Source organism: Luteolibacter algae, from assembly GCF_042683045.1.
Classification (GTDB): Bacteria; Verrucomicrobiota; Verrucomicrobiia; order Verrucomicrobiales; family Akkermansiaceae; genus Luteolibacter; species Luteolibacter algae.
On sequence record NZ_JBHUIT010000016.1, the window covers coordinates 1 to 57,671 of the forward strand.

Genomic DNA, 57,671 nt, shown 5'->3' on the forward strand with positions numbered 1-57,671 from the left:
GTTTCAGTGGTTTTACCACAAGAACTCTAAAAAGGAGCTGTCCGATTTTCTGGGGTCAGGCCAAGGTGATTATGAAGACAATTCTACCCGATATTTGAATAGTAGAGCGATTATTCCGTCGTAGTGTTGGGTATGAGAATGACTGAGAAGATTGCCGTTATAACTTTGAGCTCGTTTCTTCTGAATTGCTGTGGACCCGCTCCACTGCCTGCGAGTTCAAGGGATGCCAGGAAGAAGCCGAAAGCTGATAATTCCAATCTCAGGTTGCCATCGCAATGGGGAAGCCGACCTGACAACCGAAAGAATTGGTGGCTTGGGAATGAGACAAGATATCCGAATTCAGGGTATTACTCTAGTGAGCAACGCTAGTTTTCTTTATTGTGCAGTAGTCACAGGCTCCGGCAGGGTTGCCATTGCTTCCTCGATACGAGGATTGATCTTGTGTTCGACAGTCTCTACTGCCACACGAATCGCGTTTCGAACGGCAAGGCCGGTTGATGAGCCATGGGCGATAATCACTACACCGTTTACTCCCAAAAGCGGGCTTCCGCCATACGTCTCGTAACTGCTTTTTGCTTTTAACGCCTTGAAGGCGCCTTGAGCGAGCAGGGCACCTGCCATACGAATTGGCGTTTCTTTAATTTCAGTTTTCAACCATTTAGAGACTGCCTTTGCTGTTGCTTCAACGCTTTTTAAGACAATGTTGCCAACGAATCCATCACAGAGAACGATATCCAGTTTCGTCTCAAACAAGTCGTGGCCTTCTACATTTCCCACGAAGTCGATTCCCGGAGTGGCTTTCAGAAGTTTGAATGTTTCCTTGGTGAAAGTGGTGCCCTTTTCGTCCTCTTCACCATTGGACATAAGGCCGACTTTGGGACTCTTTACACCAAGAACGTGTCTCGCGAATGCTGTTCCCATGATCGCGTAAGCCACCAGGTGCTCGGGCTTTGCTTCTGGATTTGCCCCGGCATCGAGAATGTTACAAATTCCATGCTCGTTGGGCAATGGAGAGGCGATGCCTGCTCGATCCACTCCCTTAAGGCAGCGCAGTTTCAGGGTTGCTGCTGCTACTGCGGCTCCGGTGTTTCCAGCCGAGACGAAGGCGTCAGCAGTGCCGTCCTTCACCATATCCATTGCCACGCAGATGGAGGAATTCCGCTTCCTCCGCACAGATTTCGCACCTGGTTCCGCCATCCCGATAACATCCGCAGCATGTGCGATACTCACACGAGGGTCATTCAGGTTCAGACCATGTTCCAACGCCTCTTTCCTAAGAATCGCCTCATCGCCAACTAGATACAGGTGGTTGAGTTTCGGGTAATTCTTGAGGGCCTCGATGGCTCCGATGATATTGATCTTCGGGGCGTGATCGCCTCCCATGGCATCCAGTGCAACCTTCATAAACTGATGGATAATTGTATGAGGAAATTATCGAGAAATTACGATACAAAAAACCCTCGCTAGAAAAGACCAGCGGGGGTTCTTGTATTCCTCTGAGGAAAACAGGATTATAGAGCCTCCACTTCGAGAACCTTACGGCCCCGATATGTGCCGCAAGATGGGCACGCAATGTGTGAAGGAATAGATGCGCCACAGTCGGAACATGTGCTGAAAATAGGTGCTTTCCAGCGATTTGCGCCACGGCGCATTTTTTGGCGGCTCTTGGATTGACGGCGTTTTGGTACTGCCATGGTCGTAAATAAGTTAAGTTTGATCGTTGAGACCCGTGAGGTCATTGAGGGCTGACCATTGGTCTGTGCCTTCGTTGCGGGGGGCAGGAGATAGACCATTTTCCACCGGCTTGTCTACTGCTAAATATCTTGAATCTATTTCACATGGCTCCGGGTTGTCACCTTCGTCACAGCGTGGGGCAGTCGGAAATTCCAGCAAAACCTCTTCCCGTAAGGCTTCTGTGACATCCACTTGACTCGAATTCTCGATTTCTACCGCGATCGTAGCCGAGTTGAGTTCGATTGTTTGAACAAAATTTTTTAAAGTTACAACGCATGTGAACGTAAAAGGGGCCGAAATTTTACCAGTTAGTAAAAGCTCGGACCCGAATCTTTGAATCCAGAGATTGTATTCCAACGGACCAGCCGGCTGGGCGTCTCCTTTGGGAAGATCGAAAATTGCACCATCCAGCTCTCCGGAAAAGGCCTTTCCTTCTTCCGGTAGACTGGGAAGATCGATAATTAATGATTGGTTCATAAAATAAAATTTAGGGCAGATTGCCTGGGAGGCAAAATTTTAGAATGGGCGCGTCTCTATTCTTACTCTGCGCGAGAGAGGCGTGTGAGACCACGTTGTAAAAGAATGCCATCGACGTTTGTAGAGATGGTTTCATCCAGATAGGCCGTGAAGTTCTCTTCCAAAAACTCGATGGAGTGCAGATTATCAGCATTCGGTTTATCAAAAGCCTCGATAAGTGTCTTCATGCTATCGATCTCGATGCCATTTACCTTTTTCACAATCAGATTGCGAAGAGACTCGTAACCGACCGTAGCCGGTGTGGGAATGGATCCACTTAAGAAAATGACGCGTTTGGTATTGTTCTCATATTTCTCGGGATTCTCATAGGCGTCCAAGAGATTGAGTGGAGCGCGGCTGGTCCAATCTTTACCAAAAGCTTCCAGAACAGGACGGGTTAGCTCCTGGAAGACCAATCCGCCTTTAACCAGGAAGTTGGGCGGACGATCGAATTGATAATCCGGAACGAGGTGATCCTGAGGTTCTTCCCGTGTCAAAATGGCACTGATTTCCATCGGTTGTCCTTCGCGCAGTATCGAGAGGTTGATCTCGTCTCCCGTGGATTTTTCGCCCCGAACTAAATGTCCCCAAAAGACAGGGCCGTATTGGGGATGCTGGTAGTAACCGCGCCGATCGATAGGGAAGCCTGCTGCCGCAAGTAGCACATCTCCTTTTTTGATACCCGCCAGATCCGCCGCTCCGCCAATCCGGACGTTACTTATATAAAGACCTCCTTGCTCCGCCGTTAATTTCAAAAAATCTCTAAAAGACGGATCTTCGGTGCGTGTGACCGAGATACCCAATGAGGGGAAGCCTGCATAAGTTTCTCCTTTGGCGCTTTCGAGAAAATGTGAGATGACATCAATCGACAGAACATCCGAGATTTGGTCATCGGAATCATAGCTTAACAGAATACCGGCAAGAGCGTTGTCTTTGAGCACCGGAAGAGAGAAACTGCTGGCGGCACTTTGCATTGAAGCTTTCACCAGGTAAGTGAGAAAACTCTGGTTCGGTAAAAAGCTGTTTAGAACTTCCACCGACTGGAGCGTGCCAAAGGTTAGCAGGGTCGTCCCGTTGTCCTCGACCTGGAAGATCTGCATCGAGTCTCCGATGGCTGGTTTGTCCGCAATCGGAAGCGGCCGGGTATTTGCGAAAAAATCTTCCCGTTGCTCATCCGATTTGACCGTCAGTAGGGCAAGGTTTGCCTCGTAGTCCACCGCGACGATTTTTGCCTCAGCGGTCCTTGAACCATCTGGTAGCTCAAGCTCAAGATAAGTGGCATCCGCTACCATTTCTCCTGTGGTGAGCACCTGGTTCGGGGCAACAATGGCGCCCAGAGACCGTATTTCCTGAGGCGGATTTTTCTCCCATGGCTGGGCGGCATTCCAGGATTGGCTCGTGGAATTTATCCGGACTACAGACTCGACAAGATCGACCGCAGGAGTGGTGACTTCCACCTCGACAGGCGCTTTTTCCGTATTTGTTTCCGGAGCTTGGGGTTTGCAAGAGGCAAGCAGCAAGCCCAAGGAAAGAGGAAGAAGGTATTTCATTTGATAAGGTTGAGGAGGGATTATTTGAGCTCCAGGACGTCCTGCATATCGTAAAGACCGGCGGGTTTATCAATGAGCCAAAGCGCAGCACGGACCGCGCCGGAGGCAAACGTCATGCGGGAGGACGCCTTGTGGGTGAGTTCCACACGTTCTCCGTCTGCCGCGAACATTACTGTATGATCCCCCACAACATCTCCACCGCGGAGAGTGTGCATCCCGATTTCCTTGGCTTTACGGGGACCGATGTTCCCAAAACGGCCATGCGCGACATCTTCTTTATAGGATGTTCCGGTTTCTTCATTGAGAATATCAAGAAGGCGGCGGGCCGTGCCGGAAGGGGCGTCGATTTTGTGACGATGGTGCATCTCTGTAACTTCGATATCAAAGGCATCTTGCTTCAAGATGCGGGCTGCGCGACTGGTAAGCCAGAAGAGGGTATTCACTCCTACTGAAAAATTGGGTGCGTGAACGATCGGGATGATTTTAGCAGCGGCGTGAATCGTCTGTAGCTCGGCTTCCGTATGACCTGTTGTGCCCATGACGACTGGCACTTTGTGCCTCAAAGCGGTTTCGATAAGGCTTGTGGAAAAAGTGTGAACCGTGAAATCGATGATGCATTTCGAGGCTTTCACAGCATCATCTAGGTTTTCGCCTGCATCGTGAGTGGCCCCGATGGTAGTTCCCGGATTGATTTCAGTGGCCTCAATGACTGCCTGGCCCATCCGACCTGATTTACCTGTGATAAGAATTGGAAGCATATGCGCGGGATGATGCAGTTGCTTCGCGGAAATGGAAATGGGAAATTTTTGCGAAAACTGAAATGTAAGATGGTTTCCGGGCGGTCCGTATTGTTCTGGTGAGACTGATTTTCGTAGCGATTTTCTGTGCAGCTTGTTCGTTGCATGGAGAGGTGGCCTCTCCGCTGTTCGAGCGTGTGCGCGAAGTGCTGGAGGTGAGCTGCGTGGAGTGTCATACCGAGGACAAGGCAAAGGGAGGTCTGGTCATGGCCACTGCTGAAGCCTTCCTGGCTGGCGGAGATTCCGGTAGGGCCCTAATTCCGGGAGATGCAAATGCGTCATCGATATATAGCCGGGTGATTCTTCCGGCCGATGATTACGACCGGATGCCTCCCAAAAAACATGCCGGGCCTCTCGCTTCGGAGGAAATTACGGTGTTGAAGGATTGGATAGAAGCCGGTGCCGAATGGCCGGAAGGTGAGAAGCTACAGGCGCGGGCAAGGACCGCGCTTTCCAGATGGGATGCTCCGGCGGATCCTGATATTGTTTCCATCGAGGTTTTTCCTAAAGAAATTCACCTTCAAAGCGCTGCGGATTTTCACCGCGTGGTCATCGTGGCGAAGATGAATGATGCCTCCACTCATGATATTACCCGGCAATCCAAGCTCTCCCTGGCGGATCAAGGTATCGCCGAATTAGATGGAAGCCGTTTGTCACCGATTGAAGATGGGGCAACAAAGCTCCAGGTGGAATACCGCGGACTGCATTCTGAGGTGCCCGTTTCGGTAAAAGATGCAAAGCGGGAGCGACCGATCTCATTCCAGCTGGATGTTATGCCCGTCCTGACAGCTGCAGGATGCAGCGCAGGCTCATGTCATGGGTCTGCCCGGGGGCAGGATGGATTTCATCTTTCACTATATGGATTTGATCCCAAGGGCGATTACTTCCGACTAACCCAGGAAATGGTCGGCCGCAGAGTCAACCTGGCATTACCCGAGGAATCACTCCTTGTTACAAAAGCGATCGGTGGGGTTCCCCACACCGGCGGAAAACTCTTTGAGGCGGATAGTCCCTTCTACGAGACCCTGGTCGAGTGGATTCGGGCGGGAGCGAAATATGATGACGGGGAAATTCCACAGCCGACCGGAATCGAAGTCCGTCCGGAGCAAGTGGTGCTCGCCGGGCAGGATATCAATATCCCCTTCACAGTGCGTGCCATGTATTCAGATGGGACAGATCGGGATGTGACAGCGCTCACGACTTTTTCCAGCTCCAATGATAATTCTGTCAAAATTGATAGCGGCACGGGCATGGCGACTTCCGCGGCGCGTGGAGAGGCATTTCTGTTGGGGCGTTTCCATACATTTACCGAAGGCGCACAGGCCATCGTGGTTCCGGCGGATTCCACCTACGTGCGCCCAAAGACCGAAGAACTCAACTATATTGATACCCTTGTCGCCGAAAAGCTAAACAAACTGCGCATAGTTCCGTCCGGGTTGGCTAGCGACGAAGTATTTCTCCGCCGTGCTTATCTGGATATCGTTGGGTTGCCGCCCACGCTTGAAGAACGCGAAGGTTTTGTAAATGACAGGCGCGCGGATAAGCGGAAATTACTCGTGGACCAGCTTCTGGAGCGCGAGGAATTCACGGAAATGTGGGTGATGAAATGGGCGGAGCTGATGCAGATCCGGACAATTCGCAACGGAGCGAACACGGTTTCCTACAAGGCGGCTCTCAATTATTATCAATGGCTCAGGGCACGAATTGCCTCAAATACACCATTCAATGAACTTGTGCGCGATTTGCTTTCCGCGGAAGGCGGGACCTTCGGGAATCCCGCTACGAATTTTTTCCAAATGGAGAACGATGTGCTGAAGCTGACCGAAAATGTGGCCCAGGTCTTCATGGGGACGCGAATCCAATGCGCACAATGCCACAATCATCCTTTCGACCGCTGGACGATGGATGATTACTACAGCTTTGCCGCATTTTTTACCCAGGTGAAACGGAAGCCCGCCGAAGATCCCCGGGAACGGATTATTTTTGATGCCACGGGTGAGATCAAACATCCGGTAACAAAGCAAAACATGGTTCCGAAATTCCTAGGAGGCCCTCGGCCGGAAATCAAAAATCAATCGCGCCGTGAGGTTCTCGCCTCATGGTTGGCCTCGCCGGAAAACCCATGGTTTGCGAAGAATGTCGTAAACATCATATGGGATCACTATATGGGCGTTGGGATTGTTGATCCCGTCGATGATGTCCGGGTTTCCAATCCTCCTTCGAATCCAGAGCTTTTGAATGCGCTGGCGGAAAAATTTGTCGGGTATGACTACGATTTCAAAAAGATCGTGCGCGATATATGCACCTCACGCACCTATCAGCTTTCAACCGCGACAAATGAAACCAACCAATCCGATGAACGGAACTTCTCGAAAGCGATGATCCGTAGGGTCCGTGCGGAAGTGTTGCTGGACACCATTTCCAAGGTCACAAACACCTCGGAAAAATACAAAGGTCTGCCAAAGGGAGCTCGTGCGGTTCAAATCGCCGACGGTAATACGAGTAACTATTTTCTTACGACTTTTGGACGGGCAACTCGTGCAACGGTTTGCTCGTGCGAGGTGAAGATGGAGCCGAATCTTTCCCAGGCGCTTCATCTCATTAATGGCGAGACAGTCCACCAACGTATTGCGCAAGGCAAAATTGTTGAGGAAATGCTGCGCGATAAAAAATCACCTTCTGAAATAATCACCCACCTTTATCTCCGTGCTTTGAGCCGTGCTCCGACAGAAGACGAACTGCGGCGATTGGGCTCCGCAGTGGATGCGGAACAGAATCCGAAGGAGAAGCAGAAGGTGCTAGAGGATATTTTCTGGGCTTTGTTGAACTCGAAAGAATTTATCTTCAATCATTGATTGAAATCAGAATTCCTACTTGTGCCCATCTCACCTCATTACCATTTTTTTATATATGAAAAACCTAAAAACACTTGGCTTGTGCCTTCTGCCCGCGCTTTCAGCCCCATTCGTTCAAGCTGAAGAAAGCTCATGGATCCCTCTTTTCAATGGCAAAGATCTGAATGGTTGGACGGCGAAGTTCGCCAAGCATCCGCTGGGGGAAAATATCTTCAATACCTTTCGGGTGGAAGACGGGATCATCAAGGTTTCCTACGATAGTTATGAGAGATTCGATAATCAGTATGGTCACCTCTATACCAATGTCGCCTACTCGCATTACATCCTGCGAATGGAGTATCGCTTCGAGGGGGAAATGATGCCGGATGCGAAGCACTATGTGAATCTCAACAGCGGCGTGATGATTCATTCCCAGTCCCCGCTCAGCATGTCATTGGAACAGACATTTCCTGTCAGTCTCGAGTATCAGTTCTTAGCGGATGAAGGAAAAGGACCTCGGCCTACCGGTAATGTATGCACTCCAGGCACCAATATCGAGATGGATGGAAAATTGATCACGGATCACATTGTCCAATCCAGTTCTCCCACATTTTCGGCCGATGAGTGGGTGAAGGTGGAGATCGAAGTCCATGGCGGCGATGAGGTGATTTACCGGGCAAATGGAAAGGAGGTCTTACGCTTTCAGAAGCCGCAGATGGATCCGGAAAATCGTGTGATTTCCTCGGAATCCTTGTTCAAAGCTGGTGCGCCGAAGCTCCTGACCTTCGGCCACATTGCCCTCCAGGCGGAAGGGCAGGGCGTGTGGTTCCGGAATATCGAGCTGAAATCCCTTGAGGAATAATTCTATCGCCTCTGGCACTTGGGGCACCAATAGGTTGCCCGCTGGCCCATTACAGCATGGGCGATCGGAGTCGAGCAGATGCGACACGGTTCTGCTTTTCTGTCGTAAACGAACAGCCGTTGCTTGAAGTAACCGGGCTTGCCTTCGGAATTCAAAAAATCCCGCAAGGTTGTGCCACCCTGGGATATTGATTCCGCGAGAACTTCCTTGATCGATTTTACGAGCTTTGCCGCCCTCGGTTTGCTGAGCTTGTTGGAAGGAAGTTTTGGCTGGATACCCGCGCGGAAGAGGCTCTCGGACGCATAGATGTTCCCTACGCCGACAACGGTTTTTGCATCCATGAGAGCGATTTTGATGGGGGTGCCTTTATTCTTCAGAGCACAATGAAGGTTTCCTCCTGTGAAGCTTTCCTCCAAGGGCTCCGGACCGAGGTTTTTCAAAAGCTGGTGTGTCTCAATTTCCGACTGTGCGATCTCAAGGATCAACCCGAAGCGCCGCGGATCATGGTATCGAAGTTGTAAGCCGTTGGCTAACGACACGGCAAAATGATCATGTTTTTTCCATTCCTCAGCCAGTGGAACCAACCGCAGTGAGCCAGACATGCCCAAATGAATGAGCATGCATCTGGACGATGCTGTCTCGAGAATCAAATATTTTGAACGTCGCCTTACGGACACAAAAACCTCTCCGCAAAGTTCCGGGAGATTTTCTGAAATCGGCCATCGAAGATCGTGGCGGCGGATGATGATTTCCCGAATCGTTTGCCCGATCAAATGCGGTGATATCCCGAGGCGGGTGGTTTCGACTTCCGGTAGCTCAGGCATGGGAAACCCTAGAGGACATCTGCACCTGCCGCAACCAAGATCCGGTCGGTCGCCCTCGGTCTTTGACTTTCTGGATAGGTGCATGAAGACTCCTGCATGAAACGATATTTCTCTGCCGCATTGGTTGCCGATGCCTTGTCGCTGGGTCCTCATTGGGTGTATAATCAGGAAAAACTGGGACGGATTTATCCGGAGGGGATTCATCAGTTCACCGATCCGCAGAGCAGCTATCATCCGAATCGTAGAGCGGGAGAGCTAACCCATTTTGGGGATCAAATGGTGCTGCTGGAGAAATCGATTCAGGATGCGGGCGGTTTTGATACGAAGGCGTGGAAGTCCGGTTGGCTCCAGGGAATGGCTGACTACGATGGCTACATTGATGGCGCGACTAAACAGACGCTAGCTGCGGAAGGGTTAAGTCCATCGGAATCGAACGATCTTTCCGGGGCGTCACGGCTCGCCCCGATTTTGGATCAGAGCATTTCACTGCAGGAGGCGATTGATGCGGCACGGGCACAGACCGGGCTGACCCATGGTGACTTGGGAGTGAGCGATGCCGCGGAATTTTTTGTGAGGGCAGTTTATCAACTCCGGGAAGGGGCAACCATTTACCAGTCGTTTCTCGCTGCCGCAGAGGAGGGAAGCTATGCCGAGCTGGATGTGGCTTCCCATTTGATGACCGTGCGCGAGGTTTTGAATGATGATTTTTTGAAAGTAAGCACGGATATCGGGCTGACCTGCCATCTGCCGGAAGCCTTTCCCCTGACTTTGTTTTTTGCATTGAGGGAGGGAGCCACCTTTGAAAGCTCCATCAGTGATAATGGAATGGCTGGAGGAGATACTTCAGCTCGTGCGATGCTGCTGGCCGTGCTTTTCGCCGCACGTGATGGCGATGTCGGTGCTGGATTTGTCGACGGTTTGAGGGGATTCGGTAACCGTGGAATCGTGGTGAAGCCAGGATCAAATCATGTGGATCTGGAAGGTTCTCGTGGAAACTTGTCCGGCGTTTTGGAAATGCCGGAGGAATCTCCAATTGCCTTCGCGCTCTTCGCGCATTGTTTCACCTGCGGGAAGGATTTTATGCCCGGAGCAAAAATTTCCCGTGGCTTGGCAAAGTGTGGTATAGCGACCTTGAGGATTGATTTTTCGGGAGTAGGCAAGTCCGGTGGTGATTTCCGTGACACTTCGTTTGTTACGAATCTGGATGATCTCAAAGTTGCCGGACAATGGTTGTCAGAGCATTTTGAAACTCCGAAATTACTGGTCGGGCATTCGCTCGGAGGTGCCGCGGTTCTGGCTGCTGCAGGAGAGTTTTCCTCTGTGAAAGCGGTTGCGACGATTGGTGCGCCATTTGACCCGACGCATATTCGAAACCTTCTTGGCGATGCGGTGGCGGAGATAGAGACCAGCGGCTCCAGTGAGGTGGTTTTGGCCGGGCGAAAGTTCACGATCGGAAAGCGTTTCATTCGCGATCTCCATGATCATAATCAAGAGGATGTGCTGAATAAACTGCGTGATACCGAGGTGCTGATCATGCACGCGCCGTCTGATGATACCGTTGCGTTGGAAAATGCTGGAAAAATCTATTCCGCTCTCAAGCATCCTAAATCGTTCGTGTCCCTTTCGGGGGCGGACCATTTGTTGACGAATCCCGGCGATGCTGAATACGTGGCAGGCTTGATCAGCCATTGGGCACAACGCGCGATGAGGTGATCCGATTGGTGGCTTGTGAGTGGATGTGAAATGGTTAATCTCCGTGGCAGATGATTACTCAGGCATTTATTTTGGGAGCAGGACTGGGCACGAGGTTGCGCCCACTTACCACCGTGTGGCCTAAGCCGCTGGTTCCGCTTTTTCACAAGCCGCTGGCACTCTGGGCGCTAGAGGCCTGCGAAGGGATCGGCTGTGAGAGATTTGCCATCAATACCCATCATCTTCCGGAAAAATGGCAGGGTTTTGGAGAGGGGCGGGACATCTCCTTTTTCCACGAGACTGTTTTGCTGGAAACGGGTGGTGGATTGAAAAATATCGAGAGGTGGATGGAGGATGGCTCGCTTCTAATCCACAACGGAGACATTTTCTCGACAATGGATTTGGGGAAACTTGCTGAAGCTCATGAGGCAAGCGGCAATGAAGTGACACTCGCGCTTCGCTCTTCCGGAGGTGAAAAAAGAATCTCCCTCGGAGGGAAAGGTAAAGTGGAGGACGTCCGCAGCGAGGTCCGGGGCCTTCCGGGAACACATGCTTTCACAGGAATTTACTGTGTGAAAAAGGAATTCCTGGCCAGGATCCCTTCGGGCGAAGCCGTATCTGTGATTCCCGCATTTCAAGATCTAGTCCGTGAAGGAAAACTGGGTGGGATAGTTCTCGATCAAGGTGAGTGGATGGATCTGGGCGATGTGGGCAGCTATTTGGAGGCGCATCAAAAGCTTGCCCTGCAAAAGCCGATACATGCTGAAGCGGTGCTCGGATCCGGTTGTGTGATTGACCGCAGTGTGATTGGCAAAGGTGCCCGCCTCGGTAGGGGCGCCCGCATTGTCAGAAGCGTTGTCTGGCCTGGCGCGGTAGTTGCCGAGGGGGCGAATATCGTAGAGGAGGTGGTGCTCTGATCAGCTTACAATGTGGCGATCAGGCGGACGAATTGGCGTCCGTATTCCACATATGAATCGTAGCATTGCTGCCAATCCACCGAGTCTGGATCCGGAGCATGGAAGACGGTCGCCACGTGCGGCTCGATGGCAATCCAGCCATCGTAATTGTTTTTATAGGCATCTGTGAGGATTTCCTTGAGCTTCGCCTGACCAATGCCGGGCATTGTGTATTCCGGTTCCACATCCTCGGAGACAGGATTCATGCAGTCCTTGATATGAATGTGTGTAACGTGTTCGCGGATCTTTTGCCAAAACTCGAAGGGATCCTGCCAAGGGAAGCTGCCATCAGCATTTTGCTTGGAACGATCCAGCTGAAATACTGGGTTTCCAGTATCGAAGATGAGCTTCATGTCCGGCACTTGCTCGATGAGGCGTAGCGTGTGCTCTGCGGAAAAACCGCCCCAGTTCATGCAGTTCTCGTGGGCCACGGTGATTCCTTCATCTGTGAAACGCTTGGTGATTTCCCGCATGCGGCGGAAGCGCTCTTGCTCCTGTTGATCCTCGCCCCACGGCTCTTGCGCGTAAGACATGACCCGGATGATCTTTGTGCCCAGGCGGTTCATTCGCGGAATCGCGCGGCTGATTTCGCCGACGGTTATGGCAAAGTCTGAATCAATTTTTTTCGCCCAGTTTCCAATGGCGGAGCCAAATTCCGGGACGTGGATCCCGGCTGCATCAAGTTTGTCGGCAGCAGCCTGGAATTCCGCCTCTGGCATATCGTGGATGTTGTTGGAGCCAATCATCCGGCAGGAGATGGCAGACCAGCCAAGAGCTTTCGTGGCCTCGATTTGCTTGTCGAGATCGCGGGAAGCTTCATCGGCAAAGCCGGTCAGTTTTTGTGTGGAGAGCATGCGGGGAGAGTAGGCTGGAAGTTCGACTTTTTGAAATTCAAAGTTTGCGAGCTGCCCGAAGAGTTACCGCTCCTTTGGAAACTCCGCAGTATAGCTGCTTGCAAAGGCTCGTGGCTTGCGTCCAATCTTTGGCAACATCATGTCAGCCGCAAAGACCGCTATCACACCCACCCGCCAGCAGGATTTTCCCGAATGGTATCAGCAAGTTATCAAGGCCGCCGATCTCGCCGAAAATTCGGAGACACGCGGTTGTATGGTGATCAAACCCTGGGGCTATGGTATTTGGGAGCTTATTCAGCAGCAGTTGGATCGGCGCTTCAAGGCCACTGGCCACCAAAACGCCTATTTTCCACTGTTGATTCCGCTATCATATCTGGAAAAGGAGGCCGAGCACGCAGAGGGCTTCGCCACGGAATGCGCAGTAGTGACCCACCATCGTTTGGAGGCCGTGAAGGACGAGGAGACGGGGAAGACAAAGATGATTCCCACCGGCGAACTGGCCGAGCCGTATGTGATCCGCCCGACTTCAGAGACAATCATTGGTGCTGCGTTCGCGCGTTGGGTGCAGTCGTATCGGGATCTCCCATTGCTTATCAACCAGTGGGCGAATGTGATGCGGTGGGAAATGCGTCCGCGCCTTTTTCTCCGCACTGCCGAGTTTTTGTGGCAGGAGGGCCATACCGCTCATGAGACCAAGGATGAGGCGATTGCGGAAACACGGATGATTCACCGGCTCTATGAAGAGTTTTTGCGCGACCATCTGGCAATCCCCATAGTTCCCGGTGAGAAAACGGAAAATGAGCGTTTTCCGGGTGCAGACATGACATTGACCGTCGAGGCAATGGTGCAGGATTGTAAAGCCATTCAGGCGGGAACCTCCCATTACCTGGGACAGAACTTCTCCAAGGCCCAGAACATTTCGTTCGCTGGCCGTGATGGTGCGCAATCGTTTGCAGAAACCACCTCATGGGGTGTTTCCACTCGCCTGATCGGCACGTTGATCATGGCTCATTCCGATGACGATGGCCTGGTCCTGCCTCCACGGGTGGCGACACAACAGGTTATCATCATTCCCGTTACGCCAAAGGAGGATACAAAGGAGGCCGTGCTGGCTGCATGTCACGCATTGGCTGACACCCTTTGCGGGACCAAATCCTATCATGGTGATCCGATCCGCGCCCACGTTGACTCCCGCGATCTTCAGGGAGGTCAGAAGAAATGGGAGTGGGTTAAAAAAGGTGCTCCGATCCGAATCGAGATCGGCCCCCGGGACATTGAGTCACGGAAGGTTTGCTTGCAGAGACGGGATCAGCAGCCCACCGAAAAGGCCTTCATGGATAAGGAAGAGTTTATTCAAAGTGTCCCGGATATTTTACAGCAAATCCACGATAACCTCCTCTCCCGTGCTCTTGAATTCAGGAATGCGAATATTTTTGCCTGCAACGATATGGGGGAGTTTGACAAGCATTGGGAAAAAGAGAATCCCGGTTGGCTAGCCACCCCGTGGTCGGGCACGGCTGCGGAAGAAGATGTCCTTTCAAAGCAGCATAAGATTACCATTCGCTGCCTTCCCATTGAAGATGCGGGCCTACCCGAAGAGCTACTCGCAGCAGTAGGTCAGGACTGCATCCTTACCGGTAAGGCAAGAAACTCCGTAGCCCTTTGGGGACGGAGTTACTAGAAAGTCCAGCAGCCAGAGTGAAGCAGATTCACCAATCGGAGTGGATCTGCGGAACGTGGTTTGAAGTCTCAGAAAGAGAGCAGACCATGTAAAGCGATCCCACTGGAGGAAAAATATCCGGGAAGGGTGTGCTGTAGGTGCCGTTCCCAGGGCAGTTCTTCGTGCCTTGGGTATTATCGTAGGTGTCCTGTTCGATATAGCCCTTTTCGAGAAGGTGTTTTGCGATGTTTTGCGTGCCATTGGAGGCAAGCGGATGGCCGCCGGCATCGAAGCCATAGAGGTTCTGGTATGAACGTGTCGCGACTTGGACGCTGCGTAATTTCAAAATACATGTGGCACGGTCTGTGCCATTCTTCCAGCCTCTCGCACCAATGAACAGGATAGCAACGAGAGACATAAGAACTAGGATGACGACAGTAAGCTCGATCAAGGTAAGACCGCGTGCACACTTCGTCCGGGGGGAGGACTGAATTTTCATGTTGTAAGGGGGATGGGGTGGGAACACACCCACCATACTAATATCCCCCTTATTAGCAATTACGTAATTACGTAGTGAACCATACTCTAAGTATTTTTAATGATTCACTGTAATGACCTTGGTCTTTGCAAACTGATCTCCCAGTCGGCGCATACCGTTCGGTTTGTCTTTGTTAATGACTAGAATGATGAGCTCAATGAGTGGGAAAAACGGAATTATCATCGGGATATTCCGAATGATTCCAGGAGTCCAATCCCCGGAAAGGCTTTTACCACCTTCATTCACAGCTTGAAGGTTCACAACTTTCTTTCCGAGGCTCTGACCCTCGAGAAACGGCAATGAATCGCGGGTCAGAAGGTATCCGACAGCTGCCGGGTAGCCCAGACGGCCGTTAATCATCCCTGCCGCCCAACTGATGCCAATGGCGACAAGCATATCAATAAAAGCAGCCAAAATGCGTTTATCGAGGGGTGCCTCTGTTCCTTCAGGCAATACAGGAGGTGTGGAGGCAGGTGATTCCACTGTCTTTTCAATAGTTTCCGGAGTGCTTTGATTGTTTTCTTCCATACCTGCATCTTCTAATGAAATTTCCGGGGTTGGTCTAGAGGCTTTGAGTTAAAAATCGGCCACTCTCTCGACAAATGGTGGAATCGGGTTATTTGTCTAAAATATGAAATGGCTTGGTAATGGGGCAATGGCTGTAGGCTTGGGCTGCCTGAATGCGCAAACAACACCTGCTTCGCCCACTGTGAATGTGGAAGATGTGCGGAAGATGTTAAACGATGATAATGGGGATCTTGCCCGATTGGCGCGTGGGCTGATTGGAGAAGGAGATACCAACCGCTTATTCTATTTTCCTACACATGACGTTCCCGCCACTCCTACGAAATGGGGATTCAGCTATGATGATGTCATGTTCAGGTCCTCGGACGGGACCAAACTGAATGGCTGGTTCATGCCGGCACGTGGCAATACGGCCAAGGGCACGATCGTCTTTTCACATGGAAATGCTGGATCGATAGGGCACCATCTGGGCTTTGTCATGTGGCTGGTGGAAGCCGGATATCATGTATTTCTGTATGACTATCGCGGTTTTGGCAAATCCGAGGGTGTCGTAAACCGCGAGGGGATGGTAGAGGACGTTAAAGCCGCTTTCGATTATGTGGCAGGCAGGGCCGATGTGGACGCGGATCATTTGATTTCCTACGGACACAGCCTTGGCGGGGCAAAATCGGTGACAGCCATTGCCGAGCAAAAGCCCAGGGGATTGCGTGGAATGGTCATCGACGGAGCTTTTGCGTCATACCGTGCAATGGCGGTGATTGTAGGGGGGCAGTTTGGAGCCAGTCTCATCACAGACGAGCTTTCACCCCGGGACTTTATTTCAAAAATCAATAATACGCCACTTCTTGTAATCCACGGTGATCGCGATGAAGTGGTGCCGCTCTCCCAGGGAAAGACTCTCTTCAATCTGGCAAATGAGCCAAAGACGCTCTTCGAAGTGAAAGGCGGAAGCCACGGAAATTCTTTGGCGCTCGATTCCGGTGCATACAGGAAACGAATGCTCGAATGGCTGGAGGGTATCAGGTGACGAGTCCGGGCCGAAACGAATTTGACTCCCGGATCGGCCTCAAAACCAAATGATCAGACTTCCGGAGAGTCCTGATTCCATTCCCCGAATTTCCGGAATTTCTCGTAACGCTCGTCGAGGAGTTGTCTGGTATCGAGCGAGCAAAGATGATCAAGATGTTTCGTGATGTGCTCGCGGAATGCGTTGGCGCTCGCGGCGTGATCATGATGGGCGCCACCGATTGGCTCAGGAATAACATCGTCGATCAATTTCAGTTCCATCAAATCTGGAGCGACAAGCTTCATGGCCTCGGCGGCTTCCGGAGCATGTTTGCGGTGCTTCCAGAGAATGGCGGCGCAGCCTTCCGGTGAGATGACGGAATAATAAGCATTTTCCATCATTACCACGCGATCTGCCACTCCGATTCCCAATGCACCGCCGGAGCCGCCCTCTCCTAGGACCACGGCAATGATGGGAGTTTTCAGAAGCATCATTTCCCGCAAGTTGAAAGCGATCGCCTCCGCGATGTTGCGCTCTTCCGCTCCAATGCCGGGAAATGCTCCGGGAGTGTCGATGAGTGCGATCACCGGCATGGAAAATTTTTCCGCGATCTTCATCAGCCTGAGAGATTTGCGGTAACCTTCAGGGTGAGCGGAGCCGAAGTTACGCTTGAGGTTTTCCTTTGTGTCGCGCCCTTTCTGATGGCCGAGAACGACGCATTTATGCCCCCCGATCATGGCGAAGCCACCTGGCATCGACGCATCGTCACCAATATGTCTGTCTCCATGTAGCTCTGTAAAATCCGTGAACGCCAGCGATACATAATCGAGCATGAACGGGCGCTGGGTGTGACGGGCGATCTGGACCCGCTGCCAGGGCGTGAGATTTTCGTAAATTGCTGTCCGGGTCTCCGCAAGTTTGCGCTCCATGGTTGCAATCTCCGCGGATAGATCGAGGTTTTGCGCAGCGGCTTTGGCACGTAGCTTGTCGATTTCCTTTTCAAGCTCTGCAGCGGGTTTTTCAAATTCGAGGAGTTGCATGGTCGTAAAGTGTTTTGCCGCAGTTGGTTGCGGAAGGTGTGTTTGAGGAGAATATTGGTTAAGGAGAACGAGGGCAAGACTTCTGGATGACAGGTGGCGCTTGGCTTATCTTGCGGATTTACGGATTTCAACCTCGTTTCCAGAACGTGTCAGAAGGAAAAGCTCTTCCATATCAGCTTCTCGTAAGTAGATGCCACGTGGAGGATCTTCTTCGCTTTCATCGTAGGGAAATATCTGGATTGCCGGGCTTTTCAAAACGATGGATTTCCGGGTCGCGCGGTAGTTCTTTGCGGTGGGAGCGACGGTTTTTCCGTCGAGAGTCGATCGCCTCGAGGAGATTACCGTCTTTCCGCTGTTCAGGTTTATCCCATCCATGTTCAAAACGGGATACTCACAGATAAATTTCACGCCGTCCCAGAGCGAGACCGACTTGCGGTCCGGTTCTATCATGAGGCGGTAATTCAGTGGCATCACGAGCAGATCATCCCCGGGCTGGAGATTTTTGAGCTCCATCATACCATTGAGGTGCATCAGCATATCCAGTGAGATATCGTGACGGCTGGCGATCGCGTAATATGAATCTCCGGATTTTACTGTGTAGGTGGTTTTCCCTTCGGGGAAATTGCTGGCCAAAATTTCGTCAAGGTTCATTTGGCTCACGATCCGGCGGGCATTTGGTGCGGCGGGAGAAGAGGGAAAAACATTGATGATGGCCATAAGCTTTTCGCGGCCCGCAGGGATTTCGCCAAGAGCGATTAGCTCATGTGCTTTCTGGAACGCACGATCACCAGGCTCAAAATCAGGCATTTCCGCCGCATCCAGGACTTTGGCGAAGTCCTCTTCCTTGGGAACCTTCAAGACGCTGCCTGCCTCTGGGACGATTCTCTCGAAAACCCCGCCCAAAGGCTCAACGACGATGTGATACGAAAGCATCGCTGTGAAGGCCACGATTCCGATAACGCCCAGGCCGGCGATGATTTTGATAAAGAGCCAGAATTTCATGCTAGAAAGGTGATTTTATCGGCAATTACCGAGTGTGCGGTTGGGAAAACGACCTTTTCCGGCTGGATCGGGTATGCGAAGGGTCGAGGACATCTGGTTCACACGGGAAAATCACTTGGGCAGCATTGGATTTCAAGACCCAAACATCAAACGAATTGAAACACCGGCGGAAGATTCTAAAGCAGGCCCTTACGCTTGAAATCAAAGGCGTTGATGGCATGGGAGCGCAGAATCATCTCGAAGGAAAATTTGAGGATTGAGATTTCCCAAGTGTCATCGACACCTTCGATAATCGCGCGGGAGGGATTCCCTGTGCGACGGATATCTTCCAACAGCCGCTCTCTGACGGCTTCAATGGAATCGTGGATGATTTCTTCGTTAACCGCGATACGCTTGAACCGGAAGCCGTATTGGAGAAACGCGAGATCGTGGCCCTGGGCTTTGAGTTTCTCCACCATCGCCTCAAGACGTGCGCGGGCGGATTCATCAAAACCTTCCAGCTCAATCTCACGATAAGCTTCCGGTCTCAGTATCCGTGGTTTCATCGCTTCCACCTCGCCTGTCCGGATACGGACGGTCCCCACTTGGTCCATCGGCTCACTGATGAGCTGGAAGTCAAATCGGGTTTCGCCAAATGTCTGAATGCGGTGATCCGGCTCATGGAGAACTCGGGTTGTCTCCATCGCATACTGTATATCGTCTTGGCTAGGCATTTGGAAAAATAGACTGGCGGTCGGGGAAATCTCGATGCGAAGAACCCTTCGCGGTGTGTGGGTGGCAAGTATCCTCTGAAAACCGCAAAAATGCAAAGAAAAGGGCGGGTGCCGTGAAGCGCCCGCCCTTTCTTTGAAAATTTATGCTCGAAGCGGCTTATGCTTTCTTGCTGGTGATGAAAGTCACCACGTCGTTTACGGCCTGGAGCTTTTCAGCTTCATCATCCGGCACTTCAACGTCGAATTCCTCTTCGAGAGCCATGACGAGCTCGACGGTGTCGAGGGAGTCCGCGCCGAGGTCTTCGACAAATTTTGCTTCGGAGGTAACTTGGTCAGCGCTGACGCCGAGTTGATCCACGATGATTTCTTTTACCCGTTCTTCGATTGATTTGTCTGACATTTGTTGAGTGGTTGTGTGTTGGTGTTGGAAAACGGTTATCTGCTATCTGAGTAGCTTGGCAACCATGAAAAGCTGCAAATGGGGAAAACGAAAGGAAATTGCCGGGAATCAGTTGTTTTCGGGACGCTCGGAGGGGCTTTCAGGCTCGTCGATCGAGGTGTATTCAATGATTTCTCCAGAGAAGTTTGAGCGGATCTTTTGCATTAATTTCTCAGCGGGCTCGCCTTGATCTTTCTTGAAGCCCCCATAGGTCAATCCGTCAATCCTGGCGCGACCTTTTCCTGAATTTCCGTCATACTCGACGACTGCGATTCCCTTGGTATCCCATTTCCTCAAATCGAGGCTTTTCATATCCTGATACGGAATGCGAGCGCCGCTAGCGGTAGTCAGCGCTTCATCGTCTGCCCGGAGGGAGCGCAGGGTGGTGCGGATCAGAAAATACAGGGTGAGAAGAGCGAGGCCGAGGCAAATGTAAAAGACAACGATCTGCTCGCGGATTTTTCCAGAGTCGAAATCGTGCTCCGGCGGGGAGTTGCTCATACGGTTTTCACCGGAATATTTCTGCCAGAGAAGATGGGGCTGAAGCTCCTTCATCTTTCCATAATCCTGCAAGACCGCCGGCCATTTCATCGGGAGCTCGAGATCTTTCGGAAGGACGCTGCTATCTTCGGGGAAATCAACATTCTGCTCGCTGGCAAAGTCCTTCCAGCTCTCAGCGGTGAGGGTTTTATCCTCGTTCATTTTGGCGAAGGTCGCGCTGGCTTTTTGGAACGTGGCATGCACGTAAAACTCCAAATTCTTCTTCCGATAGCCAGTGGTGCCATCAATGAAGAACAACACGGCAAAAACGCTGAACATCGCCAGCATGGCAACTGCCCGAAGGGTAAACCAGGGAGTGGGTTTGCAGATGATCTGCTCCGATGGATTCATAAGCTCTGGGTAGAAAAGGCGCTGCGGGATGTTTTAGCAAGCTTCTAGCTGATCTTATCGTGGGAAACGGGCAGCGAGCCACGCCGCGAGCAGGTCCGGCCATATTTCGAGATTTCCCTGGCCTTCCAAGCCGTAGCCGTGACCGCCTTTCTCAAACATGTGGAGAGAGACCGGAACATCATGCGCCTTACAGCTTTCGGCAAACCGGAGGCTGTTGCGACAGTCCACAACGTCATCGGAGCTGGTGAGCAGAAACACGGGTGGTGTCTTTCCCGTGACGGCCTTTTCAGTGGAAATTTTCGCCAGAAGCTCAGGAGTAGGCCCAGACCCGGTGAGATTCGCACGGGAGCCACCGTGCGCGATCTCCGAGTCCATGTTCAATACAGGATAGCAAAGCACCGCAAAGTCCGGCCGCGCGGAAAGCTTATCGATCTGATCTTCGGTTTCCTCCGGGAATTTATCGTCAAAACGGGTGGCGCAAAGACTGGCGAGGTGGCCGCCTGCGGAGGAACCCATGACTCCAATCCGGTCCTCCTTCAGATTCCATTCCGCAGCGTGAGCGCGCACGGTGCGGATAGCCCGACGGGCATCAAGGAATGGCACAGGATAGAGGTATTCCGGGCCTTTCTTGATGCGATATTTCACAACGATGCCAGCGATCCCATGCTTGTTGAGCCATTCTGCGTATTCTTCCCCTTCGTGCTTCATTGCGAGGATCCCGTAACCCCCTCCGGGGAAAATCAGCGCTGCCGCCCCTGTGGCAATATCAGCTGGTGGGAGAAAAACCTTGAATTGGGGAATTTCAATATTGGATTTGTGGCCACGCTCGTCAGTGGTTTCAGAACCGGCAGGGAGCTGCGGAGCTCCCGGGGCTTCGCCAGGCCACAGATTGATCCATTCCGCATTCAGGAAGGCAGTGGACATAAGAAAGATGAGTAGGATCGAGCGCATGGAAAAACCATACGGATTTTCCGTAATCGTTCGATCATCAAATCATCCTTTCCGATAGGTGCTGGGAGTCCGCTGATAGATCGATCGGAAGTGGCGGTTGAAGTTCGCGATATTGTTAAATCCACAGGAAAATGCAATTTCCGTGACGGTTTGTTCTGTCTCAAGAAGCATCTGCGCCGCATGGCTCAAACGTAGCTTGATCAGATGGCTCCGGAAATCCATCCCGAGATGCTGTTGGAAAAAACGGCTCAGTGACTGGGGGTGCAATGCTGCGATCTCCGCGACATCCGCGAGAGTGATCGGCTCCCGCCAATGAGAGTCTATATAGTTCAAAACACGCTCTAGTCTCGCGATCTGCTTTGGCTTCACATTGGACTCGTAAGTCAGCCCGGCAAGGGTTTGCGCGGTCTCGTCGCCACCGAGAAGATGCAGGAGCTCGATGAGGCCCAGGATTTTTCCGAGGCGGCTCTCCGTCCGAAAAATCGCATCGATCTTCCGCTGGGCAGCTTGACGGGTGGGATCTGAAAAAATCAACCCCCGCCCGGAACGCTCAAGGAGGCCACGCACGGATTTGCATTCCGGTATCCGGGAGAAATCATTCTCCAGAAATGAGGCGTCGAATTTGAGCACCTTTCCGATAGCTTGCCCGCCACCCGCACTTCGATATTGGTGCGGTAGATCGCTGCCGATCAAGACCAGATCTCCACCGGTAAAGTTCTCCAAAGAATCCCCGATCAATCTCTGACCGTCACCGTTCAGAATCCAGGTGATTTCGATTTCGGGATGATGGTGATAGTGGCTATCGAAATGCGGTTGATAGATTTCCAGACAAAGCAATGGGCTGCCATCGCTGGTCGGCGTATTTTCTCGGGTCAGGCGCATTGATCTAAAGTGGATGAAAAAATCTAAAACTTATGGATTAAATGTGAATAAAGTATCTTTTCTCGTTATCTGATTATTTGCTGACGCATGTGTTTTATTTCACGGTGGAAAGCTATGGCAAGAGTGATATTTATTTCTCCGGATGGCGATAAAACTGAGATCGAAGCCGAGTGCGGCAGTGTGATGGAATTAGCCGTGGAGCACGATATCGAGGGGATCGATGGCAGCTGCGGCGGAGTGTGTTCCTGCGCAACCTGTCATGTGAAGGTGGGCCGCGAATGGCTGGCACGCACAGGGCCCGCAACCGATACGGAGAAAGACATCCTTTCGTTCGAAGACAATGTTGATGAGCGCAGCCGACTGTGTTGCCAGATTGAGCTCACTGACGAGCTCGATGGCTTGGTCGTCGAGACCATCGCCCGCTAATTTTCCCCGGAATATTACCAAAAATTTGAACATGTCGCATTCCTGCCCACACGATCCATTTGCAAAAATCCGCAAGGAAAAAGGAGTTCTGGCCACAGAGTTCCAGGGAAAGAAGATTCCCATGATCCTCCGTCATGGGGATGTGAAACAGGCCGCCAAAGATTGGGAAACCTTCAGTTCCGATGCTCCATTCCGGGTGCCGATACCTTCCGAGGAAGATGTCCGCAATGTGCGGCAGCTGCCGATTGAGACGAACCCGCCCGAGCACAAGGAATACCGGAAAATCGTGGATCCCACGTTCCGCAAACCGCTGAAGGCCGAATTCGCGCATAAAATCGAAACATTGATCTGCTCTTTGATCCAGGATGCCGCATCACGCGAATCCATGGAAATTGTCCGGGAATTCGCCCTGCCGCTCCAATCCCGGGCGCTTACCCATCTTCTGAATGTGCCGGAATCCGAAGCCGAAATCTGGATCAGCTGGGGCACACATGTTTTCCGTGATGGCGGAGACGGAACCTCGAAAGGGGCACAACTCACAGAATATCTCGAAAGGAAATTCGATCAAGCGTCCGAAAAGCCGGGAGATGACTTCTTTTCCGGTTTGCTGGCTGCGGAGTTCCAAGGCAGAAAGCTAACGCGCGATGAATGCATGGGTTTCGCCAACCTAACATTTGCCGGGGGCCGTGATACGATCATCAATTCCGTTGCTTGGACGATCGCTTATTTAGCCGAGCATCCGGAAGCGCTGCCAGCATTGCGGGACGACCCCCGTTTGATCCTGACCGCCACAGAGGAAATCGTGCGAGTGGTTACTCCCCTAACGCACATCGGCCGGGTTTGCCCGGTGACTACGGATGTGGGTGGGGAAAAGGTCGCTGCGGGAGAGCGGGTCTCACTTTGCTGGGCCTCTGCAAATTTCGATGAAACCGTTTTCGACTCTCCCGAGGAGGTCCGCCTCGATCGGAAGCCCAATCCGCATGTTGGCTTCGGCAGCGGAACGCATAATTGTCTGGGGGCCGCCCATGCCCGCCTGATCATCCGCACGCTTTTGAAAGAGATATCTTCCAACGTGAAGATGATCGAGATTCTGGAAGCAAAGCGCAACATTGAGCGCGAGGCCGACTATAGCCGCGAGGTTGCTTATGATTCCCTTCAGGTAAAAATCACCCTCGCGTGATTTGGCACGCAAGGGTTGTGATGGAGACTGTTATTTTTTCAAATCGAAGGTGCGGCGTGTGGCATCATCTTTCGATGGGAAGTCCGCAGGGATTTCCTGGGTGACCTTGCCGGAGGCGGCCCACTCAGTGCCACGGAGGAAGGTTACGATAAAGCCGACTCCTTCAAATGCCTCTGTGTCGTGGCCAAGAGTCGTATGGAATACCCGGCCTTTCTCGTAATCGATCGTCATCAGGATGGGCTCGTTGCGCCCTTCTTTCTGCAGCTTTTCGGTATCTGCTGCGGTCGCGAGAATGGTGAGGTTTTCGGCTGGTCCCCGTAGCTTGGAATAGCATTCGTCTGTGGTGTGAAGCCAGAAATCCGGTAAGCCCTTGGTGATCGGATGCTCTTTATCGCGGACGGTTAGGAGAAATTCGTTCTTCGGGCCGTGGGTGCCGCCCGGTCCGGCACTTTCGTCACGGATCAGTTCGCCCTCGGCATTGTAATAGACGTAAGGGCCGTCTTTTTCATTGCGTCCGCCCCAACCGCCAAGGCCGATCATCCGATTGAATTCCGGCCATTTTTCCCAGGCATTATCAGCCGCGTGGACGACGACGAGTCCACCGCCATCTTTCATATACTCCTCGAAATTTCTTTTGGTTGCTTCCGGCCAATCCGCGGCTTTCCAGCCGAAATTGCTGACAACGACATCATATTTGCTGAAATCCGGAGAAAATGAAGGATCTGGCTTTGGTTCCGGGAGATTCTTTGATTCTCCCGCGTCTGCCAGCGGCAACCAGTTTTTCTCCCGCTGGCCATTCCAAATAAACTCCGGTCGCTGCACTTCCACCTCGAACAAGCCGGAATCCTCCAAATACTGCTTCATCATGACCGTCGATTTCGGCCAAACGGCATGATTGTTTTGACCGTCTACGATGAGCGCTTGCAATTTCTCGCCAGCAGAAAGCGGCATTGCCGTGATTAAAAACGCATAAATCAGTGTGAATTTCATATGTTTGTTAACTACGCTCACAAAATGGCTTTGCGATCACGATTTTTTTCCGATCGGGTGCGCGACCGATCGCGCCGGAGCACATGGAGATTCGGTTGCTCTAGTTGAATAGCTTTGTCGGAATGCGGGGGACATTGCTGCTACCTTCCGAGCCAAGTTTGTCATCACCGCGGATTTTGTTCAGCAGCGTATAGAGTTCCTGTTCCTTTCTCAGGATCTCCGGTGTGGGGTCTAAAAGTAAGTTCACACGCTCACCCGGGTCTTTTTTCAAATTATAGAGCTGGCGGGGTGCGCCGCAGATCTCTCCGAAATTTTCGATGACTTGGTTTTCGGCATCGAGAGTCTCGGCGTTGCCACCGCCGCCGGTTCCATCAAGTAGTTTCCACTCTCCGGTGTAATCAATGATGGCAAACTGCCCACGGTGTGAATGCTCGATAAATCCTGCCCGGCGTTGTTTTGGCATGGGTTTTCCCACCAGGACGGGAAGAAAACTTTCGGCATCCGGGGCTTCGTCGGCTTTCAATTCATAGTTCAAGACATCTGCCATGGTGGCGACGAAATCTCCCTGCCAGCAAGGATGATCCGTGGTTCCGGGTTCAACAATCCCGGGCCAGCGGATGAGAAATGGGACGCGGGTGCCTCCTTCCCAGTTATCGCGTTTGATGCCCTTGAAAGGACCATTGGCATCATGCCCCGCGACCAGGCTTCTATGGGAAGCGCCGACTTCGGGACCGTTGTCACTTGAGATGAAGACCACGGTGTTTGCCGCGGTGCTGTCCGGATCATCCGCATCTCCGAGAGCATCCAGAATCTTTCCGGTATAGTAATCAGTTTGCACCAGGTAATCTCCGTAGGTGAATCCAGCGCTGCCCTTGAATTTTTCCTGAACCGCGTGAGGATCGTGGGGTGCTGGCATGGGGACATAGATCATGAAGGGTTTGTCGGCGGCATTATAGCCTTCGATTAGGTTTGCGACTTTCTGGGCCTGGATCTGCAGGTAGTCCTGAAAGACAAAGGTCGGGTCCTTGATTCCGCTGCGCGCAAAAAAATCGGAATTTTGTTCATAGTGAACCAGGTCCGCGTTGGTTGCGGGCCGTGCCTGGCTGAAATCTACTTCATCCCCATCCACGATCGCACCCTTATAGAGCACATGAACCTCTCCGGACTCCGCATCGGACTCAAGCCAGGCATAAGGCGGCATATCCAGAGACGCCGGCGTGCCGAACCAGTAGTCAAAGCCGCGATGAGCCGGGGTGTTTTTCACAGGTTGGGCGAAATCGATAACGCCTTTTTTATCATTCGCGGGTTTCCCTTCGGCATCGAAGAAGCTCATTCCAATATGCCATTTCCCGACCATGGCGGTTTCGTAGCCATGGCTGCGAAAAAGTTCTCCCACACTAAAGCGGTCCTCATCCATAAATGTTGGGGTATAGCCGCCGCCGACTCCTTTTTTGAGTCTTGTGCGCCAAGAATAATGCCCGGTGACAAGCGAATACCTGGAAGGTGAGCAAACTCCGTCTGATGAATGACCGTTGGTAAACCTCAGGCTCCCGGAAGAAAATTTGTCGAGATGGGGTGTGAGAGTTGGGACGGAGGCATCTAGAAATTTGGAGTCTTTCGGGATGGTGGCACCGGTAGCTCCATTGGCACCCATATCCCCGTAGCCCATGTCGTCATAATAAAGGATGATCACGTTCGGTTTGGTCTTGTCCATGTTCGCAGCGTAGGCGGACGGGAAAGTGATTGCTGTGAGACCGATGGTCCCGAGGAGAGCGGACAGAACAGGTTGTTGATTCATACAAAGTCGATGGGTTTCCGAGAAGGGTTTCGGATGAGCTAATACGCTCCGTCTCACGGGAATTTTACATGGAACGAAAAGGTCTCTCTCCGGGAATGAGGCATGCGGGCACAAAAAAAGAGGCCACCCGTGGTTAGGTGACCTCTGTCCTCGAATTTACTATGGAAGGCTTATTTCGCTGAGCCGAGGCGGAAAACCAACTGATGTTTTCCGGAAGGGATCAAATACTGGGGGAGGGTGTTGGACAGGGTGCCGCCCACACCGACCTGGTATTTATCGATATTAAGTGTGAGGTAGCCTTGTGGCTTGAGATCGAAAGGGTGTTTCGCTGACTCAATGTTCTCCGCCGAGTAGGGCCAGATCGAAAAAGCGAAATCGGGTGCTCCATGCACGCTTAGGCCCGCCTTTCCAGAAGTGGACAAAAACTTCGCCCACCGTGTATCCGTATGATTGCCGTTTTCCTGAGGTTGGGCGTAGTTGTGAAACATCCCGGCGGTCTTGGACGAGTATTCGCCAATTTCCGCGCCACGCTTGCGGTCCGGGTAATTTTCCCAGGGACCTCTGCCGTAATATGTCGTATTTTCGAGAGTCTCGGGAACGCCCATGGTCATGCCGAAACGAATCAATTCTGGTAGCGATTCATCAGCGTCCAGATCCATGCTGACCTCGATCTGGCCGTCATTGGTGATGAGATATGATCGGGTCAGAAGGATTTTACCGCCGGATTTCTGGGGAACGGTAACTCTCACAGCGGACGATTCACGGGTGGTGGAAATCGATTCCGTCTTCAGCTGTGAAGGTAGGTTTGCCCAAACTTTGCGCGATTTGGAAATTGGCCCCGAGCTAGCACCCCGGACGTCATTATCGATTGAAGGACGGTTAAAGTTCGGGCGGAGTGGAGCTGCAAGGAGGTCGGTCCCGTTGAGTGAATAGGAAATCAAATCGCCGGATTCTCTGCCGATTTTCACCGAGAAATTCTCTCCGTCGATGATGATTTCGGTGTCGGTTTCCTCAATCGAAATTTCTGCCTTTGTCTCAGATAGCTGGGCGGCTGGCGCGGCAGAGCCTTTGAGCGACAACTGTTGATAGGCGATCTCATAGCCTTTCTCGCACCAAAGCCTGTCCTGTTTTTCATGAAGGCTAACGCGGATCCAATACTCGGCTGAGTCATCAAACTGAATTTTATCGAACGGAATCGAAACTTCCGCAGAGGCTTCCGGTGCAATATCCTGTGTTTCAAGGGTGCCGGTCTGGAGTTGTGTTCCTTCTTTGGATACCGCCCATCTGATCTCGTATTGATCCAGATTGGTGAAATTGAATCTATTGGTAATTCTAATTTTTCCAGCGGGAGCATCGGACGCCTCAATGACGACAGGTTGAAAGACATACTTGCATTCCCATGCGTGGGGATTCGGCATGCGGGCGGAATCAAAAACACCGTTCAAGCAGAAATTTTCGTCGTTGGGTTGATCACCGAAGTCGCCACCGTATGCGTAGAATTTTTTTCCATCCGGCCCTTCCTTTTCGATGCCTTGATCGATCATGTCCCAGATGTATCCGCCGATGAGATTTGGCCGTGTGCGGATTTCATCCCAAAATTCACCGAGGCCACCGATGGAGTTCCCCATGGCGTGGAGATACTCGCACATGATGATCGGACGGTCGATATGAGGGCTTTCCGCCATCCCGACGAGCTGGCTGAGGTTGGGATACATGCGGCTGATGACATCGACGTAGTCCCGGTCGTCGGGATTGGACATCGTGGGAAGGCTCTGGCTCTTGTATCCCATACCTTCGATGAACTCCGGATGAGCCGGGTTTCCCTGCGCTCCCTCGTAATGAATGAACCGTGTGGGATCAAAATCACGGATCCATGCGGCTGCCGCGGCGAAGGCCGGCCCGGTGCCGGACTCATTGCCGAGAGACCATGATATGATGGAAGTGTTATTCTTATCGCGCTCCAGCATACGGTAAATGCGGCTGAGAATCGCCGGCGTCCAGCTGGGCATCTGGGGGATCCATCCGCCGAGGTGATGGGTCTCGATATTGGCTTCGCCCATGACGTAGATGCCGTATTTGTCGCAAAGTTCCAGAAAGTAGGGATCGTTCGGGTAGTGAGAGGTGCGGACCGCATTGAAATTGAAACGTTTCATCAGCTTCACATCATTTTCCATATCCTCACGAGTGAGGGCCTTGCCGCGCACCGGATGATGATCATGGCGGTTGACTCCCATGATTTCCACCGACTTGCCATTGATGAGAAGTTCTTGTTGATCGCTGAATTCAATCTTACGGAAGCCGATACTCTGGCTACGTGCTTCCACGACCTTTCCTTCAGGATCGGTGAGCGTGAGGACCAATCTATAAAGATTCGGGCTTTCGGCAGACCATTTCAAAGGCTTTTTGATATCTGCTTCCAAAAACGCAAATTTCTCCGTATCGCGGGCGGCCCAGCGCTCGAAGTAAATGTCCTTCACGCTGGTTTCCATTGGTTTGGCAATGACCGGGGTGGAATTTGCATCATAAAGCTGCCCGGTGATTTTCCAACCATCGAGAGCTTCTTCACCTTTGGTCAGGCGCACACGAGGCCGGATTTCCAGCTTCGCGTCCTCCATTTTCTTGTCGAAAGTGGTCCTGACATAAAAATCATTGATCGCGACTTTCGGTTGGGCGAGTAACAATACCTCCCTCTGGATGCCGCTGAGCCGCCACATGTCCTGATCCTCCAGATAGCTACCATCGCTCCAGCGGAAAACCTGAACCGCAAGACGGTTTCTGCCGGGTTGCAGATATTCAGTAATATCAAATTCCGCGGCAAGACAGCTGTCCTGGCTGTAGCCGACTTTTTCGCCGTTTACCCAGACATAAAATGCTGAGGAAACACCGCCGAAATGAAGAATTACCGACTCGCCTTCCCATTCTGCCGGCACTTCGAAATCCCTGAAATAACTACCTACGGGATTATCGCGATGGATTTTCGGAGGACGTGGTGGTTGGGGACCTTTCCAGTCGTATTTTAGATTTCCATCCAGAATCCCGGGAGTGAAAGGATAGGTGATGTTGGTATAGATCGGCTGGCCGTAACCTTTTAACTCCCAGTTTGATGGGACTTCGATATCCTTCCAGCCGGATCCGTCGAAACCCTTCGCCATGAAATCCAGTGGTCTATCTTCCACCTTTGGAGCAAAGGAAAACTTCCAGGTTCCGTTAAGTGATTTCATCCGGGACTGTTCGCGGTCGCCAGCCAGGGCTTCCTGAGCCGTTGAATACGAATAGGAGGGGACGCGGGCTTCGAGCTTATTTTGCTCAAAAACCATTTCATTCTCCCAATCAGGCTGATCGGCCGAGACCGGATGTAAGGAAGATATGAAAAGACCGAAGAGTAGTGTGCGGTATCTGTAAATTGTCATCTATTTGCAATCAGGGTAATTGGGACGCCGTAATTTGTCGATGGTGCACTTTGATCTGCCATATATATTACGGGAATTGCTGGAAATTCCTTTTGCCTCAGAGCTTGGAGCGAAGCTTTTTACTTAGTTCCGAGACAATATCTGGGTTCGCAGAGGCGACATTTTTCGTTTCCGCGGGATCGCTTTCATGATCGTAGAGCTCGGTGAAGAGTGCTTCGGCATCGGGATCGCGATGATCGCGCCACTCGATGTAGCGATAGCGATCGGTGCGGAGCGAGTAGCCCATCAGGTGGTTCTCAAAGAGGTCTCGGTCCCACTTGTCGCCCATTTGGGCAATGATACGTTCTTCGACCTGTTCGATGAGCGGGCCGAAAAAGGTCTCCCGCATGGCCGGGGCCAGAGGATTGGCCGCCCACTCACGGAGGGCCGGATTGGGATATTGACTAAGCGCGAAATCTTTAATTTCTGCCTCGGGGTTTTCCAGAAGGGGGACGAGGGATTTTCCGTCGAGATGCGCGGGTTTTGGGATTCCCGCAAGATCGCAGAGGGTCGGATACATATCGATGAGCTCGGTGAGCGCTTCGGTTTTTTTCCCTGCTGCGTTCTTCATATCCGGTAATTGCAGAATCAGAGGAACTCGGGTGGCAATTTCATAGTTGGTGGCTTTGCCCCAGATGCCCATATCGCCGAGGTGCCATCCGTGATCACTCCATACGATCACAATGGTATTGTCACGTTGGCCGGTTTCATCAAGCGCATCGAGCATCAAGCCAACTTGAGCGTCGATGTAGGAAACGCAGGCAAGATAGGCGTGTTTGAGGGTGCGGGATAGCTGGGGATCGATATCGCCTTTCTTCGGGATTCCATCGCGCACCCGGAGTTCGAAGGAGGCGTGAAGCCCTGTTGCTGCGCCATCCTTGGGAGCGGAGGAATGCTCGGCCAGAGGAATCGTTTCCGGGTCATAGAGATCCCAATATTTTTTCGGAGCAATGAAATGCAGGTGTGGCTTGCTGAAACCGAGAGCGAGAAAGAGTGGCTGATCGGGCTTCTTCTGAAGATGGTCTTTCAGGGTTTCGATCGCAATGAGCGGCGATTGACCGTCCGTGTAGGAGTAATCCGGGACATCGGCAGACTCGTAGGCAGGGCCGTTGGATGTAAGGCCTCCGATATTGTCCGGGCCGTATTTTTCCAATAAAGCCTTGCGGTTTTCAGCGACGATTTTGCGGTTTTCAGGGAGTGCGTAACCGCCGGGGATGATCGGAAACTTCGACTTCACTGCTTTTGCAGCGGGCTGACGAGACCATGATTTTTCCTCATCGGTATATTTGCCGTGGAAGACCTTTCCCACGTAGACCGTTTCGTAACCGTTGTTGCGGAACTGTTGGGGCAGGGTCACGATATCCGGGTTTGAATCACGGAAGTATGTGTAGTTTTCAATAATACCGATCTTGTCCGGCCTGGCTCCGGTCATGATGCTCGCACGGGATGGTGAGCAAATGGCTTCCTGGCAGTAAGCGCGATTGAACAGCAAGCCTTGGGAGGCCAGTTTATCGAGGTTTGGCGTGATGGCGATGGGAGAGCCGTAACAACCAAGCTCCGGGCGCAGATCATCGATGGCGATGAACAGGATATTGGGTTTTTCCGCCGCAGCCGATGGTAGAACAGCCGCAGAAAGTAGCATCAGGATCGATGCACGTATTGATCGTGGTATAGTCATCTGATTTGGATTTGGGTTAAGAATTACCGGATGGTTGGATGTTTTTAGTGGCCGACACGGATCAGGCGGACGTCGCAGCTGTTCATCGGAAAGGGCGATTGGAGACGTTCCCCGGTTAGTAGATCAATGAGGGGCGGCTTCTCGCCGTCAATTTCAACCATGACGTTTTTCACTCCGTGTGCCGAGTTGTTCAAAATGAGATGCAGACTTCCCGAAGCCGGATCCACAACTGATTGCATCAAGACTCCGTAGGCATCTTTTCCCGCGGGGTTTTTGAAAGTCACTTGAAATGCTTCTTTCCAGGTATACGGCGCGAGAACCTTCCGGAAGTCATCCGCCATTTCGAAAACATCCGGCTTTAGGGTAAGCCCGATGTGATCCAGCTCCGGAGACTTGCGTGGAAAACCGTGCTCGTTCCTGAGGAAGCTACGGCCCGGATCCAGGACCACGATGCGACCACCCTTTTTCTGGAAGGACTGGAGTGCTGCGAGACTGTCATCGGCAATGAATTCCGATGGTGGCACGATGACGACCTGTTTTAGCGGATCCAGAGTGGTGAGGTGGGTCGGGGTGGTCATGCCCACGGTATGGTTTAGGAGCTTCACCGCCTCATAGGAGTCTTCCAGATGGTGGGCATACTCGGCATCCTGGATCGCGGATTCTTCAAGATAGTAGAACATGAAGTTCCGCGGCTTGGCGACTGCGGCGGTGATCAGTTCAGCATACGCATTGAGCTCCTTCATGACGCGTCCGTAAGCGTCCAGTGCTACCGGCTGTGTGGCGAGCTCTCCTATCTGATCTGCCGAATGCCGGAAAGAACCGTCTGGATTTCTCCCCCACATCCAGGGCTCGATCGCGCCCATTCCGTTTGTAAACGCATGCCAAACACCCGCGCGGACATACTCACGGGAGAGGCCGAATCTACGCCAATGAACGGCGCCAAATCCGTGCCATTCGGTATCATAGAAAACCTTTTCCGGAGCCAGGGATTTATTGAAATCGAGGAATAGCGTTTGGCTGATCCATTCGTAGGCATAGCGCTTTTTCCAGGAAGTTCTGGCCTTCATGCCACCTTCGAGTTCCGCATAAACTTCGGCATCGAAGGGGCGGACCCGCAAATCACCTCCAGTTACATCCTGGAGATTGACCAAGTATTCGATGTCAATCCCCTGGTCTCTGGCATGATCACTGAAATGATGCCCGAGCACCTTGATCGTCACAGGCTCTTTGCGCCCGCCGTCGAAGGACTGAATCGAGTTCTTGAGATGGGTGAACCAGTCGTTGACGCGGTCCATGTTGAAGCGACACCAGTCATACCAAACGGGTTTTCCGCGGAGTTCCTGGGAGATAGGGAAGGGCATTGGAACTACCGGAAAGCTCGCATAGGTTGTGCCATGGGTGGCATTGAGCCGTTCGATCGTTCCATACTTTGTTTTCAGCCAGCGCCGATACCGATCCAGCGTATTCTGGGATAGGCCATTTTTGACCAGCCAACCCTTTTGAGCTGTCGCGAAATGGGGTTCATTTGCGATCATATAGACCATCGGCTTTTCTCCGAATGCCTTTGCCATTGGTGGAATATACTGCCGGCAGAGATCGACCTGCCACTGCCTGATCTGCGGATCATCGATATCATATTGGGTGAACATCCTCCCGCCCTGCAGTAGCTCCGGGTGTTCCTCTTCCAGCCAGGAAGGAGCATTATGTGACCAGAAAAACTTCAGGGGCATAAAGTTGTTTTTGCTCTGGATGTGGGCGGAATCGGCACGGGATTTTACTGTCCATGGATTGATCTTTCCCTCGGCGTCCAGAAAGCTCAGATCCATATAGGTGTGTCCCATGCGTCCGAAAGCTTCGGCCATTCCGGCATTTTCGGTTGGGAGCCAGAAAAGTGTGTAGGGAAACACCTGGCGGCCATCCAGCTCGTAGGAATAAGGAGCCAGCTTTAGGCTGCCCTTTGAGAAGTCCGGCGTGGCAGGGAGAGTGAGCCGTTTCTCCATTTGTGCACTCAGTTCCCGGGCGGCGAAATCAGCGACTTTCAAACAGTCCCGGAGTTCGTGATAGGCTACCCGCTCCGTGTGGATGGGATCGATTTTGTCGTAGTAATAGAAGGTTTTGAAAACTTTTAAGACCTCTTCCGGATTTGAATGATCCCATTCTGCGGCGTTCTGAAATGCCTTGATGGTCTCCACAGAAACTCGTGCGTAGGTGGTGTCCACGTTTTGTTTTTCCGCTTTGTCGATGAGCGCCCCGAGTTTTTGCAAACGCTCGGTAACAGCAATTTGTAGCTTTCCGAATTCCTGTGGATTTTCATTCTGCTCAGCTCGGGCAGCAAAAAGGGATAGGGAAAAAACGATGGCTGCCACACGGGTCAATGGGTTGAGGTGAGGCCTAATAGAATGCGGGATCGAATACTTCATGAACGGGTGGGTCTGAAAGAAAGAACTAGTTAACACGGATGCATCCGTCGGGTTATTTCATTGAATAGCAGATTCAAAAAAGAATCCTGCCCCGCGAGAGCAGAACAGGATTCATGCTCGTCAGAGCACGGATGGGTTTGAAAATTGGCTTGTTATTGGGGGCGAGCGATGGATCGCTTTTCAGCGGCGACGGCGAATCATCAGTCCACAGGTGCCAAGGCCGAGCAGCGCAAGGCTACTTGGCTCTGGAACAACAAACGCCGTATCGCGCACGGTGAAATTATCCATATTGACGATAGCTTGAAGCGGAGCGTTGGAGTCGTTGTTTCCTTGGACTCATAGACTCATGTAAGTAATTGCCTCACCGGGAATCGCGGAGGATCGATTGCTCTTTTGGGAATCCATGAGCACACCATTCTGATAGATGCCGTAGGAATTGGCCGCTAGGGTGCCGCCGAGACCATCAATCGTTACCGCCGCATTGGTATTGTTGATCGCGAAATCGTAATGATTGACGGTATCCAGTGTGACGGCAAAACCAGATGCTCCGAGATCCTGCCACGCGGTCTCGGTAAGAGTGGTGGAACCTGATCGCGTCCGTAACCGGAGGCTGCCATATGTCCCGAAATCAGCTGTGTTAAAACGTGCGTCGAAGGAAAAGGTGGCAACCGCGGAAGTCAGAGAAGTGGTCAAGTTGCTATCGAAATATGGGAAGTAGTAGTTTCCATTGTCCGATCTTGAGGCAATTTTCAGATACTGCGTATCAAAGTTGCCATCCGCGGCAGCAAGATCGAAAAATCCTGAGCTGCCGGCTTCACCGAAAGGCTGTCCCGGGGCGTCTCCAGCCGTGCCGCTGTTGAAATCATTGGTATAGACAATCGCGGCGGAAGCCAAATGATTGAATGCGAGACAGCTCGTCGCTGCCAGAAGTGATAATTTTAGGGAGGTGGTTGTTTTTTTCATAATCTTAAAAAGTTTAGGGGTCGTGCAAGGGTTGGGATTTTGAAGCATTTGAAGGTTAATGAGTCTCAGGAATGCTGTCTATCGGGCAAATGACCGATGCAGATTGCGTTTCCACGCGTTCAGATAATTCCGGCGCGAAGAGCCTTGGCGACTGCTCCTGATTGGGATCTCACTTCCAGCTTCGGGTAAATGTGCTCCAAATGGGTTGCCGCAGTGCGTGGACTGATCTGAAGCTCGTTAGCGATTTCCCGGACGGTGAGGCCGAGAGATAACTGCTCAAGGACTTCGATTTCCCGCAGAGTTAAGCCAAAATCCTCGGCGGGGGTGGATTGATGAAGTTTCTGCAGGACAACCTGGGTAACGATGGGACTGAATGCCATGCATCGGAAGGAGATCGGCTGTTTGGCGGAAGAGTAAGCCCGGGAGTTGGTCGATGTCCCAGGCGGGAGTCGGGTTGCTCCGACTGCCAGGGACTGGAGCGCTTTTTTCAAATCGGAGAAACAGCTGAGGATGAGGACCGAGATGTCCGGTCTATCCAGTGCCAGTTTTCGGATTGCTTCCAGGCCTGCGGTTCCCGGCAGGCCGAGGTTCATCAGCACCAGATCTGGATGGGTTTCATTTTCGATCGCATCAATGAACTCGGAGCAAGAGGGGAAAATATGATCGCAGTGGAGCCATTCGGTCCGGCCCAACTCTGTCTGCAGGGATAGCCTGCAGGCTGCGTCTTCCTCCACGATCCACACGTTGGTTGTTGTTGTCATATCGGGTATCCCTGTTTGCTGGTTGCGATGCTTTGGCGACGGATATGGCTTAGTGTTTTAAATCAAAAGTGCCCTCGATGTATGGGCCATCGACATTTTTCCAGAGATCCATATCGCTTTGATTGTAGTGCCAGAGAGGCTTTTGGTGACTGTCCGCCCATTTTTTTACGCCACCTACGAGTTCCTCAAGACGTTCCGGATATTGCGAGCTCAGGTCATTGCTCTCCCCGATATCTTCTTCGATATTATAGAGTTTCCATGGTTTGCCTGCTTCCCGCGTGACCTTCCATTCATTGAACCGGCCGGCAGTTGCGGTTTTACCGAGCCAGTGGGACATGACTGGAATCATTTCGTTTCCGTGCGGGTTGCTTCCGTCCAAGAGGTTCTGCCAGATGTTTTTACCATCAAGATGTTTTCCCTGGGGGATTTTTCCACCGGCGAGGGCGGTGAAAGTCGGATACAAATCCAGCGCGAGAACAGGATGGGAAAACTTGGAGCCGTGAGTGATTTTCTCCGGCCAGTGGAAGAACATGGGAACGCGGTAGCCGCCCTCGGTCACACTGCGCTTTCCGCCGCGGAGTGGTCCGTTATCGGCTGTGTTTCCGGATTTGCCGCCATTATCGCTAAGAAAGACGATCAGGCTATTTTCATATTCCCCGGTAGCTTTCAGTTCATCGATCAATTCGCCAACGCCCCTGTCCACCGCATGAACCATTGCCGCATATTTTTTCCGGGCTGGATTTTTTATGGACGCATATTTCTCCAGATCATCTTCCTTTGCCTCCAAAGGCGAGTGGGGAGCGTTGTAGGAGAGGAAAAGGAAGAATGGCTTTTCCCGGAGTGAAGCTTTCCGGACAAAATCCACCGCCTCCCGTGAAAATGCGTCTGTTAGGTATTCGGTTTCCTTAGCTTCTTCACCATTGCGGATCAACGGGGAAATATTTTCTTCAATATTCTCTTTCCCTGCTGCCACGACCTTATTGTAGAGAGCCTCGTAGTGCTCCGGAAAATACTTATGCCCGCTTCCGGGTATGCCGAAAAACTCATCGAATCCGCGTTGATTCGGCAGATAGTCCGGTGCGGAACCCAAATGCCATTTGCCAAAAAGCGCGGTGGTATAACCTGCATCCTTAAGAACCTGCGCGATGAATGTTTCATCCTTGGTGATACCCATCTCCGGATGGTGCGGCGGGATATTGCATTGCGCACCGAACTTGTGAGGATAGCGACCGGTCATGATTGCCGCCCGGCTGGGACCGCAGACCGGGTGGGCGACGTAAGCGGTGGTGCAAACGATTCCCGTTTCGGCCAGCTGATCGAGCGCCGGAGTTTTGATATCCGTGCATCCGTTGAAGCCGACATCGGCATAGCCTAGATCATCCGCGAGGATGAGTATGATGTTTGGTCGGGAGGCTTCGGCCGCAGCGGATACCGGGCCAAGCGATGCGAGGAACAGGAAGGCGAGAAAAGCTTTCATTTATGCTAATACGTCTTTGATGACATGTCCGTGGACATTGGTGAGGCGGCGTTCGATGCCATTGTGATAGTAGGTCAGTCGCTCATGATCCAAGCCCATGAGATGAAGAATGGTGGCATTGAAATCGTAGACGGATGCCGGGTTTTCTTCCGCCTTCGCGCCGAATTGATCGCTCGTGCCGTAGCTGAAGCCCTTCTTCACCCCGGCTCCTGTGAGGAAACAGGTAAAGGCATCCGGATTGTGATCGCGGCCGGTTCCATTCCCCTGGAGGAAAGGCATGCGGCCGAACTCTGTGGCCCAGACAACGAGTGTGTCTTCCAGTAATCCACGCCGCTTCAGGTCGTGGATTAGCGCAGCGGTCGGCTGATCCATAATCTCCGCCTGCATGGCATGGGTTTCCTTGATGTCGGAATGAGAGTCCCAGTTGCTGATACCATTACCTCCGGAAGGATCGGAACCATTGAAGAGGTGGACTACCCGAACTCCTTTCTCGATGAGACGCCGGGCGAGTATGCAGTTTTTCGCATATTCACGCTTCAATTCAGAGCCGGTGTCCGTGCCATATTCCTTGTGGATGGATTCCGGTTCCTTGGAGAGATCCATCATATCCGGGACGGAAAGCTGCATCTGGCCTGCCAATTCGTAGCTTGCGATACGTGCCGCGAGATCCGCATCTCCGGGATACTGGTTGAGATGTTTTCCGTTGAGACGCTTTAAAAGATCCGCGGTGGATTTGTCATCGGAGGCAGTATAGCTTTTCGGACGCGCGAGATTCGCCGGAGGATTTTTTGCGTTGAAATCGGTGCCTTGGAAGGAAGCGGGAAGAAAGCCATTGCCAAAGTTGTTTTTACCCGATCTCGCCATACCCCTCGGGTCATTGATCGCCACGAAGGCAGGGAGTTCCTGGTTTTCAGATCCCAAAGCGTAGGTCACCCAAGCTCCGAATGAAGGGAAGCCTTCCATGGTGAAGCCTGTATTCATGAAATTCTCTCCCTGTGGATGGGCGCTTGTCTGCGTGTGGAGGGAGTGAAGGAAACAGAAATCGTCCGCTTGCTTGGCAAGGTGTGGAACAAGATCCGAAATCATTTTTCCAGACTGACCGCGGGGTTTGAAATCCCAGAAAGGCTTTGCGATATTTCCCGTGGGCCCTTCGAATGTCACTGCGGGGACACCAGGCGGTTTCTTTCCATGGTATTTATACAGATCCGGTTTGTAATCGAAGGTGTCGACGTGGCTCACAGCGCCGGGGCAGAAGATGACGAGAACCTTTTTTGCCTTCGATGAGAAATGACTCGGGCGGGGCAGATAAGGTTTATCCGGATTGATATCGGGACGGATCGGCGATTTTCCGCTGAAGTTCGCGGTGTCATTGGAGGCTGCGGAAAGCAGCTGTGCGAGACCGAGTCCACCTAACGAGAAGGCGGTGTTGCGCATGAAGTCACGCCGGTTGAGAAGTTGACGGCCGAATGGTGAGATATGTTCTGGGTTCATGGCAGGAATGCGAATTCGTTTGAGTTGATAAGGCTGCGGCAGACGATCGCCAGGCTGTTCGACTTTGCCGTCTGGGTGCAGGCAGCGAGTTCTTCGCTATCTGGTTTACGATTTAGTATGAGCTCGAAAGCGCGGAGCACGGCGTCTTCCAAACGGTTGTCCGCTTCCTTCATCGCACGCTCCGCGATGTATTCCGATTGGGATACCACGAAGGGGCTATTGAGCAGGTTGAGCGATTGAAGAGGAGTGGTGGAAACAGGACGTTTGTCTCTGACCTGACCACAATCCGGAAAGTCAAATGCGGTGAAAATCTGATCGTCCACCCGACGCATGCGCTCCTGATAGATCATCCTCCGCCAGGTCACCTCGCTGTAGTTATCGATGACCTCCCATTGCGAATAGGTCTTTTTGACATTGTGAATCCGGAAGCTTCGGCCACCCAATGAGGGGTCCAGCTTGCCGGAAGCGAGAAGGATTCCATCGCGGATGGCCTCCGCTTCAATGCGGTGCGGCGGATAGCGCCAGAGCAGAAGGGAGCCGGCGTCTTTGTCCAAGCCGATGCTGTTTGGAAGGCTGGAACGACGGAATGCCTTCGACATCACGATCAAACGGATCATGGATTTCGTGGACCATTCAGAGATATTTTCCTGCTCCGGATGGACGAACTCAGCTGCCAGCCAATCTAGAAGTTCGGGGTGGCTGGGTGGAGAACCCGCAAGGCCGAAATCACTGCCGGTCGCTACGATGCCTGTGCCGAAAATATGATGCCATATCCGGTTTACCATCACTCTGGCGGTGAGCGGATTCTCCGGAGCAGTGAGCCAGTTTGCAAACGCCATACGGCGTTGCGGATCGGGGGTCTCGGAGTTCAGTCCAAGAGAACCATCAATCACCTCGATCCCTGCCGGAGGGACTTCATCGCGAGGGTTTTCAGGACTTCCACGGTGGAAGACGTAGGTGGGGCCCGGTTGCTCCTCGAACTTGCCGATGAAGCTGTGCCGTGGTCCTTCCTCCGCGAGGATCGTCATATACTCGTGCAAGCGCTCCGAGGCATCCTTCAGCGCGGGATCGGATTTCAACTGTTTTGAAGATTTCCTGGAATCTGCGATTTCCTCCCAGCTTCCGTCCTGCCGCAGGGCGAGGATTCTGTAATCCGGGAACTGTTCGTTCTTGTTCATATCCAGATAATCCGTCTCAAAGTAATACTCGCGATTGCGGCTGAAGCGAAAGCGTTCGACGAGCTGGGTGGATGGGAAATCGATTTCCACCCACGGCATTTCCTTGCTTCCCTTGGGAGCTCTTGATTTCCAAACCATCGTGCCGTATTTTCCGTCGTTGGCCTTTTCGACTTTGCTGCCCTCATCTGCCATCTCCGGGGCATCTGTCAATGTGGTGCCAAGACTTGAGCTTGCGAGGTTCTTGTTGCGATCCTCCGGACCGAATACCTCCAGTTCGTCGATGAAAATGTTGGGTTTGCTGAACTCGATGCGAAGCTTCCGCGTGTTTGTTGCGGGGAACGTCATATCGATGTGGCCGCCCCAGTTTTCCTGCCAGTAATCCATGGATTCCGCCAGCTTCCTGCGCTCTTGACCCATTTTCGGATAGATCTCCATCGCGCGTTTCTTCCGCGGATGATCATCGGCGAGTTCGGGATAACGGCCGGCAAATTCCACGCCTTGGAAGATGGCGCTCATGGAGTAGTAATCCTGGATGGAGACCGGATCGAACTTGTGGTTGTGGCAGCGTGCGCAGCTGACTGTGACTCCCAGCATGGAGGCTCCCACAGTGGAAATGATTTCATCAAGACGATCCGCGCGTGCCTGGCGGATGGCCGTTGGCTCGCGGCCGACTGTGGCTGCCGGGACATGGGGACCTGCCACTAGAAATCCAGTAGCTTCACCTGCTCCGAGCTGATCCCCGGCAAGTTGCTCGGTAATGAATTGATCATAGGGAAGGTCCTCATTGAAGGCCCGGATCACATAGTCACGGTATGTCCAGGCTCCCTTGCGATAGAGGTTTGCCTCGGAGCCGTTGGTTTCAGACCAGCGGATTACATCGAGCCAGTGTTGGGCCCAGCGCTCGCCGAAGTGCGGAGAGTCCAGAAGTTTATCGACCAATTCAGCGTAAGCTTTCTCGGGGTCGGCTGCATACTCTTCCGAGAAACTACTAACTTGATCGTAGGTTGGGGGAAGTCCTGTAAGGATGATGGAAGCGCGCCGGATCAGCGAGTTCGGATCCGCTGCTTCATTGGGGGTGATGCCGGCTTTCCTGAGAGATTCGTCAAGGAAGGCATCGATCGGATTGCTTTCGGAACTCTCCGGGACATCCGGGCGGACGACTGGCTGAAACGACCAGTGGTCTGTGGTTGTTTCCGCTACCTGATCCATTTGGCCTGGCCATTCCGCACCTTCCTCGATCCATTTTTCGATCAGTGAAATCTGCTCGGAGCTGAGCGGATCGCCCTTTGGTGGCATGATCATATCCGGATCCTGGCCGCTGATGATCTCCATGAGGTAGCTGGCTTTCGGATCGCCCGGCACGATGGTCGGTAGCCCGGAATCGCCACCTTTCAGCATGATGCCCCGTTGGTCCAGGCGGAGGCCGGCTTTTTCTTTATCCGGGCCATGGCAGTCGATGCAATTGTCGATCAGAATGGGATTGATGTCTTTTTCAAAGTCGATTGCAGCGGACAGTGGCAGGGTTAGTGCCAGTAGAAGAAGATGTCTGATAGGTTTCATAATAAAAATGGGTTGGCGGCGCTTCAGCGTTTATGCGCGGAGCTATGGCGATAAATTTCTGCGATTTCCGAATTTGAAAGGGCTGCATTGAAGATGGCCATTTCGTCGAGGCAGCCATTGAGATTGCGGATGGCAAAAGCCGGATCTTTCCGGAACGGATCTCCCCAGTTTCCAATTTCCGCATTTCCGATATGAAGTTTTTTAGAAACGAAGGTATCCGGTATCTCCTGCGTGGAGATTTCCTCCCCGTTCAAATAATGTTTTACGAGGCGTGCCGTAGGATCGTAAACGGAGGCGAGGTGAAGCCACTCACCGCTCATGGATGGTTCCCAGATCTTCGGAGAAAAGTAGACTTTGTGCCTGCCTGCGGAATCGATTTTATAAATGCTAGGTTTGCTGGTATCCACCATGATGGAGAGCATCAAGGTGCCGTCATCCCGGATCTGCCAGTGTGGCTCCCCGTTTTCATAGCCGTCTCCCATGAAGAGTGCGTTGTAGCGTCTATCCAGACTGTCGATGCGGACCCAGGCGGCAAATGTGAAGGCCTGGAATGTGCCGGGAAGGTTCACTCTGACGCGGGAGCCAGGATGCCGGAATTCCAGGGCTGATTGTCTTTTCCCCCAACGCCCGGCGACCGTATCGGCGAGGACAATGGAGCCATCCCTGTCTGCGTTCCGGGGCAAGTGGATATCCTCGGCAATGCGCGAGCTCATTGACTTGTCGAAAGTGTAGTAGGCGATGAGGCGTTCGTCCTTGGCTAGGTTTTCCCGATGTCTCAACCAGTTTTCCCACGCGTCACGTTCTTGCTCCAGAGCTTTTGTTTTATACTCACCGGCATCCGGATAGGTGAATTTCCCGAGCTCGACAGATGTAGGAGAGCCTGCTTCCGGCAGCATCAGAGCTTTGCCCTGGGTGACAAGTTGCTGGGCTTCGTTCTGATGGCGGATGGATATTTCTCCGTCGAAAACTTCGATATGACCTTTTCCATTTTGGACGGAGAGGCCGAACTCCGTGCCGAGATCCACGATTTCTGTGGATGGTGCGTGGAGTTTGAAGCCCCGAGCTGCCGGAGGAACATGCATCCGGACCAGCCCGCTGTGACACGAGGCTTCCCAAGCGGAGGTTAATACGATTTCGGCAGGGCCCTGCACGGTCATATTTGCACCTGAGAAAAATTGGATTTCAGCGGTTCCGGATTCGATCCGGAATGCCTCGGCACCAAGGGTATCACCTTCCCGATAGGATGCTGCCTCATCTTTCCAAGTGATATCGTAAAGGCTATTGATGACGGCAAAACCTTGGGCGGATGCCGGCTCACGCAGCTCATCCGTGGACGTGACCACCGGAATATCCGCGTGATTTTTCCATGCCATGATTGCGGTGCCCAGGACAAAGGCGAGTGCGGCGGCGGCTGCGAGTGGAACAAAGGAAAAGATTTTCCCAGCAGGGCTACGGCTTGTTTCCGGAGCTGACCACTCCAGGGCGGTAACCTTGCCGGCCAAGTCGTTGAGCGAGTTATCCAGGGAAAGATAACGACGCGAAATTTTCCGGAACGCGGGTTTTTCCAAAAGCCGCTTTTCGAATTTTTCGAATTCGGCAGGAGTAATGGTGCCGTCCAGATAAGCGTCCAGCCACTCTTGCTCTTCTGATGTAAGTTGTTTGAATTTCAGAGGGATCATGCGTTGGCGCTTGGGTGTGAAATTTTCGATTCGATGCAGCTTTGCAGTTGATGGCGAAGTCTCTTGAGCTTCATGTAGAAAGCTGCGGCACTGCTCCCCGCCTGATCCGCCATTTCCTTGATGGTGATGCCCGGAGTGTAGGCTAGCGTGACAAACTGACGTTGTTTTTCAGGCATGGCGGCGAGACATTCTTCCAATGCGGAATGCTCTTCCTGACGCTGGGAAATCTCCTCTGAGCCTTCATCAGCCATCAACTCAAGTAGCTCCTCGCGGAAGACTAGACGGTCGCGCCCCATCTTGCGCCTGTAGGAAAGGGCTTCGAACCTCGCGATAACGCAGGCCCACTTGATGAAGCTTGTTTCAAGATCATATTGGTCGAACTTCCGCCAGGTGATGATCGCGGTCTGCTGCAATACCTCATCGGTGTCTGTCCAGGTCGGCAAAAGCGAGCGGATGAAACGACGCAGATCCGGCTCGCACTGGGTAAAGCGCTGGATAAAGGCCTCGTAGCGAAGGTCTTCGGATTCTGAATCTGTGGCGGGGTTTTGCATGGGTATTCACCTTATCACTGCCATGCTGCCAAAAAACTAACGCGATTGGGCAAAAAAAAAAACACCGCCGCTCCATGACAGGGAGCGAGCGGTGCAGTGTTCACTCGATAAAATGAGTGATTTTATACCATGGGGAAGAATTATTCTGTATCGCCAAGGATGCGAACGCGTGCGAAATCCTTGGTTTGGCCATCCTCCGGGGTGGGGAAGGGCACGCTCACCACTTGGTGGGTGCCATCGTCCGCCAGAACCTGCGGAGTGGCGGGGCTAGGACTCCAGTCGGCTTCGAGCCTGCTGTTGAATTCCGGGATATAGGTGATTCCAGCAGTCGCATAATCCGAACGACGGATGAACCGGAATTCGAATGCCTCTCCGGCGGGTGAGATAAGCGGTTGTCCATTTTGAATGGTGTTATCCCTATAGCTAAGCGGAGCGAGACCGGGCAAGCCCATCCCGCTATCGGGAGTGGGATTGGTGCCGAATGCGTATTCGAGCAGATTTACTAGACCGTCCGAGTCAAAATCCGCCAGATCCGCGGTGTCGCCATCGCCCAGCGGGGAGCCAAAGTTTGCTTTCCGCCATTTTTCGATAGCTGTCCGTCCGACGACTTCGAGAGAGGCAAGCGGATCCTGGAAGCGGATGGTGATGATTTCCGTCCCATCGGGCGTGCCGGGAATACGGCCATTGCCACCTGGATAATTGTTATCCAACCCGACAAGAACGGTGTGATCGTCAACGACGGTGAGCGATTCCACGGACTGCAGCGGATAGGTGAAACGGTCTGCCGGAGTGCCGTATGGGAGCGGTCCCCCGATGTCCAGTGGATCTGGAATATCCAGAAGATCCACTACTTCCCGTTTCAAAAGAATCCCGTCCGGACCGACTTCGTGCAGATCAATCAGATAAAGTTTTTTCTGGATCGCTGGTGGGTTGGGGTTTCCGAATCCCACGGGTCCCTGACCGTCATCCCGCTCAATGAGGAGGTAGACGCTTCCGGCGATGTTGGTCATATCGCCGAGGACGAAGGTGTTGGAAGTGTTGTTAGTATTGCCGGTGATCGGGTCAGAGCTATCTTTCTTATATTTGTAACTTAGTCCGGTGTATTGGCGGGCGATGGGATCGAACTCGAAAATTTCGATCATTCGCTTGTCAGGCTCCGAGTTGATGGAGGACTCCGTGGAAACATAGATCTTGCTGCCATCGGCATTGCGTGCGATCGCCTCGAAGCCACGGGAAGAAGGTAGGTTGGCGGGATTTTGCTGAGTGTTTGCCACGTTTTGCGGGGCGCGCAGAAAAGGATGGGGGATGGGTGCCTCCATCAGCTCTCCCTGGGCGTTGAAATGCAATAGGTAGGGGCCGAATTCTTCGCCCACCCAGAAGGTGCCGTCATCGAGGCGGGTGACGGATTCCACATCGAAGTCCGCACCGGTGAGCAGCTTTCCATTTTTGATATCCGGGTCTACATCGATCTGTTTGGAGGACGACGGGTAATATTTTTCCCGTGTGTAGACCGGGCCTCCGGAGATGAATGAGCTACTGAGCAAGCCGTTTGGATCGCTGAAGGGAATAAAGGAATTTACTGCCACAGGCCCGTTGCCGGTCGTCCCGTCACCCGTGTTTTTAAAGTCCGGAGTGATGAGGTAAAGGCCGATGATGAAGTCCGCACTATTGCCCTGGGAGCCGTATCCATTGTCTGGAAGGGCGAAAAATTCTCCGGGAGAACTTGCCGGAATGATACCGGAAAATCCTGGAATAGGCTGTCCGGTGAAAGGCGTGGATACTCCATTCCCTCCACCAGTGAATTGGCCGCTTACCGGTCCCGGTTGGCGGAAATCGGATGGAATCTCCGCCCAGCCCGAGAGTGTTGCCGGATTAGCGGGAGCATCCGCAAACAACGGGACAATCCCCAGTGAAGAGAGTGCACCAATTTTTGTGAGCAATTTCCACAAGCCAAATGCCGCGGTTCGAGTTCGTATTCGATTCATTAAATTTAGAAGGTTATTTATGGTTTTATGTCTGTAATTTAGACGATTACATTGCTGGTTCATTGCCTCCTAAATGACAATCTGCTCAGGGTGCCAAAATGGTCACTCGTTAGGTTTTTGATTTCTTTGGATTCATATTTCCATCACAGCAGCTGGGGGGATGTTCTGCGGCGATTCGTCCACTACCCCGCTAAAAAAAGACTCCGCGGGAGCATGTCCCGGGGAGTCCAAATTGTTTAGCGTGGAGATATTGTGCGGATTATTTCTCCAACACGGTTGAGAGGTATTTAACCGTTTCGTGGGCGATAAGATTGTAGCCTGTGGAATTCGGGTGGCGATCGCTATACCAGCCCTTGTATTGACCGAAAAGCGGATCCAGCGACAAATCATTTACCCGCACCACATTTTCATCCGGCCTGCCGCCCCAGCCTTTCCTGAAGTGGGTGTATGGCTTGAGCCATGAATGGTATTTTTCCGGGATAGCGGAGAGAGAACACTGGCGGACATTGAGCGTGTTTTCTCCATTCTCCAAAAGAAATCGATGGTAAGGAGTGTAGAGATCGAAGAGATCCAATTTTTCCGAAACGGCGATCTTTTTGATGAGATCGTTCACCTGAGCACATTCCTCATCCGGCATAAAACGGCAGATGGTGCTCAAGATGATTTTGGCTTTCGGGTGATCTTTCCGAAGGCTTTCGATCAGAACTTTCATCTGCGCTGGAAAATCGGATTCAAGATTTTCACACCGGAACCAGTCGTTGATGCCAAGGCGAACGAAGATGAGATCGACGTCTGGAATACCTGCGATTTCGTCCCGATACCATCCACTTTCCATGATTCGCCTGGCGGTTTCTCCGCCTTTGCCGCTATTAATGACTTCCAGCTCCGGGAGCCCCTCCACGGCGGCGAGCTGTTCAATCATTTGCTCAAGATGGGGGCCCTCCGGATTGATCTGGCGCGGGGTGTTGCCGATGGTTGTGCTGTCACCCACCAACACTATTTTCACGGGGTCCGACTCTTCTGCCCTCAACGTGGTAAGGATACATCCAAGCGCGAGCCAGACGACGAGGGATTTGATCGATTTCATCATATTACGTCTTTTGATGGGGGAGCTCTGCGGCGTCCACAATTAGTTTTTGGGTAATTGAACCTTTTTCCTGAAAGATTCGGTAGGATAGCCGGCGCTTTCCACTAGAACGGTGATCTCCGGGCTGGTTCCCTTTTTCAGGGGCTTTCCGCAGACGATGCGGACGATGGATTTCTCAAACGGTTCAAGCGTGCGCACGGATCCCGTGCCGATCGTCCGGTCTCCGGATAACAGACGCACGGTGGATGCCTTGGAAGCGATCTCACCGAAATTTTGGATTTCGACGTAGGCTACGGTGCCATCTGGGGTGAACTCGAACTTGGGAGAAAGCGGCGAGAGCAGGGGCACCTGAGCCTTGGTTCCAGGGAGGGCGGCCCAGCCAAAAAGAAGTTTTCCATCAGTGGATTTTCCCAGGAGCTTTCCGGCGAAATTTTCCTTGGTAATTCCGGTATCCTTTCCGGAAAATGTCAGAATGAGATCCGAGCCTACTTTCTCCGAGCTTATGAGCTTGCTGCCGCGGCCGTAATTTACTTCTTCCGATGCACCGAAACGGAGTGAGTCCAGATCGATGTCACGCTGTGGATCGAAGCCGGCCTCCGCACTAATGTTCACGCGGATTGCTTCCGTCTTTTCCGTGAGTCTTTGTTTATTGAGAACAGTGCACAAGCGGGGCACCGTCATCGGGATCACAATAAGCTTGGAGTTGTGGATGTCATTGGGCTGATCGAGTTTTTTCTCCGTATCAATGACGGCGAAATGGGCATGGGTAGGCCGGCCGTGATCGTCCTGCAGAAAGCGTAGACGCTCGAATTTATACCATTCAGATCTGGTTCCGTCCTCATAACGGGCGATGCCGGGAACATAGGCCTCACCTGGTTCCGATTTCCAATGAAAGCCGTCCTTCGAACGTAAGTGGTAGGCGATCCGCCCCTTCCAATCGTTCACAATGATGTGATACTGGATGTCGTCTTTCCACATGACAGGATCCTCGAAAATACCTTCGACCTTCGGGTAAACCGATTCCGAACTGACCTCAGACCAATCTTCTCCGCCGTCTTTGCTGGCCCAGATGTAGCCTCTCCTGGAGACCGCGATAAACGAGCCGTCATCTCGCGGGGCGAAGGAAAAATTTACATAATTTTTGAAAGCGTAACGCTCGCGCTTATCGAAGTTATAGGTGCCGGCTGTCCACGGCCCTGTCAGGCTTTTCGAGCTATAGAAGCGCCCGTGGGTGGAGTAGATCATATAATCTCCCTTGCGCGTGCGGTAGAGCTCCGGGTTATGGCCGGGACCGATTGTATCCTTGTAGGTATAAGGGCCCATGGGATCGTCCGCTTCCGCGTGGACAATGATGGAATCAAAGTATCCAAAGTGGCCGCGGGGCTCGTCCTCCGGCCAGCGGGAGCTATACAAGTGGTATTTTCCATCTTCTCCGAGAGTCGGATCACCACACCAGTAGGACCAGGCAGGATCTTCGATGCCATTGGAGATGTCCCGCGGTTTCACATTGTCGCCGCCCCAGGTGTCGGCTGTGAGCTCGTCTCTGACAGGCATGGGAAGAAAAAGATCTTTGAACTGTCCGCCCTGCACCAGATTTTTCCATTCGGGAGGACGCGGGCGCTCTGTATCATTCGCATTCGCCAAGGGAAGGAAGGCGGCAAAGGAAAATGCGAGAGTGAGAAAAATAGATTCGGAGGATTTCATAAGATCGTGATTCGCTTGCACCGATGGGATGTGCGGTAGGGCCAAGGTGGATAGAATACGTTATAGGAGGAACGGTTTTATGTATAATTATCCGCATATATTATACGTGGATTCCTTGGTCAGAGGCTCTGATCCCGTCTTGGAGATTGCGTGCACCTCAGCAAAATCGTAGGGATGGATCATGATAAAATCTCAACTTGGCGCTCTGATGCCATCGGTGCGTTTCGCTGCGGCTATCTCTGTGGTTTCGGCAGGCTTTTTTTTGGGGCTCGGGGCAACGGCTGGAGCTCAGGATATGAAAAATAGGGCGGAGCCGGTTGGCTCAGCGGCTACCAGCGGTAATACGGTGACGGTCATCGCCCATGAGAAAGATGGTAGACATTTTGTTTTCGCGGGTGGTGACGGAGGTCGTCTGAATTCCTTTTCCCTAAGTGGAGAGGGGAAGCTTCTTCCGCTGGAAACGCTGGACCTGTGGAAGGGTAAAGGACCATCCCGGGGACTTGTGGCCGCAGTAATTGAAGGGAACGATTACCTTTTTCTGGGAAACAAGGGGGGGAACGCCATTGAGGTTTTTCGCATTGGCGGAGACGGCGGATTGGAGCGCGTTTCCGTGACGCATGATACGGACTCGACGTTTCTGGGGAGTGTTATCACCTTGCAGGTGGTTCATTTCGATACGGGGTCATACCTTTTCGCCGGGGGCTTGGAGGAGACACCGGGAGTTTCGAGTTTCAGAATATCATCCGATGGTCAGCTGCATCATGTGCAGTCTATGAAGGACACGGATGAGATGTTTACCGATGGGATCATAGGGATGTCCACCCAGAGAGTCGGCGGAGCCACCTATGTTTTTGTAGATGGATTCCACGACAATGGCATCAGTTCGTTCCGGGTGACGGACGACGGAAAATTTACCAATGTGTCCAATATCGGAGATGACGGGGAACTTTTTCTCAACGGAGCTTATCCGCTTACCTCGGTGAAGCTGGGGGATGAGACTTATGTTGTCGTCGGTCACCGCCACCACAGCTACTACAAGCGCAAAGGTTTTATCAAAGAGGAAAACCCACATTACCATGGGGATGGTGTTAGCGTTTTCAAAGTTGATCGGGAGGGGAAACTGGTGCCCCACATGGCGCTGCGGGATGACGATAGCTTGCGGCTAAAAGGCCAGACGCGCATCGAGCTCATGAAGCTGGATGAAGGCCGGGCGCTCGTCGCGGTGGCATCGCGTGAAGAACAGGCCATCCAGCTCTGCGAGCTTGGTGCAGATGGCGTGTTGAAACCCGGTAAAATTATTGAGACGGGTTTCGAAATCTACAATGGCATGACCTCTGTGGAAATAGGCGGGACCCGTTTCCTTTTGGCGGGGCCTTTGAAGGGCAAAGGATTGTATTCCTACGCCTTCGATTAACCCGTGAGGAAAAAAGTGCCCGCTGCCGTTCCTCTGGAATGGCAAAGCGGGCGGCCATCTAGCGCAAGCCGCGGAGCAGGAATTCCGCGTTGGTCTTGGTGGGCTTGAGATTGTTCAACAGTGTTACGAGTGCATCGCCGATGGGCAGAGCTGAAAGCTGGCGGCGGACATCGATGACTTTAACGAACTCATCGGGATGATATAGTCTATCGTCGTTTCGTGTGCCGGACTGGGGAATGTGGATGGCGGGGAAAACCCGGCGCTCGGCGAGTTCCCGGTCGAGCCGGACTTCCATATTGCCTGTGCCCTTGAATTCCTCGAAAACCACATCATCGAGACGGGATTCCGTTTCCACAAGAGCTGTGGCCAGGATGGTCAGGGAGCCGCCGTTCTCAATGTTACGTGCCGTGCCGAAGAATTTGCGGGATTTCTGAAGTGCTGCGGGAGAGACACCACCGGAGCCGATCGGGCCGCCTTGCATGGCGGAATTGTGGCCCCGGGCGAGGCGGGTGAGGGAATCGAGAAGTAGAACAACGTGCTTGCCTTGCTCGACCATGCGTTGTGCGCGGGCAATCACCAGATCGGCAACCTGGGCATGGCGTTTTGGCGTTTCATCGAAAGTGGACGCGTAGACGCGTGCTCCAACGGTCTCTTCGAAGTCCGTGACCTCTTCCGGGCGCTCGTCTAAGAGCAGGATGACGAGCTCAATTTCCGGGTTGTTGGCTTTGATCGATTTGGCAATTTGCTTGAGCAAAATAGTCTTACCTCCGCGCGGTGGAGCCACGATCAAACCACGCTGGCCTTTACCAAGTGGCGCGATGAGATCAATCACCCTCACTCCGAGGTATTCCGTGCCTTCTCCTTCGAGATGGATGCGGGAATCCGGAAACATCGGGGTGAGTTTGTCGAAATCCTTCGGCTCGGACCAATCCGCGAGCGGGATTCCTTCTATCTCGAGGATCTCGGCGGTTGTGAGGTATTTGTCACGCTGCACCGGAGGGCGGACTTTCACCTTCACTCGCTGACCGCTGCGGATGGCAGCATTTGCAAGCACCGGACCGCCGAGGTGGATGTCGTCCTGGGATGGCCGGAACGAGCGCTCCGGATCGCGGATCATGGCAAAATGTTCTTTGCCAAACTCGACCACGCCCTCACAGGTGATGTTCGAGCCATTGGCGACAAAAAAGCAAATGATCTCGTAGATCAGTTGGGTTTTGGTGATGCCGCCCTGGATGCGGGCAGGGATTTCAGAAGCGATTTTTTGAAGCTCTGTGAGTGGCTTCAGGCGGAAGGCATTCAGATCAATATTCTCCGGAACGGGATAGGGGGCGGCTTCCTCCTTTGGAGCAGCTTCTTCTTTTTCGGTTTGGGCCGGTGTGGGCTTCTGTTCCGCGACTTCGGCTGAGGAGGTGACGGAGGCTTCTCCGGAGGTGGCTGTTTCGGCCGGTGCCTCGGAGAGTTCTGGGGTATTGTCTGACATGGAAAGTGGTGGGAAAATTCTACAGAAACGCTGGACTTGGGCCCGCAGTGTATCGGGCACTCCATCGTTCCAAAAAACGATATCTGCGCGGGCGGCTTTTTCCTCGATAGGTAGTTGGGCGGAGAGGATGGACTCGATCAGGGAATCGTCCCAACCATTGCGGTCCTTGAGTCTTGCGACTTGGGTGGCACGTGAGGTGGAGACGACGATCGTCTGAGTTTGGCCAAAATCGAAGCCACTTTCAAAGAGGAGCGGCACATCAGCGAGGAAGCACCGCACGCCTTCTTTAGCTGCTTTTTCCCGTAGCGCAAGACATTCCTCCCGCACCAGTGGGTGAAGAACCGCTTCAAGCTCCTTGCGTTTCTCAGAATTCGCGAAAACCTCGGCACGCAGTTTTTCGCGGGAGATGAGCCCGCTTTCCCCATCGAGAATTTCTTTGCCGAAGAGGTCTGTGAGTTCCCTGATCACCGGCTCCGTATAGAGCAGGGATTTCACCGATGCATCGCAATCGAACACGACGATGTCCGGGACAAATTCTTGGAAAAGACTGAGAGTGGTGGATTTGCCAGTGGCGATGCCGCCAGTGAGAGCTAGGACTAACATGGGTGAAATAGATGGAGCTGCGGGATGATGCCGGAATGCAGGGCGGAAGACTACGCTGCTGCGACCGGATAGTTCAAGCAACCAGCTCGTCGAGAAATAACGTTCTTTCTGGCGGAGCGCATGGAAAATTGTGGGTTCGCACCTCGTTCGTAGCTTGGAACTACGCATTCACCTGAAAATCCCAGTGACGGGGCATTTCCCAGCTTTCGATTCGTTTGCGGAGTTCTTCACGTAGCGCTTTTTTATCATAATCATGGCTGACTCCGAGATGGGCGTGGATTTCTTCGAGACGCTCAAAATCCCGGCTTGGCGCCCGGGAAATCCTTGCAGTGCTCACGCCGGGGAGCTGGCGGAGGATCTTTTCAAGGCGCGCGGGGCTGACTTTTCGTCCGGCGACATTGATAGCAGCGCCGGTGCACCGTGTGAGGTGGATTTCGCCTGCTGAATTGTGCCCGAGATCCCAAGTGCGATACGTTCCGGAAGTAAACTCACCGGGGAAAACCGGAAGATCCGAGCCGCTTGCCTGAGCGTCGCTGCGGACAGTAAGGTAACCCTCATGATTGCAATCCACGGTAATTCCCGGCAGGCAAGTCCCCAGATAAGTCTCTGTCGACCGGGGAGTGTGGCTGGCATCAAAAGCGATCGCACCGGTTTCGCTGGTGCCGTAGAAATTGTGGATTTTCAGATTGCTTGAGGCGTGGATGGCTTGTTCCAGCTTCAATGAGAGCGGCGAGCCAGCACTCAGTGCCAGAGAGATCGCCGGATGAGAAGTGATGCCGGTCTGCCACCATGTTTTCCAGATCGCTGGAACGCCGGGTAGAAATATGGGACCGCCGCGTTCAAGTGCGGGATTGAGAAACATCGGCATCGGCCCGGGAGCAATGTCCAACGGGATCCCACGTAATAGCAAAGGCAGTGCCAGGCAGCCGAAGCCGTAGGAATGCGCCAGGGAAATGGCGGCAAGACCGCGTCTTTCCCGGTGGAGCCCGAGGCCTGACAGATTTCGCAACCCCTCGGCAAGCACTGCGGCCTCGTCGAAAAACAGGCTGCGTTCGATTCCGGAGGCTCCACAGGTTTGCTTGATAAGCACAGTGCCTGCCGGAACGTTTCCACGGATTGGGCGGATTTTGCTCTGTTCATTTTCCGCAAGGATCACTGGTTTCCTTGTCCGCCAGGCAGCGATAAGGGTTGGGAAAAATGCCAGTGAGGTGCCGATGGCGATCAACGTGTCCGATGAGGTATCAACGGTGCGGGAGATGCTATCGATTTCTCCAAAAGTGATGCCGGAAGGTTTTCCATGATGCCAGAAGGCGATGTCGTCCCGATGGCGGGCGGCGATTTCATTCCAGTGTTCCAAGAGCATCCGACTGCCTACCTAGACACTTCCAATGGCCTTGCCAAGAGCAGGAATCCGGTCTTTCTTCCTTTTTCTTACCCCGCCTCCATGCAGAACTCTCCCGATTCAACGCAGAACTTCATACCGCGACGCGTGTTTATTACTGGCACGGGGATGATTTCTCCCATGGGCACCGACTCGGCCGGGCACGTCGCCTCATTACGCGCGGGAGAAAATCATTTCCGGGAAATCGATTTTTTTGATGTTTCCAAGCAGCGGGTGAAAACGGCGGGCGTTGCGGATCTGGCGGACGATTTCGAGCATTTTATGCTATCGGAGCGGGAGGCTCGCGGGTTGGACCGTGGGACGCGGCTCCTACTGCATGCGACAGCCCAGGCGATGAACTCCGCAAAACTGGACAATGTGTCTCCGGAAACAGGTTTCATTGTCGGGACTTCTGCGGGGGCGATGCCCGTGGGCGAGGAATATTACAAAATCGCTGCTCGGGATGGAGAGCGCAGAGGTCAGTTCCGGCGGGTGGAAAACTACCAGGCGCAGCGGCAGGCTGGGGCGGTGCAACGGGCTTTGGGCTTTCGGGCGCAGACATTGATTATTTCCAATGCGTGCGCATCCGGTGCAAATGCGATCGGTCACGCTTATCATCAGATTCGCTCTGGACGTAAATCACTGGCGTTGGCTGGTGGTTACGATGCTCTCTGCCAGCTGGTGTTTGCAGGGTTTGACGCCCTCCAGGCGCTTGCGGAGTCCGGAATTCCACGGCCATTCGATGCAGCGCGGGACGGCCTGGCACTCGGTGAAGGCGCTGCGATGTTTGTTTTGGAAAGCGAGGAAAGCATGCTCGACCGGGGAGCGGTGCCGCTCGTGGAAATCTGCGGGTATGGAATGGCGACCGATCTCCATCATCTCACACAGCCGCATCCCGAGGGCAATGCTGCGGTGCGCTCAATGACAGGCGCCTGCCGCCAGGCGGGAATGGAACCGCGGGAGATCGACTATATCAATTCCCACGGCACAGGCACTCCGCTAAACGATGTTGCCGAAGCGAATGCCATCACCGAATGGGCGGGCGAGGATGCAAAACAGATCTCCGTTAGCTCGACGAAATCCGCGATGGGCCACTTGCTCGGCGGTGCTGGTGCCATAGAATCCGCAATCTGCCTGCTGGCACTGAAAAATCAGCTTCTTCCTGCAAGCCTCAATATCCGTGAAGCGGATCCCGCATGCCGCTTCGATCTCGTCCGCGAGCCCCGTGAAGCTGCCCTCAATGTGGCGCTGACAAATTCCTTCGGGTTCGGTGGCTCCAACGCATCCCTGATTTTCCGAAATGCAAGCTAAGCAAAACGTGCGCGATTTCTCCCCGCAGTTCCATCTCTTCGTCCATGGTCATGGCGCGGTTTCCTCTGCCGGGATCAATGCACAGGCGCTGTATCGCGCCTGTGCCGGAAGAGAACTCATTCCGACAATCGAGCTGGAGCGGAAAGCGGGTGAAAAGACGATTTCCTATTCGCATCGGCCGGTCGACGCCAAAGCTTTGCGTGCTGCGATGCCAAAGCACGCCCGTCTGCGTCGCGCCAGTAATGTTTCCAAATATGCGGTAACGGCAGCCCATGAAGCGATCGGTCCCGAGCGGCTGGAGAGGATGAAAAACGGTCAGTTAAGGATCGGGATTGTTCTTACCTTTTTGAACGGCTGCGTGAACTATTCCAACCGCTTTTTCAGCGAGGTTCTCGAGGATCCGAATTTTGCCAGCCCGATACTTTTTCCTGAAACGGTCTTCAACGCGCCAGCGAGCCACATTGCAGCATATTTGGAATGCGATGGTCCGGTCTACACGCTGATCGGAGATTCCGCGACCTGGTTCTCGGCGCTGAATGTGGCGGAGGAATGGATCTCCAGCGATCAAGTGGATGGGTGTCTTGTGCTTTGCGCGGAAGAAATCGATTGGCTAACGCTGGAAGGCTTACGGTATTATTCGCGGAACCTGATTGCAACCGAAGGCGCTGCGGCGGTCTATGTGGAGGCGCGGCCATCCGCTATCTCCGTGGAAAATATCCACGGCCCGTATTCCTACAATGATAATACTCAGCGTCGGATCGCCGTGGCTGATGCGTGGGATGCGGTGGAGAAAGGTGGGGGCGGAGTTCTCATCGACGGGCTGACCCATGTCCCACGCCTGGATCGTGACGAGCTGTCCGCGACAGAGAGCTGGGAAGGCGAGCGGATAAGTCCGGCCGGAATTTTGGGAGAGGGAATGGGTATCCGCTGTGGCTTTCAGACGGTGGCTGCCATAGAGGCACTTTATGCCGGCCATGAGTCGGCATTGGTTCTGGCCAGCGGAGGGAATCAACACGCCTTTTCCGCGAAATTTACACGAAGCAATCCATGAGCAAACAAGCCATTCTGATCACTGGTGCCAATGGCGGCATCGGGAATGCCACAGCCCGTTATTTTCTCGAGCACGATGATTCCTGCTACGTTTACCTGGGAGTTCGTTCCGGCCGGGATGCGGCGGATGCACTTGTTGGAGAATTTCCAGAGAGATGCCAGGTGCTGCCGCTGGATGTGTGCAAGCGGGAGGCCTGGGAACGTGCTTTGGAGGAGGTCGCGCAAGCGGGGCGGGTGATTACCGTGCTGGTAAATAATGCCGGGCATCATGAGGATCATCTTTTGGCGACGATGCCTGATGAGGCTTGGGAGAATGTGATCGGCTCCAATCTCAATTCCGCCTTTCTTGGTTCCCGTGCGGTCATACGGGGAATGATGGGAGAGCGCTTCGGAAGAATCATCAATATATCATCCCTATCGGCACTGTTGGCACCTGCAGGACAGACAAATTATTCAGCCGCAAAGGCAGGGATGGTGGCGATGACCCAGAGCCTCGCGAAAGAAGTCGCGCGGATGGGGATCACAGCGAATGCGATCTGCCCGGGCTATATAGAAACTGCAGCAACCGATGAAGGTGATGCCGAGGCGAAAAGAGCCCGGAAGAAGGCGATCCCGATGAGGCGTTTCGGACAACCGCGCGAGGTGGCTGCCGCCGTTTTTTTTCTTGCTAACAAAGACGCGGGCTATATCACCGGAGCCACGTTGAAAATCGACGGCGGAATCCTTTAACGCTCTCAAAAATCACATGTCCGAACCTTCCGATCTGCACGAAGAAATCAAAGAAATTCTTGTCGATGAGCTAATGCTCGATGTCGAGATGGATGAGATTGGCGATGAGACCCCGCTCATGGGGCCGGATAGCCTCGGGCTGGATTCCGTGGATGCGTTACAGCTCGTCGTGGCGATTGAAAAACGTTTTGGACTGAAAATTTCCGATCCGGAAGCAGCGAAGGGTATTCTCCGCTCGGTGAAAACCATCGCGGATGCTGTGCGTGAATTCAAAGGCGCCTAAGGCTCATTTACGCGCTGCTCCTGAAGAATGAAAAAGCGGCATGTAAAAACCCTCGGATTATTTTTCCTCAAGCTGCTCGGCACGATCCTTTTCCTGTGGTGGGCGCTTTCCAGCATCGACGACAAGGAGGCATTGGGAAGAAATTTCAAGCTGGCGCTCCGCTCTCCATGGTGGGTGGTAGCTGGAATCTGCCTGGCTTTTGTTTCACTTCTGGCAAATGCCCTGAGATGGTTTTTTTTACTGCGTGCACAGTCGATTCATGAGCCTTTTGGTTATATCCTACGCCTGACTCTCTACGGGGCATTTTTCAATATTGCGTCGGTGGGTGGTGCTGCCGGAGATGCCGCAAAGATTGTTTTGTTGATGCGGCGTGTGCCGGATAAAAAGGTAGGGGTTACGATGTCGGTCATGGTGGATCACATCATTGGCTTTATCTCCAGCGGGATCATTTTCTTGGTCTTTACGTGGGGATTCGGGACCATGGACAAGGTGGAGGATGTCGCTGGGCGGGGAACTTTTGTCGCCGCGACCTGGTTCCAGGCTGGAGGAATCGTCGGGATTATTCTGAGTGCTTTTTCATGCACTCCCTGGATGCTGTCCTGGGGTAGGAAGCATCTCCCGAGGTTGACAAATAATCGTTGGGTGGACTCGATCACCAAGGTGCTGGATCTGTATCGGACAGGATGGAAGCATGCATTCTTCGCACTGCTTGCTTCCTTTGCGCTTTCCGCCAGCTTTTACCTGACATTTTTTGCAGGATTACGGGCTCTAGATCAG

Annotated in this window: 48 protein-coding genes (1 of these 48 running past the window's edge); 15 read left to right on the forward strand and 33 right to left on the reverse strand. The window is 52.9% G+C overall.

The window, feature by feature from the left end; genetic code table 11:
- Positions 1-375 precede the first annotated feature (375 nt).
- The 5 genes from plsX to dapB all read right to left on the reverse strand — a co-directional run bounded on the left by plsX (position 376) and on the right by dapB (position 4,558).
- Positions 376-1,404 carry a phosphate acyltransferase PlsX gene (gene plsX, locus ACFSSA_RS08835; protein ID WP_386820073.1) on the reverse strand — a complete coding sequence of 343 codons (1,029 nt, stop codon included), beginning with the start codon at positions 1,402-1,404 and terminating at the stop codon, positions 376-378.
- Between the two features lie 107 nt (positions 1,405-1,511).
- Positions 1,512-1,793 carry a 50S ribosomal protein L32 gene (gene rpmF, locus ACFSSA_RS08840; RefSeq protein WP_386820074.1) on the reverse strand — a complete coding sequence of 94 codons (282 nt, stop codon included), beginning with the start codon at positions 1,791-1,793 and terminating at the stop codon, positions 1,512-1,514.
- Complete coding sequence (locus ACFSSA_RS08845; protein WP_386820135.1) at positions 1,708-2,211, reverse strand: YceD family protein; 504 nt, start codon at positions 2,209-2,211, stop codon at positions 1,708-1,710. The genes rpmF and ACFSSA_RS08845 overlap by 86 nt, the downstream gene beginning before the upstream one ends.
- A gap of 62 nt (positions 2,212-2,273) precedes the next feature.
- Positions 2,274-3,800 carry a PDZ domain-containing protein gene (locus tag ACFSSA_RS08850; protein ID WP_386820075.1) on the reverse strand — a complete coding sequence of 509 codons (1,527 nt, stop codon included), beginning with the start codon at positions 3,798-3,800 and terminating at the stop codon, positions 2,274-2,276.
- A 20-nt stretch (positions 3,801-3,820) separates the two neighbouring features.
- Positions 3,821-4,558 carry a 4-hydroxy-tetrahydrodipicolinate reductase gene (dapB, locus tag ACFSSA_RS08855; protein ID WP_386820076.1) on the reverse strand — a complete coding sequence of 246 codons (738 nt, stop codon included), beginning with the start codon at positions 4,556-4,558 and terminating at the stop codon, positions 3,821-3,823.
- A gap of 98 nt (positions 4,559-4,656) precedes the next feature.
- On the opposite strand from dapB, the gene ACFSSA_RS08860 reads away from it, so the two are divergent.
- The gene (locus tag ACFSSA_RS08860) at positions 4,657-7,452 is read left to right on the forward strand and encodes a PSD1 and planctomycete cytochrome C domain-containing protein (protein ID WP_386820077.1); all 2,796 of its coding nucleotides are present in this window, start codon (positions 4,657-4,659) and stop codon (positions 7,450-7,452) included.
- A gap of 55 nt (positions 7,453-7,507) precedes the next feature.
- Entirely contained in the window at positions 7,508-8,293 is a 786-nt protein-coding gene (locus ACFSSA_RS08865; RefSeq protein WP_386820078.1) for a 3-keto-disaccharide hydrolase, read from the forward strand.
- Positions 8,294-8,295: 2 nt separating this feature from the next.
- Here the strand turns inward: ACFSSA_RS08865 and mutM are convergent, their stop codons facing one another.
- Positions 8,296-9,117, reverse strand: a complete 822-nt coding sequence (gene mutM, locus ACFSSA_RS08870; RefSeq protein ID WP_386820079.1) for a bifunctional DNA-formamidopyrimidine glycosylase/DNA-(apurinic or apyrimidinic site) lyase — start codon at positions 9,115-9,117, stop codon at positions 8,296-8,298.
- Between the two features lie 96 nt (positions 9,118-9,213).
- Here mutM and ACFSSA_RS08875 point away from each other — a divergent pair, with 96 nt between their 5' ends.
- Together ACFSSA_RS08875 and ACFSSA_RS08880 are read left to right on the forward strand one after the other, a co-directional pair.
- Positions 9,214-10,830: an alpha/beta fold hydrolase gene (locus ACFSSA_RS08875; protein WP_386820080.1), complete on the forward strand. Its 1,617-nt coding sequence runs from the start codon at positions 9,214-9,216 to the stop codon at positions 10,828-10,830.
- Between the two features lie 50 nt (positions 10,831-10,880).
- Positions 10,881-11,726 (forward strand): sugar phosphate nucleotidyltransferase, encoded by an 846-nt coding sequence (locus tag ACFSSA_RS08880; protein ID WP_386820081.1) that lies wholly within the window; start codon positions 10,881-10,883, stop codon positions 11,724-11,726.
- Positions 11,727-11,731: 5 nt separating this feature from the next.
- On the opposite strand, the gene ACFSSA_RS08885 is transcribed toward ACFSSA_RS08880, so the two are convergent.
- Positions 11,732-12,619, reverse strand: coding sequence for a sugar phosphate isomerase/epimerase family protein (locus tag ACFSSA_RS08885; RefSeq protein ID WP_386820082.1), 888 nt, complete (start codon positions 12,617-12,619; stop codon positions 11,732-11,734).
- 139 nt (positions 12,620-12,758) lie between these two features.
- On the opposite strand from ACFSSA_RS08885, the gene proS reads away from it, so the two are divergent.
- The gene (proS, locus tag ACFSSA_RS08890; RefSeq protein WP_386820083.1) at positions 12,759-14,300 is read left to right on the forward strand and encodes a proline--tRNA ligase; all 1,542 of its coding nucleotides are present in this window, start codon (positions 12,759-12,761) and stop codon (positions 14,298-14,300) included.
- Between the two features lie 28 nt (positions 14,301-14,328).
- Here the strand turns inward: proS and ACFSSA_RS08895 are convergent, their stop codons facing one another.
- Positions 14,329-14,778 carry a type II secretion system protein gene (locus ACFSSA_RS08895; protein WP_386820084.1) on the reverse strand — a complete coding sequence of 150 codons (450 nt, stop codon included), beginning with the start codon at positions 14,776-14,778 and terminating at the stop codon, positions 14,329-14,331.
- 96 nt (positions 14,779-14,874) lie between these two features.
- Entirely contained in the window at positions 14,875-15,345 is a 471-nt protein-coding gene (locus ACFSSA_RS08900; RefSeq protein WP_386820085.1) for an RDD family protein, read from the reverse strand.
- Positions 15,346-15,448: 103 nt separating this feature from the next.
- On the opposite strand from ACFSSA_RS08900, the gene ACFSSA_RS08905 reads away from it, so the two are divergent.
- The gene (locus tag ACFSSA_RS08905) at positions 15,449-16,369 is read left to right on the forward strand and encodes an alpha/beta hydrolase (RefSeq protein WP_386820086.1); all 921 of its coding nucleotides are present in this window, start codon (positions 15,449-15,451) and stop codon (positions 16,367-16,369) included.
- A 53-nt stretch (positions 16,370-16,422) separates the two neighbouring features.
- Here the strand turns inward: ACFSSA_RS08905 and ACFSSA_RS08910 are convergent, their stop codons facing one another.
- The 7 genes from ACFSSA_RS08910 to ACFSSA_RS08940 form a co-directional block, all read right to left on the reverse strand.
- Positions 16,423-17,388, reverse strand: coding sequence for an acetyl-CoA carboxylase carboxyltransferase subunit alpha (locus ACFSSA_RS08910; protein ID WP_386820087.1), 966 nt, complete (start codon positions 17,386-17,388; stop codon positions 16,423-16,425).
- 105 nt (positions 17,389-17,493) lie between these two features.
- Entirely contained in the window at positions 17,494-18,390 is an 897-nt protein-coding gene (locus ACFSSA_RS08915) for a LysM peptidoglycan-binding domain-containing protein (RefSeq protein WP_386820088.1), read from the reverse strand.
- 176 nt (positions 18,391-18,566) lie between these two features.
- Positions 18,567-19,103: a hypothetical protein gene (locus ACFSSA_RS08920; protein ID WP_386820089.1), complete on the reverse strand. Its 537-nt coding sequence runs from the start codon at positions 19,101-19,103 to the stop codon at positions 18,567-18,569.
- Positions 19,104-19,260: 157 nt separating this feature from the next.
- Positions 19,261-19,503, reverse strand: a complete 243-nt coding sequence (gene acpP / locus ACFSSA_RS08925) for an acyl carrier protein (RefSeq protein WP_386820090.1) — start codon at positions 19,501-19,503, stop codon at positions 19,261-19,263.
- Positions 19,504-19,611: 108 nt separating this feature from the next.
- On the reverse strand, positions 19,612-20,433 hold the full coding sequence (locus tag ACFSSA_RS08930) for a hypothetical protein (RefSeq protein WP_386820091.1): 822 nt from the start codon (positions 20,431-20,433) through the stop codon (positions 19,612-19,614).
- Between the two features lie 54 nt (positions 20,434-20,487).
- Entirely contained in the window at positions 20,488-21,384 is an 897-nt protein-coding gene (locus tag ACFSSA_RS08935; RefSeq protein ID WP_386820092.1) for an alpha/beta hydrolase, read from the reverse strand.
- A gap of 42 nt (positions 21,385-21,426) precedes the next feature.
- Entirely contained in the window at positions 21,427-22,266 is an 840-nt protein-coding gene (locus tag ACFSSA_RS08940) for an AraC family transcriptional regulator (protein WP_386820093.1), read from the reverse strand.
- A 114-nt stretch (positions 22,267-22,380) separates the two neighbouring features.
- On the opposite strand from ACFSSA_RS08940, the gene ACFSSA_RS08945 reads away from it, so the two are divergent.
- Together ACFSSA_RS08945 and ACFSSA_RS08950 are read left to right on the forward strand one after the other, a co-directional pair.
- Positions 22,381-22,692, forward strand: a complete 312-nt coding sequence (locus ACFSSA_RS08945) for a 2Fe-2S iron-sulfur cluster-binding protein (RefSeq protein ID WP_386820094.1) — start codon at positions 22,381-22,383, stop codon at positions 22,690-22,692.
- A 31-nt stretch (positions 22,693-22,723) separates the two neighbouring features.
- Complete coding sequence (locus ACFSSA_RS08950; protein ID WP_386820095.1) at positions 22,724-23,872, forward strand: cytochrome P450; 1,149 nt, start codon at positions 22,724-22,726, stop codon at positions 23,870-23,872.
- A gap of 30 nt (positions 23,873-23,902) precedes the next feature.
- On the opposite strand, the gene ACFSSA_RS08955 is transcribed toward ACFSSA_RS08950, so the two are convergent.
- The 5 genes from ACFSSA_RS08955 to ACFSSA_RS08975 all read right to left on the reverse strand — a co-directional run bounded on the left by ACFSSA_RS08955 (position 23,903) and on the right by ACFSSA_RS08975 (position 34,153).
- Positions 23,903-24,862, reverse strand: a complete 960-nt coding sequence (locus tag ACFSSA_RS08955; protein ID WP_386820096.1) for a ThuA domain-containing protein — start codon at positions 24,860-24,862, stop codon at positions 23,903-23,905.
- Positions 24,863-24,962: 100 nt separating this feature from the next.
- Positions 24,963-26,660: a sulfatase family protein gene (locus ACFSSA_RS08960; RefSeq protein ID WP_386820097.1), complete on the reverse strand. Its 1,698-nt coding sequence runs from the start codon at positions 26,658-26,660 to the stop codon at positions 24,963-24,965.
- Positions 26,661-26,830: 170 nt separating this feature from the next.
- A complete protein-coding gene (gene lacZ, locus ACFSSA_RS08965; RefSeq protein ID WP_386820098.1) occupies positions 26,831-30,070 on the reverse strand; it encodes a beta-galactosidase, LacZ type in 3,240 nt (1,079 codons plus the stop codon).
- Positions 30,071-30,167: 97 nt separating this feature from the next.
- Positions 30,168-31,787, reverse strand: a complete 1,620-nt coding sequence (locus tag ACFSSA_RS08970) for a sulfatase (protein WP_386820099.1) — start codon at positions 31,785-31,787, stop codon at positions 30,168-30,170.
- A 44-nt stretch (positions 31,788-31,831) separates the two neighbouring features.
- Positions 31,832-34,153, reverse strand: coding sequence for a beta-galactosidase (locus tag ACFSSA_RS08975; protein WP_386820100.1), 2,322 nt, complete (start codon positions 34,151-34,153; stop codon positions 31,832-31,834).
- A gap of 222 nt (positions 34,154-34,375) precedes the next feature.
- Between ACFSSA_RS08975 and ACFSSA_RS15810 the strand changes: the two genes are divergently transcribed.
- Positions 34,376-34,549 (forward strand): hypothetical protein, encoded by a 174-nt coding sequence (locus ACFSSA_RS15810; protein ID WP_465262944.1) that lies wholly within the window; start codon positions 34,376-34,378, stop codon positions 34,547-34,549.
- On the opposite strand, the gene ACFSSA_RS08985 is transcribed toward ACFSSA_RS15810, so the two are convergent.
- The 10 genes from ACFSSA_RS08985 to ACFSSA_RS09030 all read right to left on the reverse strand — a co-directional run bounded on the left by ACFSSA_RS08985 (position 34,544) and on the right by ACFSSA_RS09030 (position 48,643).
- Complete coding sequence (locus tag ACFSSA_RS08985; RefSeq protein ID WP_386820102.1) at positions 34,544-35,170, reverse strand: hypothetical protein; 627 nt, start codon at positions 35,168-35,170, stop codon at positions 34,544-34,546. The two genes, ACFSSA_RS15810 and ACFSSA_RS08985, sit on opposite strands and share 6 nt — an antisense overlap.
- Positions 35,171-35,289: 119 nt before the next feature.
- Positions 35,290-35,931: a response regulator transcription factor gene (locus ACFSSA_RS08990; protein WP_386820103.1), complete on the reverse strand. Its 642-nt coding sequence runs from the start codon at positions 35,929-35,931 to the stop codon at positions 35,290-35,292.
- Between the two features lie 49 nt (positions 35,932-35,980).
- The gene (locus ACFSSA_RS08995; protein WP_386820104.1) at positions 35,981-37,408 is read right to left on the reverse strand and encodes a sulfatase-like hydrolase/transferase; all 1,428 of its coding nucleotides are present in this window, start codon (positions 37,406-37,408) and stop codon (positions 35,981-35,983) included.
- The gene (locus ACFSSA_RS09000) at positions 37,409-38,899 is read right to left on the reverse strand and encodes a DUF1501 domain-containing protein (RefSeq protein WP_386820105.1); all 1,491 of its coding nucleotides are present in this window, start codon (positions 38,897-38,899) and stop codon (positions 37,409-37,411) included.
- Positions 38,896-41,637, reverse strand: a complete 2,742-nt coding sequence (locus ACFSSA_RS09005; protein WP_386820106.1) for a PSD1 and planctomycete cytochrome C domain-containing protein — start codon at positions 41,635-41,637, stop codon at positions 38,896-38,898. The genes ACFSSA_RS09000 and ACFSSA_RS09005 overlap by 4 nt, the downstream gene beginning before the upstream one ends.
- Positions 41,638-41,660: 23 nt before the next feature.
- Positions 41,661-43,316: a LamG-like jellyroll fold domain-containing protein gene (locus ACFSSA_RS09010; protein WP_386820107.1), complete on the reverse strand. Its 1,656-nt coding sequence runs from the start codon at positions 43,314-43,316 to the stop codon at positions 41,661-41,663.
- Positions 43,313-43,867 carry a sigma-70 family RNA polymerase sigma factor gene (locus ACFSSA_RS09015; protein ID WP_386820108.1) on the reverse strand — a complete coding sequence of 185 codons (555 nt, stop codon included), beginning with the start codon at positions 43,865-43,867 and terminating at the stop codon, positions 43,313-43,315. Before ACFSSA_RS09015 ends, ACFSSA_RS09010 begins: the two co-directional genes overlap by 4 nt.
- Positions 43,868-44,007: 140 nt before the next feature.
- Positions 44,008-45,852, reverse strand: coding sequence for an esterase-like activity of phytase family protein (locus ACFSSA_RS09020; protein ID WP_386820109.1), 1,845 nt, complete (start codon positions 45,850-45,852; stop codon positions 44,008-44,010).
- A gap of 259 nt (positions 45,853-46,111) precedes the next feature.
- Positions 46,112-46,942 carry an SGNH/GDSL hydrolase family protein gene (locus tag ACFSSA_RS09025; protein ID WP_386820110.1) on the reverse strand — a complete coding sequence of 277 codons (831 nt, stop codon included), beginning with the start codon at positions 46,940-46,942 and terminating at the stop codon, positions 46,112-46,114.
- Positions 46,943-46,981: 39 nt separating this feature from the next.
- The gene (locus tag ACFSSA_RS09030; RefSeq protein ID WP_386820111.1) at positions 46,982-48,643 is read right to left on the reverse strand and encodes a glycoside hydrolase family protein; all 1,662 of its coding nucleotides are present in this window, start codon (positions 48,641-48,643) and stop codon (positions 46,982-46,984) included.
- A 181-nt stretch (positions 48,644-48,824) separates the two neighbouring features.
- Here ACFSSA_RS09030 and ACFSSA_RS09035 point away from each other — a divergent pair, with 181 nt between their 5' ends.
- Positions 48,825-50,057, forward strand: coding sequence for a stress protein (locus ACFSSA_RS09035; RefSeq protein WP_386820112.1), 1,233 nt, complete (start codon positions 48,825-48,827; stop codon positions 50,055-50,057).
- Positions 50,058-50,115: 58 nt separating this feature from the next.
- Here the strand turns inward: ACFSSA_RS09035 and rho are convergent, their stop codons facing one another.
- Both rho and ACFSSA_RS09045 read right to left on the reverse strand, forming a co-directional pair.
- Positions 50,116-52,140: a transcription termination factor Rho gene (rho, locus tag ACFSSA_RS09040; RefSeq protein WP_386820113.1), complete on the reverse strand. Its 2,025-nt coding sequence runs from the start codon at positions 52,138-52,140 to the stop codon at positions 50,116-50,118.
- Between the two features lie 160 nt (positions 52,141-52,300).
- Positions 52,301-53,503: an AMP-binding protein gene (locus ACFSSA_RS09045; protein WP_386820114.1), complete on the reverse strand. Its 1,203-nt coding sequence runs from the start codon at positions 53,501-53,503 to the stop codon at positions 52,301-52,303.
- A gap of 81 nt (positions 53,504-53,584) precedes the next feature.
- Between ACFSSA_RS09045 and ACFSSA_RS09050 the strand changes: the two genes are divergently transcribed.
- The 5 genes in view from ACFSSA_RS09050 to ACFSSA_RS09070 are tightly spaced (at most 27 nt apart) and all read left to right on the forward strand, a layout consistent with a single transcriptional unit that may run on beyond the window.
- Positions 53,585-54,832, forward strand: coding sequence for a beta-ketoacyl-[acyl-carrier-protein] synthase family protein (locus ACFSSA_RS09050; protein ID WP_386820133.1), 1,248 nt, complete (start codon positions 53,585-53,587; stop codon positions 54,830-54,832).
- A complete protein-coding gene (locus ACFSSA_RS09055; RefSeq protein ID WP_386820115.1) occupies positions 54,822-55,883 on the forward strand; it encodes a beta-ketoacyl-[acyl-carrier-protein] synthase family protein in 1,062 nt (353 codons plus the stop codon). The genes ACFSSA_RS09050 and ACFSSA_RS09055 overlap by 11 nt, the downstream gene beginning before the upstream one ends.
- On the forward strand, positions 55,880-56,611 hold the full coding sequence (locus ACFSSA_RS09060) for an SDR family oxidoreductase (RefSeq protein ID WP_386820116.1): 732 nt from the start codon (positions 55,880-55,882) through the stop codon (positions 56,609-56,611). The genes ACFSSA_RS09055 and ACFSSA_RS09060 overlap by 4 nt, the downstream gene beginning before the upstream one ends.
- A 16-nt stretch (positions 56,612-56,627) precedes the next feature.
- Positions 56,628-56,894, forward strand: coding sequence for an acyl carrier protein (locus ACFSSA_RS09065; RefSeq protein WP_386820117.1), 267 nt, complete (start codon positions 56,628-56,630; stop codon positions 56,892-56,894).
- 27 nt (positions 56,895-56,921) lie between these two features.
- A protein-coding gene (locus tag ACFSSA_RS09070) for a lysylphosphatidylglycerol synthase transmembrane domain-containing protein (protein WP_386820118.1) crosses the window boundary here: on the forward strand, positions 56,922-57,671 show its 5' portion. 255 nt of this gene lie beyond the right edge of the window; the window shows 750 of its 1,005 coding nt (coding positions 1-750); it begins with the start codon at positions 56,922-56,924; its stop codon lies beyond the right edge, outside the window.

Excerpts from the sequence above, each read along its gene's own strand:
- plsX (WP_386820073.1), bottom strand. The coding sequence starts at position 1,404 with ATGAAGGTTGCACTGGATGCCATGGGAGGCGATCACGCCCCGAAGATC.
- rpmF (WP_386820074.1), bottom strand. The coding sequence starts at position 1,793 with ATGGTCTATCTCCTGCCCCCCGCAACGAAGGCACAGACCAATGGTCAG.
- ACFSSA_RS08845 (WP_386820135.1), bottom strand. The coding sequence starts at position 2,211 with ATGAACCAATCATTAATTATCGATCTTCCCAGTCTACCGGAAGAAGGA.
- ACFSSA_RS08850 (WP_386820075.1), bottom strand. The coding sequence starts at position 3,800 with ATGAAATACCTTCTTCCTCTTTCCTTGGGCTTGCTGCTTGCCTCTTGC.
- dapB (WP_386820076.1), bottom strand. The coding sequence starts at position 4,558 with ATGCTTCCAATTCTTATCACAGGTAAATCAGGTCGGATGGGCCAGGCA.
- ACFSSA_RS08865 (WP_386820078.1), top strand. The coding sequence starts at position 7,508 with ATGAAAAACCTAAAAACACTTGGCTTGTGCCTTCTGCCCGCGCTTTCA.
- mutM (WP_386820079.1), bottom strand. The coding sequence starts at position 9,117 with ATGCCTGAGCTACCGGAAGTCGAAACCACCCGCCTCGGGATATCACCG.
- ACFSSA_RS08875 (WP_386820080.1), top strand. The coding sequence starts at position 9,214 with ATGAAACGATATTTCTCTGCCGCATTGGTTGCCGATGCCTTGTCGCTG.
- ACFSSA_RS08880 (WP_386820081.1), top strand. The coding sequence starts at position 10,881 with ATGATTACTCAGGCATTTATTTTGGGAGCAGGACTGGGCACGAGGTTG.
- ACFSSA_RS08885 (WP_386820082.1), bottom strand. The coding sequence starts at position 12,619 with ATGCTCTCCACACAAAAACTGACCGGCTTTGCCGATGAAGCTTCCCGC.
- proS (WP_386820083.1), top strand. The coding sequence starts at position 12,759 with ATGTCAGCCGCAAAGACCGCTATCACACCCACCCGCCAGCAGGATTTT.
- ACFSSA_RS08895 (WP_386820084.1), bottom strand. The coding sequence starts at position 14,778 with ATGAAAATTCAGTCCTCCCCCCGGACGAAGTGTGCACGCGGTCTTACC.
- ACFSSA_RS08900 (WP_386820085.1), bottom strand. The coding sequence starts at position 15,345 with ATGGAAGAAAACAATCAAAGCACTCCGGAAACTATTGAAAAGACAGTG.
- ACFSSA_RS08905 (WP_386820086.1), top strand. The coding sequence starts at position 15,449 with ATGAAATGGCTTGGTAATGGGGCAATGGCTGTAGGCTTGGGCTGCCTG.
- ACFSSA_RS08910 (WP_386820087.1), bottom strand. The coding sequence starts at position 17,388 with ATGCAACTCCTCGAATTTGAAAAACCCGCTGCAGAGCTTGAAAAGGAA.
- ACFSSA_RS08915 (WP_386820088.1), bottom strand. The coding sequence starts at position 18,390 with ATGAAATTCTGGCTCTTTATCAAAATCATCGCCGGCCTGGGCGTTATC.
- ACFSSA_RS08920 (WP_386820089.1), bottom strand. The coding sequence starts at position 19,103 with ATGCCTAGCCAAGACGATATACAGTATGCGATGGAGACAACCCGAGTT.
- acpP (WP_386820090.1), bottom strand. The coding sequence starts at position 19,503 with ATGTCAGACAAATCAATCGAAGAACGGGTAAAAGAAATCATCGTGGAT.
- ACFSSA_RS08930 (WP_386820091.1), bottom strand. The coding sequence starts at position 20,433 with ATGAATCCATCGGAGCAGATCATCTGCAAACCCACTCCCTGGTTTACC.
- ACFSSA_RS08935 (WP_386820092.1), bottom strand. The coding sequence starts at position 21,384 with ATGCGCTCGATCCTACTCATCTTTCTTATGTCCACTGCCTTCCTGAAT.
- ACFSSA_RS08940 (WP_386820093.1), bottom strand. The coding sequence starts at position 22,266 with ATGCGCCTGACCCGAGAAAATACGCCGACCAGCGATGGCAGCCCATTG.
- ACFSSA_RS08945 (WP_386820094.1), top strand. The coding sequence starts at position 22,381 with ATGGCAAGAGTGATATTTATTTCTCCGGATGGCGATAAAACTGAGATC.
- ACFSSA_RS08950 (WP_386820095.1), top strand. The coding sequence starts at position 22,724 with ATGTCGCATTCCTGCCCACACGATCCATTTGCAAAAATCCGCAAGGAA.
- ACFSSA_RS08955 (WP_386820096.1), bottom strand. The coding sequence starts at position 24,862 with ATGAAATTCACACTGATTTATGCGTTTTTAATCACGGCAATGCCGCTT.
- ACFSSA_RS08960 (WP_386820097.1), bottom strand. The coding sequence starts at position 26,660 with ATGAATCAACAACCTGTTCTGTCCGCTCTCCTCGGGACCATCGGTCTC.
- lacZ (WP_386820098.1), bottom strand. The coding sequence starts at position 30,070 with ATGACAATTTACAGATACCGCACACTACTCTTCGGTCTTTTCATATCT.
- ACFSSA_RS08970 (WP_386820099.1), bottom strand. The coding sequence starts at position 31,787 with ATGACTATACCACGATCAATACGTGCATCGATCCTGATGCTACTTTCT.
- ACFSSA_RS15810 (WP_465262944.1), top strand. The coding sequence starts at position 34,376 with ATGGATCGCTTTTCAGCGGCGACGGCGAATCATCAGTCCACAGGTGCC.
- ACFSSA_RS08985 (WP_386820102.1), bottom strand. The coding sequence starts at position 35,170 with ATGAAAAAAACAACCACCTCCCTAAAATTATCACTTCTGGCAGCGACG.
- ACFSSA_RS08990 (WP_386820103.1), bottom strand. The coding sequence starts at position 35,931 with ATGACAACAACAACCAACGTGTGGATCGTGGAGGAAGACGCAGCCTGC.
- ACFSSA_RS08995 (WP_386820104.1), bottom strand. The coding sequence starts at position 37,408 with ATGAAAGCTTTTCTCGCCTTCCTGTTCCTCGCATCGCTTGGCCCGGTA.
- ACFSSA_RS09000 (WP_386820105.1), bottom strand. The coding sequence starts at position 38,899 with ATGAACCCAGAACATATCTCACCATTCGGCCGTCAACTTCTCAACCGG.
- ACFSSA_RS09005 (WP_386820106.1), bottom strand. The coding sequence starts at position 41,637 with ATGAAACCTATCAGACATCTTCTTCTACTGGCACTAACCCTGCCACTG.
- ACFSSA_RS09010 (WP_386820107.1), bottom strand. The coding sequence starts at position 43,316 with ATGATCCCTCTGAAATTCAAACAACTTACATCAGAAGAGCAAGAGTGG.
- ACFSSA_RS09015 (WP_386820108.1), bottom strand. The coding sequence starts at position 43,867 with ATGCAAAACCCCGCCACAGATTCAGAATCCGAAGACCTTCGCTACGAG.
- ACFSSA_RS09020 (WP_386820109.1), bottom strand. The coding sequence starts at position 45,852 with ATGAATCGAATACGAACTCGAACCGCGGCATTTGGCTTGTGGAAATTG.
- ACFSSA_RS09025 (WP_386820110.1), bottom strand. The coding sequence starts at position 46,942 with ATGATGAAATCGATCAAATCCCTCGTCGTCTGGCTCGCGCTTGGATGT.
- ACFSSA_RS09030 (WP_386820111.1), bottom strand. The coding sequence starts at position 48,643 with ATGAAATCCTCCGAATCTATTTTTCTCACTCTCGCATTTTCCTTTGCC.
- ACFSSA_RS09035 (WP_386820112.1), top strand. The coding sequence starts at position 48,825 with ATGATAAAATCTCAACTTGGCGCTCTGATGCCATCGGTGCGTTTCGCT.
- rho (WP_386820113.1), bottom strand. The coding sequence starts at position 52,140 with ATGTTAGTCCTAGCTCTCACTGGCGGCATCGCCACTGGCAAATCCACC.
- ACFSSA_RS09045 (WP_386820114.1), bottom strand. The coding sequence starts at position 53,503 with ATGCTCTTGGAACACTGGAATGAAATCGCCGCCCGCCATCGGGACGAC.
- ACFSSA_RS09050 (WP_386820133.1), top strand. The coding sequence starts at position 53,585 with ATGCAGAACTCTCCCGATTCAACGCAGAACTTCATACCGCGACGCGTG.
- ACFSSA_RS09055 (WP_386820115.1), top strand. The coding sequence starts at position 54,822 with ATGCAAGCTAAGCAAAACGTGCGCGATTTCTCCCCGCAGTTCCATCTC.
- ACFSSA_RS09060 (WP_386820116.1), top strand. The coding sequence starts at position 55,880 with ATGAGCAAACAAGCCATTCTGATCACTGGTGCCAATGGCGGCATCGGG.
- ACFSSA_RS09065 (WP_386820117.1), top strand. The coding sequence starts at position 56,628 with ATGTCCGAACCTTCCGATCTGCACGAAGAAATCAAAGAAATTCTTGTC.